At 64.8% G+C, this 57,671-nt stretch carries 54 protein-coding genes and 1 pseudogene (1 of these 55 running past the window's edge); 38 read left to right on the plus strand and 17 right to left on the minus strand.

Features of this window, described 5'->3' with window-relative positions; translation table 11 throughout:
- The first annotated feature begins 37 nt into the window (after positions 1–37).
- Positions 38–628 carry a histone-like nucleoid-structuring protein Lsr2 gene (locus ACH49N_RS02575; RefSeq protein WP_397504409.1) on the plus strand — a complete coding sequence of 197 codons (591 nt, stop codon included), beginning with the start codon at positions 38–40 and terminating at the stop codon, positions 626–628.
- A 25-nt stretch (positions 629–653) separates the two neighbouring features.
- Complete coding sequence (locus ACH49N_RS02580) at positions 654–794, plus strand: hypothetical protein (RefSeq protein ID WP_358270276.1); 141 nt, start codon at positions 654–656, stop codon at positions 792–794.
- A 295-nt stretch (positions 795–1,089) separates the two neighbouring features.
- On the opposite strand, the gene ACH49N_RS02585 is transcribed toward ACH49N_RS02580, so the two are convergent.
- The 3 genes from ACH49N_RS02585 to ACH49N_RS02595 form a co-directional block, all read right to left on the minus strand.
- Positions 1,090–1,686 carry an FHA domain-containing protein gene (locus ACH49N_RS02585; RefSeq protein WP_358270274.1) on the minus strand — a complete coding sequence of 199 codons (597 nt, stop codon included), beginning with the start codon at positions 1,684–1,686 and terminating at the stop codon, positions 1,090–1,092.
- Entirely contained in the window at positions 1,683–2,009 is a 327-nt protein-coding gene (locus tag ACH49N_RS02590) for a hypothetical protein (protein WP_317764511.1), read from the minus strand. Before ACH49N_RS02590 ends, ACH49N_RS02585 begins: the two co-directional genes overlap by 4 nt.
- A gap of 160 nt (positions 2,010–2,169) precedes the next feature.
- A complete protein-coding gene (locus ACH49N_RS02595; RefSeq protein WP_358270272.1) occupies positions 2,170–2,487 on the minus strand; it encodes a CD225/dispanin family protein in 318 nt (105 codons plus the stop codon).
- A 211-nt stretch (positions 2,488–2,698) separates the two neighbouring features.
- Between ACH49N_RS02595 and ACH49N_RS02600 the strand changes: the two genes are divergently transcribed.
- From ACH49N_RS02600 to ACH49N_RS02630, 7 genes are all read left to right on the plus strand, one after another.
- Complete coding sequence (locus tag ACH49N_RS02600; RefSeq protein WP_358270271.1) at positions 2,699–3,091, plus strand: hypothetical protein; 393 nt, start codon at positions 2,699–2,701, stop codon at positions 3,089–3,091.
- 6 nt (positions 3,092–3,097) lie between these two features.
- Positions 3,098–3,388 carry a hypothetical protein gene (locus ACH49N_RS02605; RefSeq protein ID WP_358270269.1) on the plus strand — a complete coding sequence of 97 codons (291 nt, stop codon included), beginning with the start codon at positions 3,098–3,100 and terminating at the stop codon, positions 3,386–3,388.
- 438 nt (positions 3,389–3,826) lie between these two features.
- On the plus strand, positions 3,827–4,078 hold the full coding sequence (locus ACH49N_RS02610; RefSeq protein ID WP_317764505.1) for a hypothetical protein: 252 nt from the start codon (positions 3,827–3,829) through the stop codon (positions 4,076–4,078).
- A 192-nt stretch (positions 4,079–4,270) separates the two neighbouring features.
- Positions 4,271–5,047, plus strand: coding sequence for a VOC family protein (locus ACH49N_RS02615; RefSeq protein ID WP_358270268.1), 777 nt, complete (start codon positions 4,271–4,273; stop codon positions 5,045–5,047).
- 177 nt (positions 5,048–5,224) lie between these two features.
- Positions 5,225–5,368: a hypothetical protein gene (locus ACH49N_RS02620; RefSeq protein WP_358270266.1), complete on the plus strand. Its 144-nt coding sequence runs from the start codon at positions 5,225–5,227 to the stop codon at positions 5,366–5,368.
- Between the two features lie 183 nt (positions 5,369–5,551).
- A complete protein-coding gene (locus ACH49N_RS02625) occupies positions 5,552–5,842 on the plus strand; it encodes a hypothetical protein (protein ID WP_358270265.1) in 291 nt (96 codons plus the stop codon).
- A gap of 105 nt (positions 5,843–5,947) precedes the next feature.
- Entirely contained in the window at positions 5,948–7,030 is a 1,083-nt protein-coding gene (locus ACH49N_RS02630; RefSeq protein ID WP_358270264.1) for an IS630 family transposase, read from the plus strand.
- Positions 7,031–7,161: 131 nt separating this feature from the next.
- Here the strand turns inward: ACH49N_RS02630 and ACH49N_RS02635 are convergent, their stop codons facing one another.
- Positions 7,162–7,449, minus strand: a complete 288-nt coding sequence (locus ACH49N_RS02635; RefSeq protein WP_358270262.1) for a hypothetical protein — start codon at positions 7,447–7,449, stop codon at positions 7,162–7,164.
- Between the two features lie 331 nt (positions 7,450–7,780).
- Here ACH49N_RS02635 and ACH49N_RS02640 point away from each other — a divergent pair, with 331 nt between their 5' ends.
- The 3 genes from ACH49N_RS02640 (at position 7,781) to ACH49N_RS02650 (ending at position 8,913) form a co-directional block, all read left to right on the plus strand.
- Positions 7,781–8,353 (plus strand): hypothetical protein, encoded by a 573-nt coding sequence (locus ACH49N_RS02640; protein WP_358270261.1) that lies wholly within the window; start codon positions 7,781–7,783, stop codon positions 8,351–8,353.
- A 204-nt stretch (positions 8,354–8,557) separates the two neighbouring features.
- Positions 8,558–8,713 (plus strand): hypothetical protein, encoded by a 156-nt coding sequence (locus ACH49N_RS02645; RefSeq protein ID WP_358270260.1) that lies wholly within the window; start codon positions 8,558–8,560, stop codon positions 8,711–8,713.
- Positions 8,710–8,913: a hypothetical protein gene (locus tag ACH49N_RS02650; RefSeq protein WP_358270259.1), complete on the plus strand. Its 204-nt coding sequence runs from the start codon at positions 8,710–8,712 to the stop codon at positions 8,911–8,913. Before ACH49N_RS02645 ends, ACH49N_RS02650 begins: the two co-directional genes overlap by 4 nt.
- 30 nt (positions 8,914–8,943) lie before the next feature.
- On the opposite strand, the gene ACH49N_RS02655 is transcribed toward ACH49N_RS02650, so the two are convergent.
- The 8 genes from ACH49N_RS02655 to ACH49N_RS02690 form a co-directional block, all read right to left on the minus strand.
- Positions 8,944–9,786: a metallophosphoesterase gene (locus ACH49N_RS02655; protein ID WP_358270257.1), complete on the minus strand. Its 843-nt coding sequence runs from the start codon at positions 9,784–9,786 to the stop codon at positions 8,944–8,946.
- 32 nt (positions 9,787–9,818) lie between these two features.
- Positions 9,819–10,712 (minus strand): carbohydrate ABC transporter permease, encoded by an 894-nt coding sequence (locus tag ACH49N_RS02660; protein ID WP_358270255.1) that lies wholly within the window; start codon positions 10,710–10,712, stop codon positions 9,819–9,821.
- Between the two features lie 8 nt (positions 10,713–10,720).
- Entirely contained in the window at positions 10,721–11,674 is a 954-nt protein-coding gene (locus ACH49N_RS02665; protein ID WP_358270253.1) for a sugar ABC transporter permease, read from the minus strand.
- Positions 11,674–12,537 carry a phosphodiesterase gene (locus tag ACH49N_RS02670; RefSeq protein WP_358270252.1) on the minus strand — a complete coding sequence of 288 codons (864 nt, stop codon included), beginning with the start codon at positions 12,535–12,537 and terminating at the stop codon, positions 11,674–11,676. Before ACH49N_RS02670 ends, ACH49N_RS02665 begins: the two co-directional genes overlap by 1 nt.
- 25 nt (positions 12,538–12,562) lie before the next feature.
- Positions 12,563–13,312: a tyrosine-protein phosphatase gene (locus ACH49N_RS02675; protein ID WP_358270251.1), complete on the minus strand. Its 750-nt coding sequence runs from the start codon at positions 13,310–13,312 to the stop codon at positions 12,563–12,565.
- Between the two features lie 31 nt (positions 13,313–13,343).
- The gene (locus tag ACH49N_RS02680) at positions 13,344–14,702 is read right to left on the minus strand and encodes an ABC transporter substrate-binding protein (protein ID WP_358270249.1); all 1,359 of its coding nucleotides are present in this window, start codon (positions 14,700–14,702) and stop codon (positions 13,344–13,346) included.
- Positions 14,702–15,871, minus strand: coding sequence for an ABC transporter ATP-binding protein (locus ACH49N_RS02685; RefSeq protein WP_358270247.1), 1,170 nt, complete (start codon positions 15,869–15,871; stop codon positions 14,702–14,704). The genes ACH49N_RS02680 and ACH49N_RS02685 overlap by 1 nt, the downstream gene beginning before the upstream one ends.
- A 147-nt stretch (positions 15,872–16,018) precedes the next feature.
- On the minus strand, positions 16,019–16,888 hold the full coding sequence (locus ACH49N_RS02690; protein ID WP_358270246.1) for a MurR/RpiR family transcriptional regulator: 870 nt from the start codon (positions 16,886–16,888) through the stop codon (positions 16,019–16,021).
- A gap of 195 nt (positions 16,889–17,083) precedes the next feature.
- On the opposite strand from ACH49N_RS02690, the gene ACH49N_RS02695 reads away from it, so the two are divergent.
- The 11 genes and pseudogenes from ACH49N_RS02695 (at position 17,084) to ACH49N_RS02745 (ending at position 31,166) form a co-directional block, all read left to right on the plus strand.
- Complete coding sequence (locus ACH49N_RS02695; RefSeq protein ID WP_358270245.1) at positions 17,084–18,487, plus strand: phenylacetate--CoA ligase family protein; 1,404 nt, start codon at positions 17,084–17,086, stop codon at positions 18,485–18,487.
- Between the two features lie 278 nt (positions 18,488–18,765).
- Positions 18,766–19,664, plus strand: a pseudogene (locus ACH49N_RS02700) (alpha/beta fold hydrolase).
- A gap of 310 nt (positions 19,665–19,974) precedes the next feature.
- Positions 19,975–20,202: a hypothetical protein gene (locus ACH49N_RS02705; RefSeq protein ID WP_358270243.1), complete on the plus strand. Its 228-nt coding sequence runs from the start codon at positions 19,975–19,977 to the stop codon at positions 20,200–20,202.
- A gap of 156 nt (positions 20,203–20,358) precedes the next feature.
- Entirely contained in the window at positions 20,359–21,726 is a 1,368-nt protein-coding gene (locus ACH49N_RS02710) for an MFS transporter (RefSeq protein WP_358270241.1), read from the plus strand.
- A gap of 83 nt (positions 21,727–21,809) precedes the next feature.
- Positions 21,810–22,913: a LuxR C-terminal-related transcriptional regulator gene (locus ACH49N_RS02715; RefSeq protein ID WP_358270239.1), complete on the plus strand. Its 1,104-nt coding sequence runs from the start codon at positions 21,810–21,812 to the stop codon at positions 22,911–22,913.
- Positions 22,914–23,057: 144 nt separating this feature from the next.
- On the plus strand, positions 23,058–25,124 hold the full coding sequence (locus tag ACH49N_RS02720) for a hydantoinase/oxoprolinase family protein (protein ID WP_317764257.1): 2,067 nt from the start codon (positions 23,058–23,060) through the stop codon (positions 25,122–25,124).
- 10 nt (positions 25,125–25,134) lie between these two features.
- Positions 25,135–27,054 carry a hydantoinase B/oxoprolinase family protein gene (locus tag ACH49N_RS02725; protein ID WP_250763467.1) on the plus strand — a complete coding sequence of 640 codons (1,920 nt, stop codon included), beginning with the start codon at positions 25,135–25,137 and terminating at the stop codon, positions 27,052–27,054.
- A 13-nt stretch (positions 27,055–27,067) separates the two neighbouring features.
- Entirely contained in the window at positions 27,068–27,328 is a 261-nt protein-coding gene (locus ACH49N_RS02730) for a hypothetical protein (protein WP_358270236.1), read from the plus strand.
- 29 nt (positions 27,329–27,357) lie between these two features.
- Positions 27,358–28,122: an SDR family oxidoreductase gene (locus ACH49N_RS02735; protein WP_358270235.1), complete on the plus strand. Its 765-nt coding sequence runs from the start codon at positions 27,358–27,360 to the stop codon at positions 28,120–28,122.
- A 104-nt stretch (positions 28,123–28,226) separates the two neighbouring features.
- Complete coding sequence (locus ACH49N_RS02740; RefSeq protein ID WP_358270233.1) at positions 28,227–29,690, plus strand: aldehyde dehydrogenase family protein; 1,464 nt, start codon at positions 28,227–28,229, stop codon at positions 29,688–29,690.
- A 48-nt stretch (positions 29,691–29,738) separates the two neighbouring features.
- Complete coding sequence (locus ACH49N_RS02745) at positions 29,739–31,166, plus strand: MmgE/PrpD family protein (protein WP_358270232.1); 1,428 nt, start codon at positions 29,739–29,741, stop codon at positions 31,164–31,166.
- Between the two features lie 220 nt (positions 31,167–31,386).
- On the opposite strand, the gene ACH49N_RS02750 is transcribed toward ACH49N_RS02745, so the two are convergent.
- Entirely contained in the window at positions 31,387–32,367 is a 981-nt protein-coding gene (locus tag ACH49N_RS02750; protein WP_250763453.1) for an AraC family transcriptional regulator, read from the minus strand.
- Positions 32,368–32,562: 195 nt separating this feature from the next.
- On the minus strand, positions 32,563–32,715 hold the full coding sequence (locus ACH49N_RS02755) for a hypothetical protein (protein WP_250763450.1): 153 nt from the start codon (positions 32,713–32,715) through the stop codon (positions 32,563–32,565).
- Positions 32,716–32,805: 90 nt separating this feature from the next.
- Here ACH49N_RS02755 and ACH49N_RS02760 point away from each other — a divergent pair, with 90 nt between their 5' ends.
- The 5 genes from ACH49N_RS02760 (at position 32,806) to ACH49N_RS02780 (ending at position 41,110) form a co-directional block, all read left to right on the plus strand.
- The gene (locus ACH49N_RS02760; protein WP_358270231.1) at positions 32,806–34,848 is read left to right on the plus strand and encodes a hydantoinase/oxoprolinase family protein; all 2,043 of its coding nucleotides are present in this window, start codon (positions 32,806–32,808) and stop codon (positions 34,846–34,848) included.
- A gap of 2 nt (positions 34,849–34,850) precedes the next feature.
- On the plus strand, positions 34,851–36,809 hold the full coding sequence (locus tag ACH49N_RS02765; protein ID WP_358270229.1) for a hydantoinase B/oxoprolinase family protein: 1,959 nt from the start codon (positions 34,851–34,853) through the stop codon (positions 36,807–36,809).
- Positions 36,810–36,856: 47 nt separating this feature from the next.
- Entirely contained in the window at positions 36,857–37,825 is a 969-nt protein-coding gene (locus ACH49N_RS02770) for a zinc-binding dehydrogenase (protein WP_358270228.1), read from the plus strand.
- A gap of 63 nt (positions 37,826–37,888) precedes the next feature.
- Positions 37,889–39,379, plus strand: coding sequence for an aldehyde dehydrogenase family protein (locus tag ACH49N_RS02775; RefSeq protein WP_358270227.1), 1,491 nt, complete (start codon positions 37,889–37,891; stop codon positions 39,377–39,379).
- A gap of 300 nt (positions 39,380–39,679) precedes the next feature.
- Positions 39,680–41,110 (plus strand): aldehyde dehydrogenase, encoded by a 1,431-nt coding sequence (locus tag ACH49N_RS02780; RefSeq protein WP_358270226.1) that lies wholly within the window; start codon positions 39,680–39,682, stop codon positions 41,108–41,110.
- 73 nt (positions 41,111–41,183) lie between these two features.
- Here ACH49N_RS02780 and ACH49N_RS02785 read toward each other — a convergent pair whose 3' ends face one another.
- Positions 41,184–42,248, minus strand: coding sequence for a LuxR C-terminal-related transcriptional regulator (locus tag ACH49N_RS02785; RefSeq protein WP_109330459.1), 1,065 nt, complete (start codon positions 42,246–42,248; stop codon positions 41,184–41,186).
- 355 nt (positions 42,249–42,603) lie between these two features.
- Between ACH49N_RS02785 and ACH49N_RS02790 the strand changes: the two genes are divergently transcribed.
- From ACH49N_RS02790 to ACH49N_RS02820, 7 genes are all read left to right on the plus strand, one after another.
- Positions 42,604–43,617 carry an ABC transporter permease gene (locus tag ACH49N_RS02790; protein ID WP_358270224.1) on the plus strand — a complete coding sequence of 338 codons (1,014 nt, stop codon included), beginning with the start codon at positions 42,604–42,606 and terminating at the stop codon, positions 43,615–43,617.
- Positions 43,618–43,667: 50 nt separating this feature from the next.
- Positions 43,668–44,747 carry a substrate-binding domain-containing protein gene (locus ACH49N_RS02795; RefSeq protein ID WP_317745039.1) on the plus strand — a complete coding sequence of 360 codons (1,080 nt, stop codon included), beginning with the start codon at positions 43,668–43,670 and terminating at the stop codon, positions 44,745–44,747.
- 10 nt (positions 44,748–44,757) lie between these two features.
- Positions 44,758–46,944 carry an SMP-30/gluconolactonase/LRE family protein gene (locus ACH49N_RS02800; protein WP_317764239.1) on the plus strand — a complete coding sequence of 729 codons (2,187 nt, stop codon included), beginning with the start codon at positions 44,758–44,760 and terminating at the stop codon, positions 46,942–46,944.
- Positions 46,941–48,047 carry a hypothetical protein gene (locus ACH49N_RS02805; protein WP_358270222.1) on the plus strand — a complete coding sequence of 369 codons (1,107 nt, stop codon included), beginning with the start codon at positions 46,941–46,943 and terminating at the stop codon, positions 48,045–48,047. The genes ACH49N_RS02800 and ACH49N_RS02805 overlap by 4 nt, the downstream gene beginning before the upstream one ends.
- Positions 48,044–49,558, plus strand: a complete 1,515-nt coding sequence (locus ACH49N_RS02810; protein WP_358270220.1) for a sugar ABC transporter ATP-binding protein — start codon at positions 48,044–48,046, stop codon at positions 49,556–49,558. The genes ACH49N_RS02805 and ACH49N_RS02810 overlap by 4 nt, the downstream gene beginning before the upstream one ends.
- Positions 49,559–49,622: 64 nt before the next feature.
- Positions 49,623–50,672 carry a zinc-binding dehydrogenase gene (locus tag ACH49N_RS02815; RefSeq protein ID WP_358270218.1) on the plus strand — a complete coding sequence of 350 codons (1,050 nt, stop codon included), beginning with the start codon at positions 49,623–49,625 and terminating at the stop codon, positions 50,670–50,672.
- Positions 50,673–50,891: 219 nt separating this feature from the next.
- Positions 50,892–52,253 carry an MFS transporter gene (locus ACH49N_RS02820; RefSeq protein ID WP_358270216.1) on the plus strand — a complete coding sequence of 454 codons (1,362 nt, stop codon included), beginning with the start codon at positions 50,892–50,894 and terminating at the stop codon, positions 52,251–52,253.
- A gap of 703 nt (positions 52,254–52,956) precedes the next feature.
- Here ACH49N_RS02820 and ACH49N_RS02825 read toward each other — a convergent pair.
- On the minus strand, positions 52,957–53,304 hold the full coding sequence (locus ACH49N_RS02825) for a WhiB family transcriptional regulator (protein WP_397504373.1): 348 nt from the start codon (positions 53,302–53,304) through the stop codon (positions 52,957–52,959).
- 122 nt (positions 53,305–53,426) lie between these two features.
- Positions 53,427–54,761: an MFS transporter gene (locus ACH49N_RS02830; RefSeq protein ID WP_358270214.1), complete on the minus strand. Its 1,335-nt coding sequence runs from the start codon at positions 54,759–54,761 to the stop codon at positions 53,427–53,429.
- Positions 54,762–54,767: 6 nt separating this feature from the next.
- Here ACH49N_RS02830 and ACH49N_RS02835 point away from each other — a divergent pair, with 6 nt between their 5' ends.
- The 3 genes in view from ACH49N_RS02835 to ACH49N_RS02845 are tightly spaced (at most 51 nt apart) and all read left to right on the plus strand, a layout consistent with a single transcriptional unit that may run on beyond the window.
- On the plus strand, positions 54,768–55,436 hold the full coding sequence (locus ACH49N_RS02835; protein WP_397504375.1) for a MaoC family dehydratase: 669 nt from the start codon (positions 54,768–54,770) through the stop codon (positions 55,434–55,436).
- 51 nt (positions 55,437–55,487) lie between these two features.
- The gene (locus ACH49N_RS02840; protein WP_358270210.1) at positions 55,488–57,437 is read left to right on the plus strand and encodes an AMP-binding protein; all 1,950 of its coding nucleotides are present in this window, start codon (positions 55,488–55,490) and stop codon (positions 57,435–57,437) included.
- A gap of 10 nt (positions 57,438–57,447) precedes the next feature.
- On the plus strand, positions 57,448–57,671 hold the beginning of the coding sequence (locus tag ACH49N_RS02845; protein ID WP_109330435.1) for an acyl-CoA dehydrogenase family protein. The gene runs 943 nt beyond the window's last position; the window shows 224 of its 1,167 coding nt (coding positions 1–224); it begins with the start codon at positions 57,448–57,450; the stop codon falls past the right edge of the window.

The following is a 57,671-nucleotide window of genomic DNA, read 5'->3' on the forward strand; positions in this document are numbered from 1 at the left end:
AGCGAAGGCGACGACCAAAGAGATTCGCGAGTGGGCGATCGGAGAGGGCCGTGAAGTGTCGCCCCGTGGTCGGATTTCGGCCGAGATCGAGCGAGCCTTCCATGACGCTCAGGCAAAAGCGGCGCCAGCAAGGAAGGTAGCCGCGAAATCGTCGGCCGCGAAGAAGACGGCCGCGAAGAAGACGGTCGCCAGGAAGGCACCGGCGGCGAAGAAGGTGGCTGCGAAGAAGGCTCCGGCGAAGAAGACGCCTGTGAAGAAGGTCGTCGCGGGGAAGGCTCCGGCGGAGGCGTCGGTCGTGAAGAAGTCGGTCGCGAAGGGGGCGGCCACGAGGTCGGCGGCTGTGGAGTCGGCTGCGGATGCGGCGGTTGCGGAGACGGCGGCCGTGAAGAAGAAGGTCGCGAGGAAGGCTCCCGCGACGACGTCTGGCGCGAAGACGGCGGCTGCGGAGTCGGCGGCCGTGAAGGAGGCTCCGGCGGCGGGCACCGCTCCGGCGAAGGCGACGACCAAGGAGATTCGCGAGTGGGCGACCGGGGAGGGCCGTAAAGTGTCCTTCCGTGGTCGGATTTCGGCCGCGATTGTGCGAGCATTCCATGACGCTGCGGCAAGGTTACCGCTCCCGCTCGGTTGAAACGGGTGGAGGGCCGCTATTGAGCGTGACCGGCCGACTCCTGTTGCCGCGGTATGCCTTCTGGGGTGATCCCATGTTCGGCACCGTGGAGGTCACCATCGAGGAGTTTGCGGAGTTACTCGAACCCCAAGTCCCTCACCGTGACCAGGATGCTACGCCGCACTGACGGTGCCTCTTGTGTGTGAGAGAAGGGAACCGCCATCCGCCGCCACGGTTCCTGTTTTCTTCGAGGGAGGCGGTTGCGCAGCCGTCGTGGATAGGGCTGATGGATGAGTCGATAGCGCCGGCTGTGAGGCCCTTGGGTGGCGGTAGGGGGTGATCGAGAAAAGACTGCAAGGACCTGTCCATGTACGGGCTCGAGGAGTCGGTGCAGGAGATGTCCCCGGCAACGCGGGGTGCTGACCGGGCGTGCAGTACAGGGTGACTACCGCTTGCGAAGGCAACCGGTGAGGGTGTGGGTCTCAGGGGGTGGGGATGTTGTGGGTGAGGGCGCGGGCGGCGAGTTGGGCGCGTTTGTGGTGTGGGGGAAGGTCGTCGATTTGGAATGTGATGAAGAGGGCCTGCAGGTGTGTTTTGACGGTTTCGATGCTCAGGTGCAGGGCGTCGGCGATCTGTTGGTTCGATGCGATGGGGTAGTCGCTGCCGTCGTAGAAGGGCCGGCACAGTTCGGTCAGGACGGTGTGTTGGGCGGGGGTGAGGTGCGGCGGTGTGCCGAGGGCGTCGCCGATATTGGTGATACCGCAGTCGGTTGCGGGCTGGCTGTGGTAGGTGAGAGTGCTGGCGCCGATCCGGATGACATCTCCGGGGTGCAGGGTGTGGCGTCCCCGAAGCCGGGTGCCGTTGACGATGGTGCCGTTGCGGGAGAGGCCTTTGTCGGTGACGGTCCAGTAGGTGCCGAGGTGTTCGACGGTGGCGTGCAGGCGGGAGATGTCCGGGTCCGATTGCAGTGACAGGTCGGCGTGGGTGGCGCGGCCGATGGTGATGGGGGAGCGGTCCGGGGTCAGGGGCATTTCGTGGGTGTGCCCGCGGTCGGTGTAGATCAGGGCCGGGTTCGTCACTGGTGGTGATCTTTCCGGAAGGCGCCCAGCGACGCGGGCGAGGTGGTGGGCGCCGGTGCCAGCATCTGCTCGACGGTGTGGAGCCACTGCCCGATCAGGAGTGCTGCGGCGATGCCGACGGCGAGGGCGAGGGGGCAGGCGAGGGGCAGCCACGCGGTGAGGATGTCGGCGAAGAACCCCGACAACACGGTCAGGACCAGCAGTGGGAAGACCACGGCGATCCACCGGGCTCGGGACAGTTGCTCGCGGTATTCGATCAGCGCGGTGCGGTGTTGATGTCGGGGGTCTGCGGTCGGCGGGTCATTGGAGGTGCTCGAGGTCATCGGTGTGCTTTCTCGGAGTCGGGGACGGGTCGCTACGTTTCGGTCTTGCCGGTGCTGTCCTTCCATCGTCGTGGACCGGGGCTACTCGGGTTAGCCACCCTCGGGTGGTGTGTGGCCACCCCCAGGAACGCTGCTGCATCTCTGCGTTTCCGGGTGTCGGTCAGGTTCGGAAGGCCGTGATCAAGCACCAGGCGGCGAGGAGGCCGCCGAGGCACAGGGCGATGATGCCGAGCATCCTCGCTCGCGACGACGCGGCGCGGGCGCCGTCGAGGTCACCGCTGTACCAGCGGGGGAACACTTTGAGTGCGTCGCTGAACGCGAAGAACGCGAGGGGCCAAAAGAACATCATCGCCGCGACGGCCCATCCACGTTCGAGGGTGGGGGCGGCGGGGGCGGCGGGGTGTGCGCTGTGGTCGGTTCGGGCTGGGTCATGGAGTTCTCCTAGGGAGTGTGGGTGGGGTGCGATTGCCCTGTCCACACTGGTCGACGCCGAACCCGACCCGCATCCCCTTCAGGGTGGTCCTTCGATCACCCCGTGCAGGTACCGCAATGCATTGGAACAAAGAGGGTTCCGGCTTGGAGGGGTGCAGTGATGTTCACCCTGATGGGGATGAGAGACCCCTGCCTCGACCGGCAATGTTGACGGCATCGAAAGCGTCACCCACTCAACTCACACCGGAGGAAATACCATGTTGAACACCACCAAGTCCGTCAAGACCACTGTCCGTGCCCTTCTCGTCAGCGCCGCCGCGGTGCCGATGCTCGTCCTCGGTGCGGGTGCCGCGTCCGCCGCCCCGTTCCCCTTCGATGTGCCGATCAATATCGGCTTCGAGAACAACCAGCAGGGCGGCACCGGCGGTGCCGGCAACGGCGGGGATGCCGGCAACGGCAACAACAACACCGGGGGAACCGGTACCGGCGGTGCGGGCGGCGACGTCGTCGGCGGCGGAATCAACATCGGTTTCGAGAATAATCAGAAGGGTGGCAACGGCGGTGCCGGCACCGGTGGCGACGCCGGCACCGGGAACGGCAATACCGGCGGCAACGGTACCGGTGGGGCCGGCGGCAGTGTCGGGAAGTAACGCGTCATGTCTTACAGGGTCACGCTCAGGGTGATCGTTGCGTCTGCCGCGGCGGCGGCGGTCGTTGCACTCGGGTGCGGGGTCGCCGCCTCGACGGACGGGCCGAACATCGCCCCGGCCGCCGTCCCCGGGGTTGCCGTCCCGGTCGGTCCGGGCGCCGCCGACTGCCAGCCGGGTGCGTCCGGGAGCGGCACCCGGGGTGGGGACGGCGGCGACTGCGCCGGCGGCTCGGCCGATGACGGTGTCGGCAACCGCGGCGGCAGCGCCGTGGGCGGTGACGGAGGCGATGTCGGATAGTGCTCGTGGGAGTGGACGGTACGGGCCTTCCCACCCGTTCATCACCCTCGACGATCGGTGCTCATCGGGCTGCTGCGCCCGGTGAGCACCGATCGTCACGCCCGACCGCGCCGGACAAGTCGGGGGCGTCGAGTGGGGTTCCGGAAGCCGGACACCGAGGTCGTCAACGCCAGGTTGGGAAGGGAAAAAACAAACATGTTGCCCCGAAACAAGTGTCACCGCCTTTCGAGGGCCGATGCCGAACCGAAGTTGACCGGGGCGGCCGGAGTCGTCGGCTGTTTGGCGGTGGGCGGCAGTTCTATCCTCAGATGATGGCGGAAGTTGAGCCTGGCGGGAACCCGGATCGGACCGATCCGCGGGGAAGCCCGGCCGGTCTGGTGGGGGCAGCTCATGGGAACTCGGCATCGAAAGCCGTCATGACCCGGCATCCGCGACCAGGTGCGGCGCGGTGCGGACATCGACGATCCGGTCGGTGGTGGCGGAGGAACGCTGTTCACCGAACCGGTGCGGGTGGGCAATCAGCGGGCCAATGGGTACGGCGGTGCACCGGACGACGAAATCTTTGTGCCGTCCGGGATGACGAGGGCCCGCTTCGCTGAAGTGCTCTGGACCAGGATCTCCGAAGCGGGGTACGGTCCCGACAATGCAGTGCGAGCCGCATGGACACGGGCCTTCGGACCTGGGATTTGATGTTCTTGCCGGTACCCGCTCTCGGTGACCGGAAGGAGGCTTCGGCGAGGTGAATACTGGGCATCGGTGGATTCGGTCCTGTCGATTGCAGAGGGGTTCGCTAAGCGCGACAGCGAGTCCCGTGACTCTGCCGTCGAACGTCGGTGCCGCGGGCTAGCGTCGAGTGGGTACCCGGCAGACGGAGGAGCAGCGATGAGCACGGTCACGACAAATCAACCACTCGGTACCCCCACCTGGATCGACCTGGGCATCCCGGATCTCGACCGGGCGATGGCGTTCTACGGGTCGGTATTCGGTTGGGAGTTCGACGTGGGTCCCGAGGAGTACGGCAGGTACACGATGTGTTTGCTCGGCGGCAAGAGGGTCGCCGCGCTGATGCCGAATCCCGACGAGAACGCGACCGAGTTCTGGTGGAACGTCTACCTGGCGACTGATGATCTCGATGCGACGGTCGCTCGCTCCGTTGCCGCGGGTGGCACGTTGCTGGTGGAGCCGATGGACATCGCCGACCAGGGTCGGATGGCGATGGTGCGGGATCCGTCCGGGGCGCAGTTCGGACTGTGGCAGGGGCGGGCACACGTGGGCTGCGAACTCGTGAACGAGCCGAACACGTTGTTGCGCAACGACTTGGTGACCCCGAATCCAGGCCCGGCGCGGGAGTTCTACGCAGCGGTGTTCGACTTCACCCTGGACGGGAACGACGACCTGCCCGGCGTGGACTTCACCTTTCTGCGCAGACCGGACGGGCACGAGATCGGTGGCGTCGTGGGCGACCCGGCCGCCTCGGAGTCCTCCTGGGGCACGCTCTTCCAGGTCGCCGACGCCGACGCGGTCGTCGCCGCGGCCCGGGCCGGCGGGGGTATCGCGGAGGATCCGACGGACATGCCGTACGGGCGGACCGCGGATATCACCGATCCGTTTGGTGCCACGTTCACGGTGGGTTCCCCGCTGCCGGGTGCACAGGGGTAGGCAACGGTCGGGCTACCCGGCCACGAGTGTGTGCGAGGTGGCGTCGAGGGTGATCTCGGGACGTCACCCTAAATGGCTTTGGCGTGGAATGTGGGCGTTCGGATAGCCTGGCGTCGGAGGGACCGGCGGCGGACGCGGAGCAGTCCAGGTACCGCCACGATGCGCGGGTGACGTGACGTGCGCGAGGCAGCAGCGCTGCTCCAGTACGGCCGGGCCGGTCGTGCGATGATCGCCCTACTCGAGATGACCGCGTTGTCCCTGTCTCGACCAACCACCGACGCCCTCGTCGAGGTGCCAATGGACACGTCAGAATCCGTGTAGGCGGTCAGTTCGCTCCGGTTTGGGCGGACAACGGTTTCTCCGGATCAGTGGACACGAGAATTCCGGGTCGGCGGCCACGAAACCGCTGAGTGACACGCTGGCGTAAATACCGGGCGAAGGTCCCGAGACCCAAGTGTGCGAGGGAAGTGATGGAGATCTTGGAAGCTTAAGACCTGACCCAGTGTGCGCATTCGGCGGCGCAGCTGGTTGGGCGCACGCTCGATCGACCCCTACCTCGGGAAGATCGAGGAGCTGGTGGAGGCCTGCCAGGGCCGGATCAGGGCGGACGTGCTGCACGACAAGCTGACGGCGATGGGCTACGACGGCACCGCCCGCACCACCCGCCGCGGGCCGCCGAGCTCGAGGCGACCTACCGGGCCGGGCACCGCGCCGAGAGTACGGCCTGGGGGGACCTCCCACACAGTGGGGGAGATCCCGGAGCCGGGAATGTGGCCGGGAGTTCGATTGCGGTGAGGGCCCACGGGTTGGCGGCCTGCGAACCCAACTGTTCTGCGCATGGAAGCGCTCCTAGTGGTGTGTCTCGCAAATAAATATGGATTGATTCGATAGAATCCGTGCATGAGGAATCCGGTACCCGCTTTGCAGATTTCCGATGGGCAGCGTGTTGTGCTCGAGTCGTTGGCGCGGTCGCAGACGGGTGCGCACCGGGAGGTGGTGCGGGCCAAGGCGCTGTTGATGGCGTCCGACGGTGTGGCCAACACGGCTATCGCGCAGGCGTTGTCGGTATCGCCGGGATCGGTGGCGAACTGGCGGACACGGTTTGCCGAGGATGGCATGGCGCGGTTGGGCGAGGTGCGCAAGGGTCGAGGTCGCAAGCCCTCGATCCCGCACCAGAAGATCGACGAGATCGTGGACCTGACGCAGAACTACCGCCCGAAGGGCGAGACTCATTGGAGTTGCCGGACGATGGCCGAGTATGTCGGAGTCTCGAAGGACACGGTCCAGCGCGTGTGGTCCGCTCGTGGACTCAAGCCGCACCGGGTCGAGACGTTCAAGCTGTCGAATGATCCGCGATTCGAGGACAAGCTCGTCGACGTCGTCGGTCTGTATCTGAACCCGCCCGAGCGGGCGATCGTGTTGTGTGCGGACGAGAAGTCGTCGGTGCAGGCCCTCAACCGGACGCAGGCCCCGCTCCCGATGATCAAGGGCCGCGGCGAGACGATGACCCACGACTACAAGCGTCACGGCACCACCACCTTGTTCGCCGCGCTCGACGTCCTTACCGGCACCGTGATCGGCCAGTGCCTGCCGCGCCACCGCCATCAGGAGTTCCTGCGATTTCTGCGCACCATCGACCATGAGGTGCCCAAGGACTTGGAAATCCACCTGATCCTGGACAACTACGCCACCCACAAACACGAGAAGGTCCGGGCCTGGCTCGACAAGCATCCACGGTTCCACCTGCACTTCACTCCCACCTCCTCCTCATGGCTCAACCTCGTCGAACGTTGGTTCCGAGAGCTGACCGATAAAGCTCTGCGACGCGGGGTCTTTCATTCCGTACCGCACCTCATCGCCTCGATCGAGGAATACCTCGACGCCCACAACGAAAACCCCCGACCCTACGAATGGACCGCGACCGCCGAATCCATCCTCGCCAGGGTCGCCCGCGGCCGCGTCGCACTCGAAAAGATCAGCTAAATCAGAGACACACCACTAGTGTCCTGGCGTTGCGCGATCACTCCAGCCCGTGCCGGCGGCGATGTCGGTGCGTCGCCGCCCTCCGGGACATGTCATATTCACAAGTCAAGCCAGGAAGCCTCCGGATCGGTTCAGAGGTTCCAGAGTCGGAGTAGCGCGACCAGCAGGCCGGCGGAGACGATGCGGTGTTCGGTGCGCAGTCGGGGATTGGGGTGCCCGCCGTCGGCGAACCATACTTCTGCGTCGGTCACCGCGATCGGCTCCAGATCGACTCGGGTGCGCCGTCGGTACGCCATTGCTTTGCGGGTGTGCGGAATCGCCATCGGGTCCGAGTCCACGAACCCGGGTGGATAGACCCATTCGTTGTCGGCGGTGACCTGTAGCAGGACGTCACCCCGCTGGACGTCGCCCACGGCCACCAGGGGTGTCGATGCGGAACCATTCGAGCTGGTACTTCGCCGCCGGCCCGCGGACGTACGGCGGCGGCTGGTGTGGGCCGCCCGCTCTTGTCTTCCGAGGCGCCGTGTTGGTAGTCGGTGATGTGCCACAGAACCATCCGATGACCGGGGTGGGGAGGAATTCGGGTTTGGCGCGTATCCGACCGCCGATCCCGGGCAGGGGAACGATCCGGCCGATCTGTCAGATCGCGGTGGGCTATGGAATGCTTGGTCGACTTCGTGATCTCGTCGAGGGTGTCGATAAAGCTTCGGGAACCTCGCCCGCTGGGAGGCGTCGATATTGGAATTCCCGATGTTGCCCGGTTCGCGGCGCGCGCTCGGGGCGCTCGAGTTGCCCGATGATCTGCGGATCCTCGATCTGGACGACCCGGCCCAGTTGGTGCCGTTGGGGTTGCGACCGACCCAGGTGGTGACCCGGAATTTGACGGTGGCCCAGGGGTGGGGGCATCGGATCTGGTCGGAGACCGAACCCCAGACGGGGGGTCGGGCGTGGCAGGCGGTGTCGTGGTGGTCGTATCACCGCCGGCAGTGGTCGATGCTGACCTCCTGGCTGCGGCCCGAACTCGTGCGGGTCGAACCCCTGGACCTGGAGCATCCGGCGATCCTCGACTCTGCAAAAGCCGTGCAGTGCAACGTGATGATTTGCACCGGGACCGCTGCCTCACGCGTGAACGACGCGGGGTTTACCCGACGCGGTGGACGGTGTCGGGGACCGCGGTCAGGCGGCGCGCTTCTTCCGTTTCGGGATCAGGTGCGCGAGCAGGACGACGATCGCGCCGACGACGAGCCCGACGAGTGCGGACACCACGGACCAGTGAGCCGATCCGCAGCGTCGCACAGAAGGGCCGGAAGGCGGGGGAGTTGATCGGGTTGCCGATCGGGACCCGCCCGGACTACCGGTATCCGGTGTTCCAGTTAGACCGGACGTGGCACCTGCACGGTGCGGCGTTGTGGTGACGGGTACGGAGATCCTCGATGGTCGCAGCCCGCTCAGCATCTCGAGGCCGGTGAGCTGACCGAGATCGCGGTCGACAACGCCCCTTCACGGACCGCCGGGGCGTGTTAACGAATGCTCTCGCAGTGGTTCGCCGCGATCCTGGCCGCGAACCCCGATGTCGATGGCGGGCACTCCTGTCCCCGGCACTACGAGAACACTCTGGCCTGGATGCTGGCCGGTGATCCCTCGACACATTCCATCCCGCCGTCACCGCGGTCGGAGGCGTGATCGCGCTCGACTCCGCCGACGGGCACTACCTGTTGGGTGCAATTCTGACCCCGCACAACGCGGCACTCGGGACCGTGATCCACCACTGCGCGGACAGAGATCAGATGGTTGCGGCTCCACGCCGGTTCGGTGGAACAATCGATTCGGCGGACGCCACCTACGCGATCGTCGCGCCACCAGGGGGTCATCGCCTGGGATGACGTGTCGGGGGGGTGACGACTCGCCTGGATTCACCCGATGGGGCTGTCCTGCAGTGCGTCGATGGCCGCGGTCACCTCGGGCACGGCGGTAATCGTGACGTCGTCGAGACCTGGCACGGATCGGTAGCCGGCGCGCACGACGCCGCCGGTGCAGTCGTATTCGACGATGCCGAGTTGATGGAGCGGCCCGGGGAGGGATTCACCCTCGCCGGCGATGAATCCGGTGGATGGCGCCCAGATCTCGAGCACCCCGTTGCGGACGGTTTGCCGGTAGCAGTGCACGTGCCCACTGCCGACGGCAGCGAGTGACATCTTCCCCAGGGACGTGAGCAACCGGGTACGGGATTCCCCGATGTCGACCGCATGCCCGACCGGCTCGTCCAGCGCACTCCAGATCGGCTTGTGCAGGAATACGATCACCCGCTGCGAGTCGGGGACGTTCGCGGCCACGTCTTCGATCCAGGCCCACTGCGCGGTTTCCCGGTCGAGACCGGAACCGAAGAGCTCGCTGTTCAGTCCGAGTACCGTCCAGTCGTCGACGTCGTGGCGCCAGTGATCGGGACCCCACATCGCCTCGAAGGCGGCGACCCGCGCGTCGGTCACGCCGATCCCCTTCCACGGCGCAGGGCCAGGCTCCCCGATGTCGTGGTTGCCGGGCACGACAAGCAGCGGAGCGGTAAACCGCTGCATCAGTGTGTGGGCGTGCGCACGGTCGTCGGCATCGTCGGGGTGGATGATCACGATGTCACCGGAGTGCACGATGAGATCGGGACGGACCTGATTGTTCACGTAGTCGACGATGAGTTCAAAGTTCTGCTGGGTGCGCCCTCCGTGGGCGGACAGGTGTGTGTCACTGATCTGGACGATCTTCATCGGAGCTCCTTCGGGTTGTGGCAGGTCGAACATCATTTGAGGCCCGACCGGACGAATGCGTCGCGGACGTAGCGCTGGAGGAACAGGTAGATCAGGAAGATGGGCAGGCACGCGAGGCCGGACGCGGCCATCACCGCACCCCAGTTGTTGCCTTCCGCGCCGAGGAAGCCGCGAATTCCAATCTGGACGACGGCATTCGACTGGCGCATGATCAGCGACGGCCACAGGTACTCGTTCCATGCCGAGATGAACAGCATGATGCCCAGGGCGGCGAGGGCGGGACGCATGTTGGGCAGCACCACCTTCCACAGGGTGGCCCACGAGTTCTGGCCATCGATCAGGCTGGCGTCGAGCAGTTCCCGCGGAAACGCTTCCATGTGCTGGCGCATCAGCAGAACACCGAACGCCGAGCACAGGTTCGGAATCACGATGCCGGCAACGGTATTGAGTAGGCCCATCTGTGAGATGAGGAGGTAGTTCGGAATCATGGTGACCTGGAACGGCACCAGCCAGGATCCGACGAACAGCAGAAACAACATTTGCTTCCCGAAGAAGGTCCACCGCGCGAACGCGTAGGCGGCCAGGATCGCGACCAGAAGCTGGCTGACGGACATCGCCAGTGCCATGACGAACGTGTTGACGAGCATCGATGCCATCGGAATGGTCTCCCACACGTAGCGGAAGTTGTCCAGACTGAACGGAGACGGCACGGGGCTGACGGACAGGGAGTCCTCGGGACGACGGAATGCGGTGGCGAACATCCAGTACACCGGGAAGATGCTGAACACGGTGACGGCGGCGAGCACCACGTGCCCGGTCGTCACCCGGGTGCGGGAACGGGTGGCGACCGGGGCGTCGCCGGGATTACGAGTCGGTGCGGCGACGGTGGTCGATCGGGCCGGCGCATCGACGAGTGCAAATGCCATGAGGTGTCCTAGTTGTCGTAGAAGCTCAGTCGGTCCGACACACGAACGAACACGACGGCGATCAGTCCGAATCCCAGGAAGAACAGGGTTCCCGCCGCAGCCGACAATCCGGCGTCGAAGTTCTGGAATCCGAACTGGTAGAGCAGATAGTAGATGTTGGTGGAGGCACCGCTCGGGCCGCCCTGCGTGACGATGTCGATGATCGGGTACGCCCACTGCGCGCCCAGCAGGATCGTCATGAGGCCGAGGAACACGAGCGTCGGGGACAGCAGCGGCAGGGTGATCCTGCGGGTGATGGTCGCTGGTGACGCGCCGTCGAGGGCCGCCGCCGACGCGTAGTCGGGATTGATCCCGGCCAGTCCGGCGGAAAGGACGAGCACACCGAAGCCGAGCATCTGCCACCCGACGATCAGCACGACACCGAGCATCGCGAGGCCGGGTTCCCGAAAGACGTTGCCCAACTCGAATCCCAGGGTCGCGGCCATCCGGGGAATCGTGCCGCCCTCGGGATTGAACAGCCACCGCCAGATCGCGCTGCCGGCCACCGGGGTGATGAGGAACGGGACGAAGATCAGGGCCTGGTAGAGCGTCTTCCATCGTCCGGCGACCCGGTTCGACAGCAGCGCGACGACCATCGGCAGCAGCAACGAGAACACCATGAACGCGAGGATGTACACAATCGTGTTCCGCAGTGCCTGGTGAAGTTCGGGCAGCGACAGTACGCGAACGTAGTTGTCCATTCCTACCGGAACCTTCGCGCTGGTGGGCACCATGTTCCACTTGTAGAACGACAGGCCGATGGTCTCCCCGAGCGGCTTGTAGATCCACACGATCAGCAGAACGACTGCCGGCAGGAGGTACAGGTAAGGCGCGAGACCGCGCCGTACCCGGCCGGTCCGCGACGGAACTGTCGGTGTGTCGGCGTTGCCGGCGGAGACTTCGGCGGGAACTTCGACGAACATCAGACGACGGGCGCCGTGAGCTGCTCGATCGACTGCCGAATCTCGTCCGCAGTCATCTCGTACACGGCGGGGGACACGTCGAGGGGGACCACCGTGTGCAGCACGCGGTCGCGGTAGACGTGCACCATGTTGAAACCTTGCGCACCGTCCTGACCCCGGATGCTGCCCTCGCCGACGAACAGATCCTGGGTGTAGCAGGTCGCCGATGCCACCGATACCGGGATGCCCGCGAACGTGCACGTCGTGGAGTAGTGCAGGTGTCCGGCGAGGATGCCGCGAACGTCGGTGCCCGCGAGCACCGTCTCGAGCCGGTGCTGTTCCTTCAACTCCACCGACTCGATGGCGTCGAGCAGGCCCGGCACCGGCGGATGGTGCAGGGCGAGCAGGGTGCCGTGCGGTGCCGGCTCGGCCAGGACGTCCGTCAGCCAGGCGAACTGTTCGTCGCTGATCAGACCGTGGTGGAAACCTGGAACCGTGCTGTCCAGCACGATGATCCGCAATCCGTTGACATCGACGACCGCGTCGACCGAGTCCTCGGTGGGTTCGGCGTCGAGCAGACCGCTCCGGAAGGCGGGCCGGGCGTCGTGGTTGCCCATCACCCAGATCACCTTCGCGCCGAGGCGCTCCGCGGCGGGCTCGACGATCCGGCGCAGACGCGCGTACGCCTCGGGCTCGCCCCTGTCGGCGAGGTCGCCGGTGAACACGATGGCCTCGGGCCGCCTACCGGCCTTCTCGAGGCGCTCGAACAGGCGGGTGAGGTTGGCGTCACTGTCGACGCAGTCGTGGAGCAGGGCGCCGTCGGTGACGAAGTGGGTGTCGCTCACGTGCAGGATGTAGTGGTCGGGTTCCCGGTACTGGGACATGAAGTTTCTCCTGTGGAAGTGGGTGTCAGGCGACGAGTGCGCTGCGCAGGTCGTCGAGTTCACGCTCGGTCATGCCGTGACCGCGGAGGTAGTCGCGGACGTCGCCGTGCGCGGCTGCAATGGAGTCGAGGGTCGTGCGCATCAGCGCGGCCGGGCTGGCGCCGACGAGGTGATCGACGTCCACGTCGTCGGGCAGGCCACGGGCGCGCATCCTCTCGGCCATGCCGAGCGCCCAGTCGCCGGCCAGCAGGGTCTCGGACATCGCGTAGTCGGCGACGATGTCGCGTTGATCGACACCCACCGCCGCGAGGGTGAGAGCGATGACCAGCCCGGTGCGATCCTTTCCTGCGGTGCAGTGCACGACGGTCGGGTCATCGCCCGAGGCGGCGATGGCGCGGACGGCGCGGGTCAAACGATGTCCGTAGTTCTCGACCATGACGCGGTAGACGACCGCGAGGTCGAAGTTCGCGCCGTCGAGGTCGATCTCGCCCTCGTACACCGGCAGGTGTTCCACCCGGTGTCCGACGCCGTCGAGTGCGCTCGGACTGTCGTCGAGCTCCTGCTGTTCGCGGAGATCGATGACCAGAGCGAGTCTCCGCTGCCGGAGCAGATTGCGGGCCGGCTGGTCGAGCTGGTGAAGCGCATCCGACCGGAACAGCTTGTTCCACTTGGTGGTCCCCGTATCAGTCTGGAACCCGCCGAGATCGCGGAAGTTGTACGTGCCGGTCAGGTTCAGACGTCGATGATTAGTCGACGCAGGCAGAGTGCTGGTCATGGTGTCGGTGTCTCGTCCTGTTCGAAAGTGGTTATTGAATGAGTTCCTGCACGCGCTGCTGCGCCGCCTGCATGGTGGCGGCCGGGTCCTTGCCGTAGTAGACCGCGTCCTCCACCGCCTGGCCGAGGATGTCGTCGGCCTGCACATAGCTGTTGCCGGGGTAGGATTTCCAGGCCTCGAGCTTGTCGAGCTGGCCGAGATTGGGTGCCAGGAGGGGGTTGTTGTCGGCCCATTCCTTCAGCGAAGCCGGGTCCTGGGTGAGGGATGGGCGCAGCGGGAGGTAGCCGATCTTGCTGGAGATCTGGGTGTATGCGTGGTCGCTCGTCATGAATTTGATGAACTCCCACGACGCGCGCTGCTTCGCCGGATCCTGGGAGAACGTGAACAGAGCGGATCCCGAGTTGGTGGGCACGGCGGCGTGACCTTCGAAGGCGGGCATCGGTGCGGCGCGCAAGTCCCAGCCGCCGGTCGCCGCCGACTTCATGAACATCCCCTGTAGAGCCGACGTCTGTAGCTGAATCGCCACGTCGCCCTTCGCGAAACTCTCGTATTGGGTGGTCGAATCGAGGTTGGCGAGGACGCCGTCGTCGTACATCTGCCGCAGCATCGTCACCGCTGACACCGATTCGGGTGTACCGAATTCGACGGTCTTGCGGTCCTGCGACAGCACATCGCCGCCTGCCGAGCGGAACAGCGCCTGCATGCACCAATTGCCGCCCTTGACCGAACACGACACGGACAGCGCCGGCTTGCCGGTCGCCGCGGTCACGGCCTTGGCGGCAGCCGCCACCTTCGGCCACGTCGACAGGTCGGCGTCGGCGGGCAGTCCGGCCTTCGTGAGCGCGGTCGCGTTGTAGAAGAGGGTCGGTGTGGAGAACACGTACGGGATGCCGTACGTTTCGCCGTCCCAGTCGCCGAGCGTCGCGGCCCGCGGGTGGAACGGGTGTTCCCCGCCGAACGTCGCTTCCACGGCCTCGGTGCCGAACAGTCCGTCGAGCGACTGGGCGCCGAGTTCATTGACGGCGAAATCGAGAGTGTCGAAGGTCAATTGGGCCACATCGGGGGGTGATCCGGCGAGCAACTGCGTCTGCACACTACTCGCAGTTTCGGCGCCGGCCGTGCCGCTGCCCTGCGGCGGCTGGGCCTTCACGTCGATGTTCGGGTGCTGCGCCTCGAAGTCGGCGACGAGGCCGTTGATCGTGTCCGACCAGAGCCCGGCCTGTTGGAGGTTGTACGACTCGAAGACGATGTCGACCTGCTGGTCAGGGCCCAGTTCCGGGACCGGTGCGCCGGTGCCCGAGGCGTCCGGCGCGGCACCGCCGGTGGCACAGCCGGTCAGAGCGGCGGCCACAGCCGCCACTACGACGGCAGAGAATGTCGATCTACGCATCACGCTGCTCCTGTTGCGGAAAGTATTTCGGGAGAATGGTCCACAGCCGTGGGGGCCGCGGAGTCGAGGTCGGTGAGTTCGGGGACGTCGACCCATTCCAGGCGGCGTCCGGTCTCGCGGTCGAAGAGGTGCACGTGGGCGGGATCCGCGGTGAGGACGGCGGATCGATGGGCGCGCAGTGCAATCGGCCGCGGTGCTCGCACGCAGACCGTGGCACCCCCGACCTCGCAGTACGCGACCTGCTCACTGCCGAGATTCTCGACGGACGTGACATCGACCGACAGCCGCACCCCTGGATGATCCGTAGGGTCGACGACGCGGAGATGCTCCGGCCGGATGCCCAGGACGACGTCGCGGCCGTCTGTTTGTCCCGGCCACAGCGGTGCGGTCACGCCCTCGGCGGACGCGACAACAGTGCCGTTCACGGTGCGGACACGTGCGTCGAGCAGGTTCATCGCGGGACTGCCGAGGAAACCGGCGACGAACACGGACGCCGGCCGGTCGTAGACGTCCTCGGGTGTTCCGACCTGTTCGAGTGCGCCGTTGTTGAGCAGGGCGATCCGCGTCGCCATCGTCATCGCCTCGACCTGATCGTGGGTGACGTATACGAACGTGGCCCGGAGCCGGCGATGGAGTTCGGTGAGCTCGCGCCTCGTCGCGGTCCTGAGCTTCGCATCGAGGTTGGACAGTGGCTCGTCCATCAGGAATGCCTTCGGATCACGCACGATCGCGCGCCCGACCGCGACACGTTGCCGCTTGCCACCGGACAGTTCCTTCGGCTTCCGGCCCAGCAGGTGCGCGATGTCGAGTTGCCGGGCGACGGCTTCGACGCGCTCTGCGGCCTCCGACTTGCGAATCTTTCTCACGCGCAACGGAAACGCGAGGTTCTTCGCGACGCTGAGGTGGGGGTAGAGCGCGTAACTCTGAAAGACCATCGCGACGTCCCGGCGCCGGGACGGTACGGCGGTGATGTCGTCGTCGTCGAGCATGATCCGTCCGCTGGTCGGCTCGAGCAGGCCCGCGAGCATCCTCAGCAGCGTGGTCTTTCCGCACCCGCTGGGCCCGAGGAGGACCAGGAAATCGCCGTCCCGGATGTCGAGGTCGATGTTGTCGACTGCGGTGAAATCTGCGAACTTTCGACTCAGATTCTCGATCCGAATCCTGCCCATTGGCCTCTCCCGATGAAATGACGTTACCCAATCTCGGCGAGACGGGGAATTTCGTTACATCGGTAGTTAGCCAGGGTCAGGTTAATGGCGGGCGAATGGCGATCCAATCATCGATGATGCTTCGCGCAACGGCTGGAGCGCGATGCCTCACGGATGGATCAGCGGCACAATTTGTTTGAACGTCTCGGCTGCGGCCTCGGCCGAGCCGCCCCGCGCCCGGCAGACAGCGATCTGCAGGCTGATGAGGAACGCGAGCTGCACCACCGTGGCCGATGCGCCCAGTCCACCCCACGGTCCCGTACCGCCGCCGATGACCAGCCCGATGTCGGATTTCTCCACGAGGGTCGAGCGGGCGTAGCTGGTGACGCCGATGACCGTGGCCCCGGCCGTGCGGGCGGCCTCGACCGGCCGCAGGGTGACCGAGTTCAATCCGCTGTCGCTCACCGCGAGGCACACGTCCCGGGAGGTCAGGTGTCCGGCGGTCAATTGCTGGATCACGGCGTCGGTCGGCGCTTCGGCGTGGCGGCCGTTGAGGATGAACCGCACGGCGAGGGCCGCCGCCGACGGTCCCGAGGCACCGTTGCCGACCACGAGCACCCGCTCCGCCTTTGCGAGTGCCGTCACCGCCCGCTGGAACGCGTCTTCGTCGAGCGGAGCAAGGGCGCCGGCGAGATCCGTCGCCAATTCGGCGAACACGGCCCGCACCAGTCCGGTGCCGGTCTCGTCGGCGGCGGTTTTTCCCTCTGACCCCGGATCGGCCGACCCCAGATCTCTCAGCAGCAACATTCGTAAGTGTTGAAACCCCTTGAATCCGAGATTCTGGCACGCACGGATTACGGTGGCAGTCGACGTCTCAGCGTGTTCCGCGACATCGGCCGCGGACCACCAGGCAACATCCTGCGGGCGCTCCACGCACACGTCCGCCACGCGACGCTCGCTGGGCGCCAGCTTGGGTGCGACGGCTCGGATGGCGGAGAGGGTGGCCCCTGCGGGCGGATCGATCGACGACGCAGTCATGAGCCCTGAATAACACACCACGGTGAACGAAGGGCCACCCCAGGCACCTCTAGCGTCTAGGGTGCCGCGTGGAACGTTCCGGTTTTGCACTCGCACGTCCGATTTCGACGACGAATCGTTACGCGCCGAGTCCCGCCCGCGTGCGATGGTCGATGTGACCGGCGCTGGGCACGGCACCGAGCGAGAGGAACCCCGATGGTGGGATCGGTCTCCGAGGATGAATCGGTGATCGCCGAGCGAACGGCGTACGAGCGCATGCGTGCCGCCCATCTCCACGGGGTGCAGGCGGCGCTCGAGGACCACGTCGAGCGCCTGGATTGGACGCGGGAGCAGATCGATCGGTACCGCGACCAGCGGCTACGGGCCTTCCTCGGTTACGCCGTCGAACGGTCGCCTTTTCACGCACGCCGATTGCGTGGTCTCGATCCTTCGTCGGCAACGGTCGCCGACCTGGCGCGGTTGCCGATAATGACGAAATGCGACGCGCAGGACGAGTGGGACGCCATCGTCACGGTCGCCGACCTCGACCGCACGCGGACCGAAAGAATACTGGCTGGGCAGCAATGGTTTTCGTACACTCGAGGCGATCAGCAGATCTTCAGCTCCGGCGGGTCGAGCGGCGTGCGCGGCGTGTACGTGTGGGATTGGGACTTCTTCGTCTCCACCGCCTCCCTGGCCTGGCGGATGCAGGCGCGGGAGGAGCGGCGCGGGTCGTCGCCGGCGTCGGGTCCGCGCCTGGCCGTACTGGCTGCGGGCGGCCCACCGCATGCCAGCACACCGCTGTTCGATGTGCCGACCGCACCGGAAATGAGCACGGTCGTGATCCCTGCAGGCGCACCGTTCGACGAGGTCCTCGCCGCCGTGGCGGCCGCGCGGCCCACGCACCTCGTCGGCTATGCGACGGTGATCGGTCGCCTTGCCCGCGCGGCAGCGGTGGGCGATCTGCAGATCAGCCCGGTGCGGGTGAGCACCAATTCCGAACCGCTGCTCGAGGAGGATCGCGAGGCGATTCGGCAGGCGTGGAACATTCCCGTGCACAACCTGTGGGGATCGACCGAGATCGGGGTGCAGGCGGTGGGTTGCGGGCACGGTGAGGGACTGCACGTGTGTGAGGACGAGGTCGTTCTCGAACGTGTCGACGACGACGGGACGCCGGTCGCTGCCGATATGCCCGCCGCCCGTACGCTGGCCACCGGTCTCGCCAACCGCACGTTCCCGTTCATCCGCTACGACCTCGGCGATCAGGTCACGTGGCTACCCGGAAAATGCCCATGTGGAAGCACATTCGCGCGGCTGGCCGACATCGGCGGGCGGCGCGACGACGATTTCCGCTACCCGACATGCAGGATCCCTGCGAGTGTCTTCCGACACGTCCTCGGCACGGATCCTCGCGTCTCCGAATACCAGGTCAGGCAGACCGCCGGCGGTGCGGAGATCCTCGCCGTGGGTACCCCCGACGTGGACCGGCTGACCGTGTCGGTGATCGCCGCGCTGCGCCGGCACGGGCTGAGCGAAGCGGAGATCCAGATCCGCGTCGTCGAGCGTCTTCAGCGTCATCAGACCACCGGGAAACTGCCGCGATTCATCCCGTTGCGTTGAGCCGCGCGAGTGCGGTGCGCGTCGCCGCCTCGACGGTCATTGCGATGAACTCGCGTCGCCGGGCGTGCTGGGCCTGGTCGCTCGTGGAAGCGGTGATCCGCGCTGGACGAGCGCCGGAACGCCTGGCACTCGCTACTCGATAGCGGCCTTTGCGTCCGGTGCGGCCGGGGTGCGCGGCGAAATCTACGTCGCAACGAATACGAGGTGAATCACTGTTCATCCCGTGGTGCACCGTGGTGGAGAATGCTCGACTCGAGCGATGTTGGTGCGGAAGCTCGATGGATACCGTAGTCACACAGCCCGAATTCCGCGGTGTCGGTGTCACCCTTGCCGCCGACCGTGGGATCCACCGGCACAGGGCGCCGGCGGATCAGGCGCCGACAGGAAAGGCTTGGTGCTGCTGCTACACGGCGGCGGGCAGACCCGGCATTCCTGGCGGAACACCGGGCGCAGCCTCGCGGCGGACGGGTGGTCCGCGATCGCGCTGGACGCACGCGGGCATGGAGACAGTGAGTGGGCGCCGGACGGGGACTACGGCATCGATGCGCTGGTCGCGGACTTGATGTCCATCATCGGCGAGCTGGGGGAGAAGCCGGTACTCGTCGGTGCCTCGATGGGCGGGATGACGTCGTTGATCGGGCAAGGGGAGAACCCGGAGCTCGCTCGCGGCCTGGTTCTGGTCGATATCGCGCCGAAGGTGGAAACGGCCGGCACCGCGGAAATCATGGACTTCATGCGCAGCGGCCTCGACGGTTTCGAGAGTCTCGACGACGCTGCAGCGGCGATCGCGGCGTATACCCCGAACCGTGTCCGCAAGCCCAACCCGCAAGGGTTGCGGAAGAACCTTCGCCTGCGTGATGGTCGCTGGTATTGGCATTGGGATCCGGCGTTCCTGCGCCAGGGTGACGAACCGACCCGGCTAGCGGATTCGATCGTGCGTTACGAACGCGCGCGGGAGGCAGCCGCGGCAATCACCGTTCCGACGATGCTCGTTCGTGGCAAGCAATCGAATGTGGTCAGCGAGGAAGGCGCTAAGGAACTGCTCGAACTGATCCCGACCGCCACACTGATCGACGTCGCGGGGGCCGGCCATATGGTTGCCGGCGACGACAACGATGTCTTCAGTGGGGGATTGAAGGAATCCCTCGACGGAGACGTTGCCGCAGCGCGTCACTAACGCGATCGAAGCCTTCGAACGAACCAAATGAGCCAGGCATCTTCGGCTCGACTCGTATCGAGCTGTACCTGCGCCCCACCTACGACACCGGCAGCGGGGCAGTCAAGGGGGATGAGGCGGGTTGGCGCTGGAACGAGTGGAAGGAGCGCCGCGGACGGCACGCACCGTAATCGAGGATGGGCGGATCGCTGTGCAATGTGGCCCCGTCCTGGAGGTGTGTATTCCACTTGGTCTTCACAAGGGTTCATTATTAGTGAACTCATGTGACCCATCGCGCCGCCCCGGAAAGACTGACGAGGGTGGCTGGTCGGTGAACGCCCCTGTGCCCGTCCGGGATGCCGAGTGCGTCCTCGGCCGTGTTCGATCGCCGCAGATCCTTGCCGATGTCGAGCGGGCGCGGGCGGCCGTGTATGACGTCGCCGAACTGCGGTCCGGCAGGCAGACGGTTGAGGTTCTCAATTCCCCTGCAGTCGAACAGCTCCCGTTCGACACAGCTGGGCGGAGCGATCGGAGCGAGACGGCGGCCCGATCGGAGTAACGGCACGTGTGCAGAGGGCACCCATGTCGTTTCGCACCGCAGGGGGAGTGGCGCACCTCTCATGAAACCACCCACAGTGATCCCCATCGCTTGATTTTAAAGATTATGCATAATAGATTCACGCGGCAGGTTGGCCACTGAGAGAGGACTTGACGCGTGGAGCAGAAACGCGAAATATCCGTTGGGCAGAAATCCCCGCAAAGGGTGAAGAAGGTCGGCGCGGCAGTCATCATCGGAACGTCGCTGGAGTGGTTCGACTTCTACCTCTACGCGTCGATGGCGGCGCTCGTCTTCGGGAAGGTATTTTTTCCGTCGGCGAATTCGTCGGCCAGCACCCTCGCGGCGTTTTCCACGTTCGCGGTCGGATTCCTGGCCCGGCCCTTCGGTGGCATCCTCTTCGGAATCCTGGGTGACCGCATCGGGCGCAAGGCGGTGCTGTCGATCAGCCTACTGATCATGGGAATCGCCTCCGGGCTCATCGGACTCGTGCCCTCGTATGCCGCGATCGGCGTAGCGGCACCGGCGCTGCTGATCATTCTGCGGATCCTGCAGGGCTTCGGCGCGAGTGCCGAGTTGGGCAGTGCGATCACGGTGGCCTACGAGCATGCCGACGAGAAGACCAGGGGCCGGTACGGCGCGTACCCGGTGATGGGCGCACAGATCGGCCTGCTCGCGGCGTCACTCGCTGTCGCCGCGGTCACCAGCCTCGACGACGAAGCGCTCTACACGTGGGGATGGCGCGTGCCGTTCATCGCGAGCTTCGCGATCGTAATCGTGGGCTATTGGATTCGCCGCGCGATGCCCGAGTCGGAGGAATTCGAGAAGGTGGCGACCGAGGCGCGGCAACGTAAGGGCTTCCAGGTTCTGCGTGACCTGGTGCGTGGTAACTGGCAGGGCCTTCTCGTGGTGGCGGCCGTGTACGGCGGGTACTCCGCGCTCTCGTACACCTTCAAGACGTTCTCGCTGTCCTACCTCACGGAGTTTCAGGGTGTGGCGAAGAATGTCGGCGCCCTCGGGGTGACGTTCGCGAGTATCGCGGCGATCATCGCGTGTCCGCTGATCGGGCGCCTGTCCGACCGTGTGGACACCCGCAAGGTCATGATCGGCGGCGCGATCGGGGTCGCGCTGATGGCCTTCCCTGCCTTCTGGCTGTTCGACACCGGCCGATCCCCGCTCATCTGGGGTGTCATGGTGGTCACGACCGGTGTCCTGGCACCGATGATCATGGTGGCGGCAAGCCCGTACATGGCGCGGCAATTCCCCACCGAGGTCCGCGCCTCGGGCATCGGCACCGGCCGGGAGGTCAGCGGCGCCGCAGCAGGGGGCTTGGCCCCGATCCTTGCGCTGACGATGGTGACCATGTCGTCCAGCCACGCGACGTGGGGAGTGTCGCTACTGATCATCGGGTGTGCGGTACTGGTAATCGGTGGCGGGCTGTCCGACCAATCCCGTCGGGTGACGCGTGACGCGACCGCATCGTCCGAGGCCCCGGAGGCCGCGGCGCTGGAACCGCAGCGTCGCTAGCCCGCGCCGCGGGTCGCGGGCAGTGACGTGGATCACGGGGATGCCTAGCATGGTGTAGGTCAGCGACTTCATGGGAGTGCAGTATGCGCAACACGTCGATCCGGCACGATGCCGTGGCGCTGCACGATGCGATCGCCGGCATCACCCACGACGTGAGTGTGCTGCTGGACCGCGACCTCAGCGGTCCGCACCCGGTCGGTGCACAGTCCCACGGTCAGGCGCTGGGCTGGCTGTGGGACCTCGTGACCGCCGAGATGACGCGTGCGATCGGCCGAAACGACCCGTCGTCCGATGTTCTGACATCCTTGATGGCGATTCTGGGTCGCATACGCGAGGCGGAGGCTGCGGTGGCGCAGCTGGGGCTGGCCGACCACGCGGAGATTTTGGCCAAGGTTCAGTCGGCGTTGGCACGGGTCGGCGACGCGCAGACGGTCGACGCGCTGCTGGCCCGCGCTCCCGAGGCGGTGTGCAGCCTCGGCTTCGATCGTGCGCTGTTGTCGACGGTGGACGGGTCGTGGCGGTTGCATTCGATGCACGTCGTCCGCGACCCTCGCTGGGCGGAGGAGATCGTGGCTGTGGGTAGGGAGGATCCGCCGGTTCTCGACCGCATGCTCGTCGAGAACGACACCGTGGTCGGTGCACGCGCCACGCTCGTCCACGAGGTGCAGGACAACCCACGCGTCAACCGCCCGCTGGCCGAGATAACCAAATCCTCGTCGTATGGCATTGCGCCGCTGATGGTCGACGGTGACGTCGTCGGACTGGTGCACGGCGACTGCTATCACCAGCAACGCAATCTGACCAGTGTCGATCAAGCGCTGTTGTCGACGTTCGCCGAAGGGATGAGCCAGAACCTGGCGAGAGTCAGTGTGCTGGAGGGTTTGTCGGCTTTGCGTACGCAGCTGGACGGCCTCGGGCGCTGGACCAAGGCGTCCGGCCCCGGGTTAGCGAAGTCCGTCGCGCTCGGTCGCGACGACGACTCCGTCCTCACCCGCCGTGAGGTGCAGATCGTGCGACTCATGGCGGATGGCGACTCCAACGGCAAGATCGCCCGCAGGTTGGTCATCTCCGAGGGGACCGTGAAGACCCACATCACCCGTATCCTGCGCAAACTCGGTGCATCCAACAGGGCCGAGGCTGTGTCGATCTGGCTGCGCAATTCCGACGTCACGCGCACTATCACCTGAGGCTGTCGCCGACCGAAGGTCGTACGAATCTACGACCTCGGGCAGATGTTCCCGCCACCTCCGTGCGGAAGAGTGACCTGTAACACAAGCGTGGCGCAAATGCACTGCGTATGTCACTGCAGCACACAGCACGGAGGCCAGAATATGACGCAGAGTGACGGGGTGGCCGACTGGATCGTCGGCATCGATGTCGGCGGCACTTTTACCGACATTATCGGGCTCAACCGCAGAACGGGAGAAACCCGAGACGGCAAGGTGCTCTCGACGCTCCAACAGGAGGAAGGCGTCCTGCAGAGTATCGCGGCGATAGGCGTCGAGATCCCGGATGTCGCCGAAATTGTGCATGGCCATACGGTGGGCATCAACGCCTTGCTCAGTCGCACCGGCGAGCGCACCGGTCTGATCGCGACACGCGGTCACCGCGATCTGCTCGACATCGGTCGCATGCACCGCGAATTCGGTGACCGCTTCTACGATCCCACTTGGCTTCGGCCGCACCAGGAACGGCCCATCGTGCAGCGTGAATCGCGTTTTGGCGTTCCCGAGCGCCTGCGGTACGACGGGTCGGAGTTGTTGCCGTTGGACGAGAATGCCGTTCGCGACGCTGCACGCTCCCTGGCGAGCCAGGGTGCGAAGTCGGTGGCGGTGTGTTTGATGAACTCGTACATCAACCCCTCCCACGAGCAGCGGGCGGCCGAGATCGTCGCAGAAGAGTTGCCGGACGCTTACATTCAAACTTCGGCGCTCTACCCGGTAACCAAGGAGCACGAGCGCACCACGACCGTCGCCCTCGACGCGTACGTGGGCCCGGCCGTCGTGGGCTACCTCGACCGTCTGATGAGCCAGCTGTCCGAGCGTAATTACGCTGGGACGCTGTGGATCATGATGATGAACGGCGGGGTCGCGACGTTCGCCGACGCGGGGCGTGCCCCGGTGTTCCAGCTGGTCTCCGGCCCGGTCGGCGGCGTGAGCGGCAGCGTCAAGCTTGCGAATGAGAGCGGTTCGCCGAACCTGCTCACCATCGACGTCGGTGGCACGAGCACGGACGTGGCAGCGATCGTGCACGGCAAGACGCCGCTCACCGATCTGTGGACGCTGGAAACCGGTCTCACCCTGACCATGCCGTTGGTCGACGTGGAGAGCGTCGGCTCGGGTGCCGGTAGCCTGATCCGGCCCAGCACGCTCGGCAATGTGGCGGTCGGTCCGGCTTCGGCCGGATCGAATCCCGGTCCGGTGTGTTACCGGCGCGGTGGCGTCGAGCCCACGCTCACCGATGCGTGCGCGGCTCTCGGGGTCCTCCAGCCGGACCTGTTCGCCAACGGTTCCATTCAGCTCGACGTCGACGCGTCGCTCGAAGCGCTTCGGAAGACCGGGGAGCAGTTCGGCATGTCGGCCCTCGAGCTCGCCTCGGCGGCCTACGAGGTCGCGTGTGAGGACATCGCCGCGAAGGTCCGCACGATCTCGGTCTACCGGGGACTCGATGTCCGCGAATTCGCCCTGCAGCCCTCGGGGTCGGCCGGCCCGATGCTCGCCGACCGCGTCGGGCAGATCCTGGGCCTGGACAAGGTGATCGTGCCTCGCAACCCCGGCCAGTTCTCGGCCATGGGGCTGCTCCGCAGCGACCTGATGGTCACCCGGGCACAGTCGATCATGAGCCCGCTCGCACCGTCGAGCGCCGAGGCGATCGAGGCCGCCTTCGTCGGGCTGCAGGACCGCATCCGCGGCGAACTCGACAGCCAGGGCGCCGACGTGGGTCGAATCCTCTTCGAGCGGGCCGTATTCGCGATGTATCGAGGCCAGACGTGGGACAACCGCATGCCCATCCACTCCGGCGCACTCACTGCCGACAGTGTGACCGATCTGGTGCCGCAGTTCCACGACTTCTACCGGGAGTCATACGGTTTCGCGGCGACGGAGATCCCCGTCGTGATCTCGACGGTGGAGGTGACGGCGATCATCCCGCGCGAGCAGCACAAGACCGACCTCACCCCCGACGACGGGGAGGCGTTCCTCCGCACGACGGAGCTCACCTTGCCGGGCACGACCGAGCAGGTCGAGGTGTCCATCTACGTTCGGGAGCGCCTCCAGCCCTTCGAGCGGGTGCAGGGCCCCGCCCTCGTCGCCGAGAAGTTCGCGACAACCCTCGTCCTTCCGGGCCGGACGGCCTATGTGGACGGCGACCTGAATCTCATCATCGAGCCCCAGAGCTGAGGAGCAGACCATGACGATCATCACCCCTGACACCGGCCCCTCGGTCGACGTCGAACTCGACATCCTCCGTTACGGCCTCACCGAGGTCGCCCGGGAGATGCTCGACTCCCTGATGCGCAGCGCCTTCTCCCCGGTCTGTCGCGACATCCTGGACTGCACCAGCGCCATTCACATGCGCACCGACGACGGCTGGGAAACCGTCGCGCTGTGGGAGGGCTGTATGCAGCACGCCTTCACCGCTCCGCACATCGCGAACTTCGTGATGGACGAGTGGGACATCGACAGCATGCAGCCCGGTGACGTCATCTTCGTCAACGACCCGTGGCGCGGCACCATCCACCAGTCCGACGTCAACCTGCTCCGGCCCGTCTTCGTCGATGGCCGTGTGGAGTTCCTGTTGCACTCGACGTCCCACCTCGTCGATCTCGGTGGTGCGATCCCGGGCGGCTTCTCCAACGGCACCCAGACGCACTTCGAGGAGCAGCTGAAGCTGCCGCCGACGTTGCTGTACGCCAACGACGTTCCGGTTCGGCCGCTGTTCAACTTCATCCTCGAGAACAACCGGGTGCCGCAGCTCGTGCTCGGCGACCTGCGGGCCCTGCACGGCTGCCTGGTGGTCGGCGAGCGCCAGCTGCAGGATCTGATCGCCCGTGGTGGCCTGGAGAAGGTGCGTGCGGCCGGCCGCTACGCCATCGAGGCCACCGAGGCGAGCATGCGGCGCGGCATCGCGAGCATCCCGGACGGCGACTACACCGCCGAGGACTTCCTCGACGAGGACGGTGTCACCGACGAACCGATCCCGGTCAACGTGACGGTCAAGGTCCGCGGAGATTCCATGGAGATCGACTTCTCCGGTTCGGGTCGGCAGCCCCTCGGCAACTGTGGCACCGCCTGGTGCGAGGCCTCGCGCTGCATCGAGGCGGTCAAGCTGATGGTCGATCCGTCGACACCGGTCAACAGTGGCACGCTGCGCCCGATCGAGACTCTGCTGCCGTCCGGGAGCGTGGTGCAGGTTCTGCCGCCGTCGAGTTGCTCCAACCACGCCGATATCGGCGCGCGGGGGATCAATGTAGTCACCCAGGCCCTGAGCCAGGCGATGGACGAGGCATTTGCTTGTGACACAGGCACTGCCGTCGTCGTCAGCCTCGGCGGTGTCGACACTCGCCCGGGCCACGAAGGCACGCCGTGGGGTGCATTCGCGCTCGCCGGTGGCGGTTGGGGCGGCACGTGGAAAGACGACGGTGTCTCCTTCTGCGTGATTCCGATCGGCAACTGCCGGACGTCGGTGCAGGAACACGTCGAGATCGAGAGCCCCCTGGTCATCGTCCAACATGAAATGGTGATCGACACCGCCGGAGCCGGAGAATTCCGCGGCGGTCTCGGCTCGGTCTACTCGATCTTCGCCGAGTCCGACACGATGGTCACCATCACCGCCGACCGCGTCCGCTGCGGCGCCCCCGGCTCGAACGGAGGTGGCGCCGGCTCGCCGGCATACGGCTGGTACATCGAGAACTTCGACCTCGCCGAGCACGGTGACCCACTCGACCTGCGTGGGGCCGAGCCGCTGTTCGGCATGTTCGACGATCACGGTCGGCCGGACCCGAACAAGGGTGAGTTCGGGCGCGGCGCACGCTACCAGACCGGCAAGTTCTCCGGGCTGGTCCTGAAAGCCGGCGATGCGCTCCGCTTCGTCATCGGTGGCGGCGGCGGCTGGGGCGACCCCCTGGCCCGTATCCCGGAAAAGGTTCTGCAGGACGTCCGTAGCGGACTTGTCAGCCCCGAGTTCGCGGCCGACGCCCACGGTGTCGTGATCGCGAACGGTGACGTCGACGAGGCCGCCACATCGGCACGACGAGCGCAGCTGGCCGCCGACCGCGACCAGGGGCGCTGGAGCGTGCCGGTGGCCACCCCCCGCAACTGGAATCTCTGAGAAAGGCATCCCCATGGCAGTCGACCGTCTCCTGTTTCCCCGTCCCGAGACCGACCGGGTCTACGTCGAACGCACCACCGTCGACGGTGAATGTGCGTCTTGCGGCGCAACGAGTCTCGCTCGCTATCCCGTCGCCAACCACCTCGGGCCCCGCATGGTCGTGAAGTGCCAAGAGTGCTTTCACCATGTGTCGGTGACCCGTCCCGCGCCCGAGGACAACTGGCCCGCATGGCGTTCGCCGGCCCGCGACTGGCCGGCATCACGCGTCGGATAGGTACCAACACATCGGAAGAAGGACGGAAATTGTCAGGACTACTCGACGGAAAAGTAGTACTCGTTACCGGCGCGGCGGGAGGCATCGGGCGCGCGACGTCCCTGTTGGCCGCAAAGGAAGGCGCCCGGGTCGCGGTGACCGATGTGTCCGAGGAAGGCGTCGCGGCGACGGCAGACCTCGTGCGCGCGGCGGGCGGTGAGGCGATCGCGCTTCCCGCCGACCTCACGGTCGGATCGTCGGTGAATGCAGTGGTCGCCGCGGCCTTCGACCACTTCGGCAGACTGGACGGAGCGTTCAACAATGCGGGAGTGAGCGGCGGGCAGATCGGTCAGGGTGGTCGATCCGTCGCGGATTGGGACGAGGAGGCGTTTGACCGGGCCATCGCAGTGAACCTCAAGGGCGTGTGGCTTTGTATGCGCGCTGAGTTGAAGCAGATGGTGACACAGGGCGGGGGCGTCATCGTGAATACCGCATCGCTCGCAGGTCTCACCGGATTCAAAACCACGGCCGGGTATGCGGCGGCCAAACACGGCGTCGTCGGCCTGACCAAGACTGCGGCAATCGAATACGCACCAACCATCCGGATCAACGCGGTGTGCCCGGGTTACACCGACACCGATCTGATGAAGGATGCCAAGCGCCGCAGCGGATCCACCATCATGTCCCGGATTCCCTTCGGCGCACTCGCTCAACCCGACGATATCGCCGAGATGGCGTGCTGGCTCCTCTCCGATCGCGCCGGCTATGCGACCGGCGGCTCGTTCGTCGTCGATGGCGGATACATGGCGGGATAACGCCGCAAGGTTTCAAAGAACATAATATATTGAGGACTGAGTCCCTGTCCGGCCGTGAGCCGGGGAGTGTGCTGTCCACGATCGAGAGGTAGAGGTTCACTGTCATGACCGCACCGATTGCCGAGGCCGAGTGCCACATCGACGGGCGCCCGATCGCGGGTGAGGGGGAGGCCATTCGGTCGATCAACCCGACGACCGGTCGGGAACTGGCCGTCACACCGGCAGCGAGCCCGGCGCAGGTCGCCGCAGCGGTGTCCGCTGCCAGGCGGGCGTTCGACGACGGCGAGTGGAGCCGCCTCGGGCCGGGTGAGCGTAGTGCCGTGCTACACCGGCTGGCGGATCTGCTCGAGCGGGACCGGGAGAAGATTGTCGATCTCGCCGCCACCGAGATCGGCACACCGATCAGCAGCGCCGCCGCCTTGCACGTCGATCTGCCGGTCAGGTTCTTCCGATGGTTCGCCGACGCGGCGGCAAGGGGGCCCAGGGACGGATACGAGCAGCCCCTTCCGCTGCATCACGACCCGGTGGTCTCGAGCAGCATGCTGGTGCGGGACCCGGCCGGTGTGGTGGCCGCGGTCGTCGCCTACAACGTCCCGGTCATGATGTGCGCGTACAAGCTCGGCCCCGCACTGGCGTCGGGATGCTCGACCGTGCTGGTGACCTCGCCGCGGGCGGTGTTGCTGACGGCCGCGATCATGCGGCTGATCGAGGAGGCGGGATTCCCTCCGGGTGCGGTCAACCTGGTCTTCGGTCCGCCGAGTGTTACCGCGCAAGTGGTCAGCGCGCCAGAGGTCGACCTGGTGACGTTCACTGGTTCGGCCGCGGTCGGCAGCAGGATTCTCACCTTGGCTGCCCCGACGCTGAAAAAGGTCGTCCTCGAGCTCGGCGGCAAATCACCCAACATCGTGCTGCCCGGCACCGACATCGAGAAGGCGGTACCCGCCTCCGCGCTGCGTTTCACCCGAAACAGCGGCCAAGCCTGTGGGGCGACGACACGAACCCTGGTGCCTCAGGCTGATTTCGACGAGTACGTCGAGAGATCGGGCAAGTTCCTCAGTGGCCTCACGGTCGGCGACCCCCATCACCCTGACACCGTCCTGGGACCGCTGATCACCGGTGAACATCGTGGAAATGTGGAGGGCTTTCTGGCGCGCGCCCGCGAGGAGGGCGCCGAGGTTCCCGTCGGTGGGGGCCGGCCGCCCGGCCTCGATGACGGCTTCTTCCTCGAACCGACTCTGGTGACCGGTATCTCGAACGACGCGGAGATCGCGCAGGAGGAACTCTTCGCGCCCGTCGGGGTGGTGATGCCCTATACCGACCTGGACGAAGCCGTCCGCATGGCCAACGGTGTCAAGTACGCCCTCAACGCCAACGTGTGGGGCCCCACCCCCGACGCACTCGCGTTCGCTCGTCGTCTTCGGTCGGGCACCGTCACCATCAATGGCGGGGGCGGAATGCGCGGGGACGCCCCGTGGGGCGGACCCGGACACAGCGGCATCGGTCGCGAAGGTGGCGAAGAGGGATTTCGTGAGTTCTTCGAGGTCAAGCACATTCAGTGGCCTGTGTAACCGAACCAACGTCACGATCACCATCACAGCAACAAGAGGAAGAATCTGATGCCAACAATTGTCGAAGATCTCGCGGATTTCGCTGCCGGCGCCGAAGCACGGTCACTCCCGGGTGACGTGGTTGCCGAGTCCAAGCGGATTCTGCTGGACACCCTCGGCTGCGCGGTGGCGTCGCTCGGCGACGCGGGCGCGCGCAGGGGCATCGAGTACGGCCAGTTTCTCGGCGGGTCTGGTGGCCCGGCGTCGATTATCGGAACCGGTGTGAAGACGTCGGTACCCGGTGCGGCGTTCGCCAACGCCGAATTGGTCAACGCACTCGACCAGGACGCGGTCCTGCCGCCCGGTCACGTGACCCCCTACGTGGTGCCCGGCGCGTTGGCGACGGCAGAAGCTCTGCACTCCTCGGGCGAACGCCTGCTCACCGCGATCGCAGTGGCGCACGAAATGTCGTACCGCATCGGCAAGGCCACTGATTATCTACGCGACATCAAAGATGGTGTGGTCACCATCCCGAAGGTCATCGGCTACAGCAGCACGCTGTTCGGTGCGGCGGCCGCGATCGGCGTGGTCAAGGGGTTCGGCAACGACATGCTTGCCGATGCGCTCGGGATCATGGGCTCGACGATGCCGACCAACACCCAGCGGGCATGGATGATGCACGCGCCGTCGACGACGATCAAGTACCAGCTCGCCGGGGGTATGGCCCTGTCGGCGGTCACGGCCGCACAGCTGGCCGAGTTCGGCCACACCGGTGACCGCCAGATGCTCGACGACCGCGAGTACGGCTTCCCCCGATTCATCGGGACTTCACGCTGGGAGCCGGCGCCGATCACCGCGGGTTTGGGGACGGAGTGGACCTTCACCCCGTTCCAGTCGTTCAAGCCGTATCCGCACTGCCGGGTGATGCACGCGCTGTTCGATGCCCTCACCGCGATCATCGAGGTCAACGACATCAAGCCCGACGAGATCGAGGCCATCAACGCCTGGGGTGAGAGCTTCGTGATGCAGCCGGTGTGGGTCAACGAGACCATCCGCAATCCGCGTGATGCGCAGTTCAGCATGACTCACGGCCTTGCCCTCGCCGCACACCGGATTCCCCCCGGCAAGGACTGGCAGACCCCGGAAGCGGTCCTCGACCCGTCCGTCCTGGAGCTCACCAAGAAGACAACATTCCAGGAACACCCCGACTACACCGCGGCACTGGCGAGCAACCCGGCTGCACGCCGATCGCGCATCGAGGTCCACGCACGCGGCACCCGGTTCTCCGGCGAACGCGGCTACCCCAAGGGCAGTCCTTCCCCCGACCCGCTCACGTACATGACCGACGACGAACTGATCGCCAAGTTCCGCCACAACATCGATGGAGTCGTGAGCGACGCGGACGCGGACGCCGTCATCGAGGCCGTGTACGACCTCGAGAACGTCGACGACATCTCGACGATCCTGAACCGATTGCAGCCCAACTCCGCTGACTGATCGGATCGAAACACTGCGCTGCTCTTGCCGGAGAGTTCGACGGCAAGAGCAGCGCAGTGCTGTGTAGGCACTCGCTACAGTCCTTTCCCGGGCTACCTCTGCCAGCCGCTCCATTTCTCTTGCAGCGCCGAGTCCCCCGCGGAGTCAATGCTTCCCATACGCCGTCTTGTTCGACGAAATGGTTGGTGTAGTAACAGCATCCGGTGCGGCGTTCTTCGTTCTATCTCATCGAACGGTTCAGTGTCTCGGAGGGTAATTCGCCGAACTTCTCGCGGTACTGTCGGGCGAACCTACCGAGGTGGAAAAAGCCCCACCGTGCGGCAGAAGCGCTGACCGATTCCGACCGACCCGCCGCCAAATCGCTGCGGACTCGATCGAGCCGTACCGAACGAACGTACTCACTGGGCGGCATTCCGACGGCCTGCTGAAATCCGAGCTGCAAAGCCCGCGCGGTCACGCCTGCCTTGGCGGCAAGGTCGGCGGTCGTCATTGCCTCGTCGGGGTGTGCGTCGATGAAGTCGATCAGGTTGCGCACCGTTGGCGACCCAGCACGCGGTGACGGCCCGACGAGGGCTTCTGTCAGCTGGTTCGGAACGGTGAGCAGCAGTTGGGTCATAAGCGAGGACTCGAAATCGTGACGTGCGAGAGGCATCGTGGCTATGCCGTCCTCACGTGCGAGTTCTCGGTAGAGGAATTTCACGGCGGCAAGCAGCGACCGACCTGTTCCAGCGGCCGTATCGAAGGTCAAGTCGAAGCGAACTTCCTGCTTCTCCGGTCGGCCGAGCAACGTACCCGCATGGGTCTCCAGAGTGTCGATGGGCAACTTCAGGTGATACTGCGTTGCGTCCGCGCTCCAGTTGATCATCACGGGTGAATCGGGTACGAAGACCACGCCGTCTTGCCTCGCATCCAAGTTCCTCCGAACGCCCCGCTGCTCGACGACACTGCTGCCCTCTATCAAGAAGTTGACGTGATAGCAGGACTGCATCGGGGGACCGTTGAGAATGGCCGCCGCCCCGTAGGACATGCGACCGAGCGTCAGGCGTCCCGACGAAATCGTGTCGAGACGAAAGTCGACTGGCTGCCGATCGTCCAAAGCCAACTCGTGGTTCGCGAAGGTCGTGGCTACGTGTCTGTGGGCAACGTCGGGATCACCGGTTCGAAACTTCCGGAGGCTCGACGCCGCTGCTACCTGTAGCAAGACCCTTCCCTTCCTCTGGTGACCCGTATCACATTTTGTGAATATATTATGCCTTACCGACGGAATGCGCCACCTTCGCTTCGCGGACACCGCGCCTTCGCTTTGAGGATTGTGACCCGCGTCTCTCCTGCTTAGCGTTGTGATTCAGCGTTCTGGGACTAGACCGTCGCTTCCCACAGGAGGACTCAATCAATGTCAGAACCCACGCACGAGGCCCCAAGGCTCGAAGTCGAGAGGCTCCCGCGAGAAGGAGCGTGCCCCCGATGCGGGCAGGAGAAGCTGCGCGCGTATCCCGTCGTCGCCGAGACCGGCTGGCTCCACGTCGTCAAGTGTCAGAACTGTCTCCATTCCGTCGAGCGTGAGCGGTGGTCGCGTCTTGGACACATCCAACTGCTCGCCGATCTCGTTTAAACGCCAACCATCGAGGAGTACGACAATATGATTGCAGTCGATGTAGGGGGCACCTTCACAGATGTCGTCGCATGGCGCGACGGCGAGATTCTGACTACCAAGGTGTCTACCGACTACACCGAGGTCGCAGGACCGGTACTCAAGGGCGCACAGCTGCTTGGAGTCGAAGGCTCGGATGTCTTCAACCACGCCAGCACCCACGGCCTCAACGCGGTCATCACTCGAAAGCTACCCAAAATCGGTTTCCTGACCACCGAGGGACATCGCGACATTCTCGACATGGGACGGGTCTGGCGACCCACAGAAGCAATACTCGATCCGCATTGGCGCCGCAGCTTCGGTGACGCATCGAGGCCGATCGTTGATCGCTACCTTCGCCGAGGCATCCGCGAAAGGCTCACTTCGGATGGAAGCGTGCTTTTCGAACTGGACGAGGAGCAGGCCCGTGCGGAGCTAGAAGTGCTGCGCAGGTGCGATGTGACCGGGGTGGCGATCTGCCTCATCAACGCGTACGTCAACCCCGTCCACGAAATTCGGCTACGCGAGCTGGTCACCGAGGTGCTGGGCGACGTCCCGTGCTCCATTTCCAGTGAGGTGTCGCCCCTCGCCAAAGAGTACGCACGCGCATCGACGACCGTGATCGACACCTTGATGAAAATCATTTACACCAAGTACTCGGCGAGCTTGGGAGAAGGGTTGACCGAGCTCGGCTTCACCGGCCAACTCAACTTCGCGGACTGCGCGGCAACCCTCGTTCCCGCCTCGCGCGCAATGGACCTGCCGTTCAGGATCGTGTTCTCGGGACCGGCCGCAGGCACAGTCGCATGCGCTCACTTCGGCGACCTTATCGGTGAAACAGACCTACTGTGTGCCGATGTCGGTGGGACCTCGTGCGACATCAGCGTAGTAACGGGCGGGGCTCCGTTCGTCAACACCAGTTTCGAACTGGAACACGATCTGGTCGTCAACGCACTCGCCAACGACATCTCCAGCATCGGCGCCGGTGGCGGAAGCATCGTCGCGATCGGCCAGTCCGGGGAAATTCTGGTTGGTCCCGACAGTGCACGGGCACAGCCCGGCCCCGCCTGCTACGGGCGCGGCGGTACCGTACCCACGACCACAGACACGTGTCTGATGATCGGAATCATCGACCCGGAAGGTTTCGCCGGCGGCGAACTCGATCTCGACATCGCGGCCTCCGAGCGCGCGTTCGAGGGGCTCGACACCGACTTCAGCCTCGCGCAGCGAGTCCGCTACGCGTACGAGATGGCGGTCAACAACATGGCCGAGGGCGTATTCAATGTCGCCATCAAGAACGGCGTCGACCCGCGTGACTACAGCCTCGTTGCTTTCGGTGCAGCCGGACCGATGTTGTTACCCGCCGTTCTCGACACCGTGCATTGCAAGCAGGTGATCGTGCCGCCGAATCCCGGTCTGTTCTCGGCTATCGGTCTGCTGGCCGCTGACCAGGTGTTCACGGTCAACCGAAGCGCTTACCTGCTGCTGTCGCCGGACAAGGCACCGTCGATCGACGCAGTGTTCACCGAGATGGAAACTCAGCTTCGCGAACAGGTAGGCGATACCACCGCGGTGACATTCCTCCGCAGCATGGACGCGCATCTCGTCGGTCAGAGTTGGGATACACCGTTTGTGCCGGTACCCGACGGGGTGATCGACGCAGACGCCGTAGCAACGATGGTGACCTCGTTCCACGACACGTACGAGAGTCGTTCAGGCAACCGTTTCGAAGCGATGCCGGTCGAAGGCGTGACCTTTCGGATACGCGCCGTGGTCGAGACGTCGAAAATCGAGTTCCCCCGTGTCCCCGTTCGCGGAGCCGACGAGCCCCTACTGCCAGTGCGCACAACCACACTGCGTTTCCTCGGCGACATCGATGGGGGCGGCGACGGCGCGCAGGATGCCCACGTATACGAGCGGTCGACGCTGCGCGCGGGTGATGTGCTTCCCGGCCCGACGATCATCGATGAGGGACTGTCCACCACCCATGTGGGCGCCGGCCAGCAGGCGACCGTCGGCGAGTACGGCGAACTGATCATTCGGAGGAAATAACTATGTCCACTCTGACCGTCCCGTCCGTGTCGCCGGAATCGACTCGGCGACTTCGAGACCTCAGCGACAGCGAATTCAAGGACACTTACGGGTGCGACCGCTTCAGCGCATCCGTGATCTTGAACCGGCTGCGATACGCCGTAGAGCACATGTCCACCGGGTTCATGCGAGAGGCGTTCTCGCCGATCATCCGCGATTGGTACGACTTCGCGTGCACGATCAGTGGGCCGGCAGACCGGGACTACCCGATGGCCGTTGTGAGCAACAGCCTCGTCGTCTTCCTCGGAACCATGGGTGACGCGGTTCGCAACGCCGTCGAGGAGTACGGCCCCGAAAATCTGCGCCCTGGCGATGTTCTGATCTGCAACGACCCCTACCGCGGAGGCAGACACGTCAACGATGTCGCGTTCACGCGCCCGGTCTTCGTGGACGGAAAGATCGTGTCCTACGTCAACCTGTGCGCCCACCAGTTGGACATGGGTGGCACGGTCCCGGGCGGATTTTCGGCCACCAAGTCGAACGTCTACGAGAATGGCCTCGTCATCCCACCGATGTTGTTGTGGTCGGAAGACAAGCCGGTCCGATCCACCTTCAGTCTGATCTTCGACAACACCCGATGGGGCGGAATGCTGCTCCCCGACTTCAAGAGCATCTATCAGCAATTGAAGCTTGGGGAGCGGTTGATCCTGGAAAACATCGACCGCTACGGACTCGACTCCTACCTCGGGACACTCGACTATTCGTGCGACACGTCGGCCGAACGAATGCGCGACGCTATCGGACGCGTTCCCGACGGCGACTACGCCGGGTCTGCGCTGATCGATGCGGATGGATTGGACGACACCCTCGACTACACGGTCCGCGTGCTGGTGCGCAAACGAGGAGATGATATCGAGGTCGATCTGTCGGGGACCTCGGCTCAAGCGCGGACATGCATAAACTGCGGTGTACTCGATGCAAAGACTGCAGTGGGTGTCGCCTTGACCATCCTGCTGGATCCGAAAGTTCCGTTCACATCCGGAACCTGGCGCAACATCGACATCGCCGCTCCCGCTGGGACTATCGTCTCCTCGCTACCCCCGGACGGCGGCATCATGATGTTCTGGGAGGCATCGGGCGCGATCGCGTCGGCTATCTTCGATGCGCTCAATCCTGTTCTCGGAGTGCAGGGTGTGGGCGGAGACTACGGTTCTACCAATACCCACAATGCCTCTGGCGTGCGGCCGGACGGCACACCATGGACGAGCGCGACCCAATGCGGAGGGGAGCACGGCCCGTGGGGTGCATCGAAGGCCGGTGACGGCGACAGCTACACCGTGCTCCTGACCCTCAACAACCTCGACCCGGCTACCGAAACGATCGAACACGACTCACCGGTCGTCGTTCTGCGAAAAGAGCACGCGATCGACACGGGTGGCGCGGGTACGTTCCGAGGCGGAGCGGCGAATTTGAAAGACACTTTATGGCTGACGGCCGGCCAGCATTATTTGTCACCCTTCCGGACGAAGAAACCGAGCGGCGTCGGCGCCAACGGAGGCAATGCAGGACCGATCGGTGCGATGTGGCTATTTCCACCGACGACCGATGCTCCGGTGAAAGGCCTCGTCGATACCGCAGACAGCGCGTACGAACACAGCGAACCGGTCGCGGGTGTTCTCAATCCGTCGACGCATGCGCTCGACCCCGAAAACGGCGAGTACAACTATTTCGCACGTCGGCAGGTGTGGGCGACCGCACCGAACACCATCCTGCGCTGTTTGACGAACGGAGGTGGGGGTTGGGGTGATCCCTTCGCTCGAGACCCCGAACGAGTTCTGGCCGACGTACGCAACGAGTACGTCAGCATCGAGGCTGCTGCAGCACAATACGGCGTCGTCGTCGTCGGTGACCCACGCAACGACCCGGAAGGTCTGCGGATCGACGCCGCCGGTACCGATGCGCTACGTGGAAAGGCACAGTGATGAAGAGCATACTGTTCCCAGGTGATGGCACTACGGTGCTGCGGGACATGCCGGAGCCGACCCCCGGCCCTGGTGAGGTGGTCGTCAAGATCCGAGCCTCAGGGATGTGTGGATCGGATCTGCACTTTTATCACGGCAGTTTCGATTTCGACCACTCTGTCATCCAGGGACACGAACCGTGCGGAGAGATCTACGCAATCGGTGAAGGCGTCGCACCCACCGCCGCAACCGTCGGCGACCGCGTCATGATCCACCACTACTTCGGTTGCGGTATGTGCAGGCGTTGTCGCGCGGGCTGGCCACAGATGTGTGAGACAGGTCGAGGCAAGACGATGGCCGTCCACGTCAACGGGGGACATGCACCGTTCGCAGTCGTACCGGTTACTTCGATACTGCCGCTGCCCGGCGGAATGTCCTTCAAAGCCGGCGCGGCGATCGGGTGCGGTACCGGAACTGCCTGGGGTGCGATCAAGCGACTCGGCGGAGTCAGTGACACCGTCACCGTTGTTATCGGCCAGGGTCCAGTCGGACTTTCCGCCACGATGTTTGCGGCTTCCATGGGTGCGATGGTAATCGGCGTGGACATCGATGCGCGGCGGTTGGAGCGCGCGAAGCACTTCGGTGCGGACGTCGTCGTCAACTCTCGCGAGGAATCGTTGCTCGACGTTGTCAGTGACTACACCGGTGGGCGTTTGGCCGATGTCGTGATGGAGACGTCCGGGCGGGCGACCAAAGACGCGTTCAGCGTGCTGGGGACATTCGGCCGAGCGTGCTTCACAGGATTGCCTGGTGAAGTGGAGTTCACGACGCAAGCCGTATACAAGAAGCAGTGGACGGTCATGACCTCGTGGACCATGTCGTCCATCGAACAAGCGCGCTGCGCCGACTACGTGGTCTCCCACAATCTGCCGGTCGACGACCTTTATTCGCACCGTTGGACGATCGATCAGGCAGCCGAGGCCTACGAGTGGTTCGACAAGCAAGACGCGGGCAAGGGTGTCTTCGAGTTCGACTGATCCGTACCCGTCCGTACTCAGGCGACATCACAAGCGAACGCGGTAGAACAAGAAGGAGTCATTATGACTACACAAGAAGCGATTTCACCTCACCGTCCCGATTTCATCGCGGGTAGGAAAAAGAATCTGATCGGCGGAAGGTGGGTCGACGCTGCATCCGGAAGAACAATAGATGTCGTCAACCCCGCTACCGGCGGGAAGATGTGCGAGATCGCAGCAAGTGACAGCACCGACGTCGATCTCGCAGTAACGGCGGCCCGGTCGGCGTTCGAAGGTGAGTGGAGTCGGTGGACTCCGCACCAGCGCCGCAAGTTGATGTTGAAGATTCACGATCTCGTTCTGGAGAACTTCGACGAGCTTGCTCTGATCGAAACCCTCGACATGGGTGCGCCGCTGTCGCGAACGAAGGGTCTCGCAGAGTGGACCTCGCAAGTTCTGCACTTCTTCGCTTCTCAGTGTGGCGCCGGAACCGTAGCGACTCCGGAGAACTCGCTGCCAGGTGACTTCCTCACCCTTCGGAGCCTTGCCCCTGTAGGTGTGGTCGGTGGCATCATCCCCTGGAACGGGCCGTTGATCGGTCTGTGGTGGATCTTCGGTCCGGCGCTTGCCGCCGGTTGTACAGCGGTCCTCAAGCCCGCCGAAGACGCATCACTGTCGGTGCTACGCGTGGCGGAGTTGATGTCGGAAGCCGGTCTACCCGACGGCGTGATCAACGTCGTGACCGGATACGGTCGAGACGCGGGACAGGCATTGGCGGAACACAAGGACATCGACCGAATCGCGTTCACGGGGTCCATCGGCACAGCCCAGTCGATCGTCCGAGCCTCTGCGGGCAACCTCAAACGTCTCCAGTTGGAACTGGGGGGAAAATCACCGGACATCATCTTCGCCGATGCTGATCTGGACAAGGCCGTTCCTGGTGCGTCCATGGGCGTGTACACCAACAGCGGTCAGGTATGCGTCGCCGGCACACGCATACTCGTTCAGCGCTCGATACACGACGAATTTGTAGAGCGAATGACAGAATTCACGAAAACGATCAAGGTCGGAGATGGACTCGACCCGGACACTCAACTCGGCCCACTCATTTCGCAACGGCAACTCGACCGCGTCATGAACTACATCGACATCGGCGGAGGTGAAGGCGCTCAGTTGGCCAGCGGCGGTAGCCGACTCGGTGGAGCACTTGCGAACGGCTTCTTCGTGGAGCCAACCGTCTTCGCGGGCGCGTCCAACCAGATGACGATCGCGCAAGAAGAAATTTTCGGTCCCGTCGCATCCGTGATCCCATTCGATGAACCCGAAGACGCGCTGCGCATCGCCAACGACACACCCTTCGGACTGGCGGGTGGGGTGTGGACGCAAAATTTGGCTACGGCACACAAGGTCTCACGCGGAATCAATGCGGGCACGGTCTGGGTCAACTGCTACGGCGTACTCGATCCGGCCATCGGATTCGGCGGCACAAAAATGAGCGGTTACGGCTGGAAGGGCGCCAAAGAGCATGTCGAAAGTTACCTCTACCCGAAGGCGGTCTACATCAACCTCGGTTGATGGGGTAGAGGTGTAGTCCGATCAAGCTTCGGATTCTGCCGAGGAGTCAGACCCGCCGACGCACCCGCCGTCGGCGGGTCCGATTTCATTGAACCGCCGGCGCATACTCCGCCGGAGGAGTGGAACCTGAATGCCGAATCGCAGGGCCCGGCGTCGTCACCCGTCCCCCTTTCGGATGATGCGCAATACGAACAGCGGCAGATGCACGCAACGCAGCAATGAGCTTCACTGTCAACAGCCCGATGATGATTTCCCAGCTACGACCCCAGGTCTGTTCACCGGAATGAGGTAACCATTCACATGATGATCGAGCACCATCAGCATTTTATCGGTGGGAAGCTAGTCGAATCACACTCCGCTGGTCGCATCGAAGTGATTGACCCGGCCACGGAGCAGGTCATCGGGACGATCGCCGACGGTGACGCCCGTGACATCACAGCAGCCGTCGGAGCAGCCGAAGCGGCCGCACCCGCTTGGGCGGCAAAGAGCGCGGCCGAACGCGCGACCGTGTTGCGGGCGATCGCGGATGCCTTCGAAGCGCGGATGGATGAGATTTCGGCACTGGTCACCAGGCAGAACGGAACGCCGATCTCGATCGCCCGGGCCATGCAGTCCCAGGTGCCCGTGGTTTACCGCTACTTCGCCGATCTCGCCGACGTATTCGAACCAGAGGAACTGGTGGAAACCGCCAGTGGTGATGCGATCGTACGGCGAGAGCCGGTCGGCGTAGTCGGCGCGATCATCCCGTGGAATGGTCCGCAGCCATTGACCGCCTGGAAGCTGGGTCCGGCCTTGGCAGCGGGCTGCACGGTGGTGATCAAGCCGGCGCAGGAGACATCGCTCGATGCGTTTTTGTTCGCCGAGATCCTCACCGAGGCGGACGTACCCGACGGCGTGGTCAATATCGTCACCGGAGGACGAGAAACGGGCGCGGCCTTGGTTGCCGATCAAGGCGTTCGAAAGATCGCATTCACTGGTTCTACCCGCGCGGGTCGGGCAATCGCCGCAGAATGCGCAGCTCAACTCAAGCGCGTGACTTTGGAACTGGGCGGCAAGTCCGCCGGAATTCTTCTCGATGATGTCGACCTCGATGAATTCCGGCCGCTCGTATTGTCGGCGTGCTCGCCGAACACCGGCCAGACCTGCCGCGCACTGACCAGAGTGCTGGTGCCTTCGTCCCGTCACGATGAGATCGTCGAAATGCTCGAGGAGACGCTGCGCTCGATCCCACAAGGCGATCCGAGCGATCCGGTGAACTTGTTCGGGCCGTTGGTCAACGCTCTCCAGCGTGAGCGAGTCGAGTCGTACATAGCTCTCGGCCGCGCGGAGGGCGCCACTGTGGTTCTGGGTGGTGGACGGCCCGAAGGTCTCGAGCGGGGCTATTACGTGGAGCCGACCATCTTCACCGACGTCACCAACGACATGCGCATCGCGCGTGAGGAGATTTTCGGCCCGGTACTGGTAGTGATGTCGTACGAGACGGTCGACGAAGCTGTGGCGATCGCCAACGATTCCGAGTATGGCCTGGGCGGTGGGGTGTTCTCCTCAGATCGTGAGAAGGCCACCGAGGTGGCGCGCCGGATCGTGAGCGGAAGCGTAGGAATCAATACCTCGACACTGCCGATCGAAACCCCGTTCGGTGGGGTGAAGAATAGCGGGATGGGGCGCGAGCTCGGCCCGCAGGCGCTCGACGCCTATCTCGAGTACAAGACTTTGTTCCGCGCCAAGTGATGATGCGGCGGGGGAGCGATCGATCAAGGTCGCCCCCACCGCCGTTGGGAAGCTTTGGCACAGTGCGCACGCGTCAGCGGCGCAGCCAATACGCCACCGCTTCGGCGCGGTTGCCGGCATCCAGCTTCCGCAGGATGTGCGTGATGTGGGTCTTGACGGTGCCCTCGGAGATCGTCAGGCGGCGGGCGATCATGCGATTGTTGTCACCGGCAGCCATTCGCTCGAGTACTTCGACTTCGCGGCCGGACAGGCCGTAGGAGGAACTCTGCACACTCGGAGAGACTGCGCCTCCGGTGAGGTCGGACAGTGTGGTGGTCAGCGCCGACACTCGTTCCAGCACGGTAGCCCGAGCCAGCGCGTAGCCGAGACCCTCGCCGAATAAGGTGAGGATTGATTGATCGGTGTTGTCGACTGGACGACGTGCATAGTGGGCGTCGGCATGGACCAAACCCATGACCCGCCCGCCCACGTTGATCGGCGCGACGCCGTAGGACGTGCACCCGGATATCGCCACGAGTGTGCGATCCACCCTTGGGTTGTCCTGTACGTCGTAGACGAGACCGGGTTCGCCTCGGTCAACGACGTCCGACTCCACCAAAGTGCCGTCCAAGGTCGGCGGATGTTCTCGTCCGGCGGCCACCATTTCCTCGGCGAGGCGAGGGTCCTTCTCGATTACCATCGTGTGCAGATTCCAGCGTCCGCGTTCGACAGTGGAGATCAGGGCGCGATCGAAACCGATGGTGATTACTTCCTCAGCGGCGCTTGTGAGTAATTCGTCGACTGTCTTGGCGGACTGTAATCGTACGAGGGAGCGGTGGATCGACCGCATCACTTCGACGCTCGACGCCACACGCGACTCGTTGATGCGGCTTTCGAGATCGCGGACGGTACCGAGCAGTGAAGTCAAGCATCTGATTCTGTCAGGAGCAGTCGTGGGCGGAAGCTGGGTGAGCTCGCCGAGCGCGACCGTCCACACGCGATCGAGAATTCGTTTCGCCGATCCTGTGGACATCACCCCGTGTTCGATGAAGGGGCGGTCGAGGACCGCTTCGGCATGCGTGCCCACTGACCGGACCTCTGCGTGCAGGTCGGTGGACAGTACGCCGTCGTGCGCGGGGCGGATATCACTCGGTCGCATGACCACAGCCTCCACGTCGTCTCAGGGAGTGTTTCACATCACAGATAATATACTATACGCGATCTGGAACATCGTCCATAGGTCGTACTGAATATCGAACCCACGGCAGATGTCGCCAGATGTGTCTGGCTTCACACTGGTTGCTACCACCTGGCCCTCCGGCCGCCACGGCTCCCTCCCAGCCAATACCCGAAGGGTGCGCCATCGCCGGATCCGGAGACGTACATGACCGATGAACAGCTGATTACCAAGCTCCGGCACGACGTCGACGGGGGTGTCCTGGACGTCGCAGTTCTGCTCGACCTGACGAAACCCCGTCGCTGAGCCACGCCCCACCCACAGACCAGGAGATGACATGACCGCAGCCCTTACCGAGCGACCCCGGGTCTCGCTACGGGCCAGGATCGGGTCGTTCGACCAGGCATACCTGGTGCTGGCGATCACCGTGACACTGGTACTTGTCGGCGGTGCCACCACCAATAACTTCCTCACCACGGGGAACTTGAGCACCATCCTCAATCTGTCCGCTGCGTTCGGCATCATGGCGGTCGGGCAGGCGATCGTGGTGATCGGAAAGGGCCTCGACCTGTCGATTGCTGGAATCGGCCTCGGCTGCGCCCAGGCCACCCTCGCGCTGATAAACCAGGGGTGGGGACAGTGGGGGGCCGTCGGGGCGATGATTCTACTCGCGGCGTTCATCGGATTGGTCAACGGTGTAATCATCGCCTTTGTCGAGGTTCCGGCGTTATTCGTCACGCTGGCCACCGGAATGCTGGCGATAGGGGGGATCGGAATACTGATTCTTGACCAGAACGTGTACACAGTTCCGCCGGACTCTGTGCTGGCCGGGCTGAGCGGTACCGCGTTCTGGTCCATTCCGCGGCCCGTGCTGATCGCGGCGATCATCTTCCTCGCGGCATGGCTGTTCCTCACCTTCACGACACCGGGCCGGCTCATCCGGGCGATGGGTGACAACTTCGCTACTGCCCGGTCGTCGGGTGCCCCGGTTCGTCCTCTGCAGGTGCTCACCTACGTAGTGTCTGCGCTGCTGGCTGCATTGGCCGGATTCGTCGCCGTCGCAATCCAGGGCAGTATCCAGACCACATCCAGCTCGTTCGACCCGATCCTGTTCACCGCGTTGACGGTGGTGGTGATTGGCGGTGTCTCGTTGTCGGGTGGTCGCGGAACTGTCCTCGGAGTGCTGGCCGGTGCGCTATTCGTCGGCATATTGAACAGCCTGCTGGTCATGCACGGACTGTCCACCGCGGTCCAGGACCTCATCCGGGGAGCGGTTCTGCTCGGGGCCATCGGCTTCGACGCCTGGCTGCATCCACGCAACGACGAGACCGACAAGTCTGGTGAGCTCTGACGCCGCCCCGGCGTCGCTCCCCGAACATCATCCCAACGTAGGAGAACCACATGTCATCACACAGGAAGTGGACAGCTGTCAGTGCGGTGCTGCTCGCAGCCGGCATGATCGCCGGCTGCACAGTGAACACCGGTGCCGGGGCCGGAACCGGCGGTGAGCGAGGCGACGGGCAAGGCTTCAGCGCCAACGTCGAGTTGCTGCCGGCACGGCAGAAAGTGCAGGACATCATGCAGGGCAAACGGGTCGCATTCGTTCCGATGCTCTACAAGGGGTATCAGCTCACCGAAAACTGGGGCACGTCGCTGACACGCTCACTCGAGGCCTCCGGAGCACAGGTCACCATTCACGATCCGAATTTCGACCCCGATCGCATGCTGGCGATCCTCAACGACATCATCGCGCGGAAACAGGCCGATGTGATGGTGCTGCAGAGTTCGGCGCAGGGACTGTTGGACAACGTCATTGAACGTGCAGCGCAGGCGGGCATCTACACCGTGGTGTTGAACATGATGTCCACCCGGCTCAGCGACGCGTTCGTCGGCGTCGATGTATACGGTGCAGCGCAGGCGATCACCAAGCGGGCCGTGGAGGATTGTAATGCCCGCGGCACCACCAAGAAGCTGTCGATCATCGACGGCATGGGCAATGACCCGGCGTCCCTGCTGTGGAACGCCGGAATCAAGGATGTCGCCGAGCACGAGGGCTACGAGGTACAGGTCAGCCATTCACAGTTCGACAATTCCAAGGCGCAGGCAGCGGCCGAGGCGGCGATGCAGCAGAACGGCAACGATCTGTGTGGCTTCCTGGTCACCTTCGACCTGAACGCAGTGTCAGTCGGCCAGACAGTGAAGGCCGCCGAGAGCCGTAGACAGATTCAGCCCGCCGCGATCGGGGTTTACACCCTGGATGCGAACTCGGCGACCTGCGAGGAACTCAGACGCGGCACGGTTACCGCCACAGCGGCGTACGACGTTCAGGGAATCGGGGCTGCAGGCGCGGTAGCGGTGCAGAACCTCCTGATCAACGGCGCGCCCGCGGGGAGCCGCCACGACGTGGGCTACGTCTCGTACCACGTCGTGGACGGCAAGACCGCCGACGAGACGACCATCGCCTGCTACCGGTCCAACTAGGAGTCGACGAATGACGACGACCACGCTCCGCCGCGGACCCAATCCGCTTCGCCGGGGAATTGACGCCTACCGGATGACCGGGGGCCGGGCCTCCGATCGGATCGCCCGCTACCGCACCGTTTCTGATCTGTTCGAGAAACGCTGGATGGAGGGAGCGGTGCCGTTGGTGCTGGCACTGTTGCTGTGTTTCGTAGTGATCGCCACGACGGATGTGGGCACCGCGAACGCACCGCTCGCCATCGACGACGTCGCCGAATGGGGATTGCTCGCCATCGGTCTGACGGTGGTGCTGGTCGCCGGCGGCATCGATCTTTCCATCGGGTCCATAGTCGGTCTGTGCTCGATGTTCGCATTGATCTCCGACCGGGTCTGGTACTGGCCGCCGGGATGGGTGATCCCTGCGACCGTGGTTCTCGGTGCGTTGCTCGGTTCGGTCAACGGGTATCTCATCGCCTTCCTGCGTATGCGGCCGTTCATCACCACCCTGGTAACGCTCATTGCATTCGGTGGTGCAGCAGTGGCCCTGCAGAACGCGCACACCACCCAGATTGGGATCGCACGCCCGGCGCTGGTGTGGGACGCCATCCCCTACGGCAAGATCATTGGCATCCCGACAGCGTGGTTCACGTTCCTGTGCGTGCTCGTTGTCGCGCACGTGATGCTTACTCGTTCGCGCTGGGGATGGTGGGTCACCGCCACCGGATCCGACCGCCGGTCCGCCCGCCGCAACGGCATCCCCGTGCGCGCGGTGACGTTCTGGGCCTACGTGCTTTCCGGGTCGATGGCGGGCAGCGCCGCCATTCTGACCACGGCCCGGCTGAGTCGCACCGATGCGGCGATCGGACGCGGTTGGGAACTCATCGTGCTTACCGCCGTTGTACTAGGCGGAGTCAGCCTCAAGGGAGGTCGCGGGTCGGTCCTGCGTGCCACCGTCGGCGTCATCGTCGTGGCCGTCATCCGGCAGGCAACCATCGCCGAAGGACTCGACTTCAACTACTACACGGTGATTCTCGCCGCAGCGCTGCTCGCGTTCACCATCCTCGACCTGCAATGGGGAAAGTACCGCCGACGTGCGGTGGAGAAGCTGAAGATCGATCCCGCGCGCGTGCTGCTCGGTCCGCTGACCGATGTTACGGCGCCAGGCACTGTCTGGACCCCGAACTGCGTGTTGACCGACGCACCGCCTGTGGGACTTGGCAAGATCCGGGGCGCCGAGGCGTGTGCCGTCGATCCCGAGGGCAACATCTACGCGGGTGACCAGCGCGGCTGGGTATGGCGCTTCCGGGGACCGGACGACACCGAGGGCGAGATATTCTCGCGCACTGGAGGATTCCCGTGCGGGCACGCATGGGACCGGGAGGGGCGGATGCTGGTGGCGGTCGGCGGCATGGGCGTCTATCGCATCGACGCCGACGGGGAGCCGCAGATGGTGGCGAACCGAGTCGCACGGAGCCCGCTGTCGTTGGTTGACGACTCCGGTCTGCGCGCTGTCGACGACCTGGACGTGGCACCTGACGGATCGATCTACGCCTCGGACTTTTCTGTACGCAACAACTCCACCGACTTCCTCCTGGAACTGGTGGAGTTCCGCCCGAACGGCCGGCTGATCAAAATAGCTCCGAACGGGAAGGCGGAGGTCGTCGCCACGAACTTTGTCTTCCCGAACGGTGTGTGCACCGCGCACGACGGCCAATCGATCCTCGTCTCCAGCACGGGGTTGTGCCGGGTCGATCGGCTGTGGATCTCCGGACCGAAGGAGGGCGTGCTCGAGCCGGTGCTGGAGAATCTGCCGGGCTATCCGGACAACATCCACCGCTCGTCGGACGGAAACTACTGGATGCCGCTGGTCGCGTTGCGGACTCCGATGTCGGATCTGCTCAACCGCTATCCGGAGGTGCGGCGGCGGATGACGCGTGAGGTCTCGCTGGACAACTGGATGGTGCCGCAGCTCAACGTCTCCTGCATCGTCAAGTTCTCCGACAAAGGAGAGATCATTGCCGTCAAGTGGGACAAGAGCCTGAAGAACTATCCGATGGTGACAGCCGCGACCGAGCGGGATGGCTACCTCTACTTCGCCGGCGTCTCGAACAATCGGTTGGGCCGACTCGCGCTCGACCCCGACGAGATCGGCACTATCGACACCAATCTGGTGCCCGGCACCTTCGGCACCCGGACCGCCGCGGAGGTGGGCTCATGAGTTCGGTCCTGGACACCATCAAAGAGTGGATCAATCCGGACAGGGTGCGGCATCGGTCGGTGCCCCGGATGGAGACCGGCCTCCGCCCGAACCTGCGCCTGGACGAGGCCGAGGAGCTGCTTGCCGCCGGTGTGCACACTCCGGACGACATCACGGTCACCGCGGACGGCACCGTCGTACTTTCCAGCGGATGTGAGTTGCTGCGTTTGGAGCGAGACGGTATCCGCTTGATCGCCCGGTGTGCCGCGCGCATCGCCGCCGTCACGACAGTCGGGAACGCGGTGGTCGCGGCCGTCGAAGGCACCGGTCTGGTCGCGGTCGACGCGAGCGGAGCGGTGACCTCGCAGTGTGCCGACCTAGCAGTCGCGCGCGGTGTCACCGCGCTGACCGCCGTACCCGGAGGAGACCTGCTGGTCACAGTCGGATCCACTACCGCCGATGTGCGCGGCGATTGGGCGCGCGCCTTGCTCGCCGGCGACGCGTCGGGACGGATCGTGCGGGTACGAGACGGTGCCGCCTCAGTGGTCGCTGAGGGGTTGGCCTGGCCGTCAGGGATCGCCCCCAGCGGCGATGGTCAGGTGATCGTGGCAATGAGCCTGACTCACCGCCTGGAGATCCGGTCGCTGAGCGATCCGAGCGAGCCAGTCCAATCCGTAGCGACCAACCTACCGGTGTACCCCGGACGAATCGTCGCCGTGCCGGATGGCCACTGGGTGGTGGCGCCGTACCCGCGGAACCGGATCACCGAGATGCTCCTCGATGAGCGGCCACTGCTGTCGGAGATGGTCGAAACGATCGATCGGGAGGAGTGGTTCGTCCCGCAGTTGCGCGGCGGGAATCTGTTTACCGAAGCGATGCAGATGGGGCAGCTGCGGGTGCTCGGCCAGGTCAAGAGCTGGGCGCCCGCCAGGTCCTGTGGCGTGGTGTTCCGGCTCGACGACACCGGGCGCATCGCGGAGAGCGCACATGCCCGGGTGGACAGTCCCCGGCACGGAGTCACCGGCGTGGCCGTCGCTGACGGCCAGATCGTGACCGCATTGCACGGTCACGGCTCAGTTCTGCGACTGCACACCGACGAGATTGCACAGGAGGTGCACTCATGACCGAGCACAGCACTGGCCTCGACATCACCCCAGTCATCCGATTGACCGGTGTCAGCAAGCGCTATGGCGGAACCTTCGCAGTTCAGGGTGTCGACTTCGACGTGCGCCCTGGTGAGATCCACGCGCTGCTGGGAGAGAACGGCGCCGGCAAGTCCACGATGGTGAAGATCATCTCGGGAGCCATCACCCAAGATGCGGGCACTCTCGAAGTCGAGGGTGCCGAGCGGCGCTTCGCCGCGCCGCGGGACTCCACCGAGGCCGGGGTGGCGATGGTCTACCAGGAGGGTTCGCTCGTCGAATCCATGACAGTGGCGCAAAATCTGTTCCTCGGGGACGAGCGGGCATTCAACGACTTCGGGACTCTGAATGTGGTCGCCCGCGAACTGCTCGAATCGCACAACTTCCACATCCGGCCGGATGCCGAGGCCGGTGCGCTGGGCATCGGGCAAAAACAGATGGTGGAGATCGCGCGGGCCGTGCACCGCAATGCCAAAGTGGTGATCCTGGACGAGCCCACCGCATCGGTGACCCCGGAGGAGCGCTTGCAGTTGTTCATGTCGATGCAGAGTCTTCGTCGGCGCGGCATCGGAGTCGTTTTCATCACCCACATGTTGGATGAGGCATTCGAGCAGGCGGACCGGATTACCGTCCTGCGGGACGGGGTGGTCCAGGGCACCTTGAATCGCTCAGAGTTCGGTCACGACCGGGTGGTGAAGATGATGGTCGGCCGCACCGTCGAGATGGGCCGAAAGTCGTCGAGCCGGAGGCCGGACATCTTTCCTTCCCTCCAGGTCGAGGATCTCACCCTGCTGCCGGCAGTTCGCAGCATGTCCTTCTCCGCCTACGGCGGCGAGATCCTCGGCTTGTACGGGCTGGTGGGGGCAGGGCGTTCGGAGGTCGCACAGATCATCAGCGGTGTGGTCAAGCGTCGGCACATGCGTGGCGGCACGGTGTGGCTGGGTGGCGAGCGGGTCCGTTTCCGCACCCCACGGCACGCTCGAAAAGCTGGGATCGTGTACATCACTGAGGATCGGAAGGCATCCGGCTTCTTCGGTCACCTGACCATCTCGGAAAACATCTTCCTCGGGTATCTGTGCAGCGCGCTGCGTCTGCCGCTGTGGTTCCGTCCCAGGTTGGGCCGGGCGATCGCGAAGAAATTCGTCGAGCAGTTCGAAGTCCGGACCCTGGCTCCGAACAAGGCTGTGGTGGAGGAGCTCTCGGGTGGAAACCAGCAGAAAGTCGTGCTGGCCAAGGGGCTGACGCGCAAGCCGCGGGTGGCGATCATCGACGAGCCCACCCGCGGTGTGGACCTGGGTACCATCCCCGAGATTCACGCCATGATCCGCGCCCTCGCTGACGAAGGTGTTGCCGTGATCGTGATCTCGTCATACATCCCAGAGATCCAGGCCCTCTCGGATCGTGTGCTGGTCGCCCGCGGGGGCAGCATTGCGGCGGAATTCTCCCCGGACGAGGCCGACGAGGAGAGCCTGATGTTCGCCGCCGCGCATTAGCGGTAGTCCGGCAACAAATCGGGATACAGAAACCAAATGATTGCAGAAACCAAAGGAGTACCAGATGCGTGGAGTGATCTTCAAGGGCGAACGGGTTCTCGAGATCCAGGACTTCCCGGATCCCCACCCCGGCCCCGACGAGGTGGTGCTCGAGATGAAGGCATCCGGAATGTGCGGCAGCGACCTGCATTTCTACCGGGCGCCCGCTGGGCAGGCGCTTGCCGCGTTCGGCATGGTTGGTGACGACGCCGGATTCATCGGGGGACACGAACCGTGCGGGGTGGTCGTCGAGGTCGGTGCCGCCATCGATCCGAGCGTGATCCGTATCGGTGACCGGATGATGGTGCACCACTACGACGGGTGCGGGTTCTGTGACAATTGCCGCACCGGCTGGCCTCAACTGTGCGATCGCGGCAACGTGATCTACGGCGCGACCGCCCACGGCGGGCACGCGGACTACATCAAGGTGCCCGCTCGCACCCTGGTCCGGCTGCCCGATGAGCTGAGTTTCACGGCTGGTGCCGCGATTTCGTGCGGCACCGGTACCGCCTTCGGGGCGCTGGTGAGGTTGAACGTGAACGCGGAGGATTCGCTGGCGGTATTCGGGCAGGGGCCGGTCGGCCAGGCGGCTGTGCAACTCGCCACCGCCATGGGCGCCGAGGTGATCGCGGTGGACATTGCAGCCGCGCGGGTGGCCCGGGCACGGGAGTTTGGTGCGGTGCACACCATCAACTCGGCCGAGACCGACCCGGTCGTGGCGATCAAGGAACTCACACGCGGCAAGGGTGTGGTCAAGGCGTTGGACTGCTCGGGTGCGCCCGCCGCGCGCGCGGCGGCCGTGAAGTCCACCGCGAAATGGGGCAGCGTCGCGTTCGTCGGCGAAGGTAGCACGGTTACCCTGGACGTCAGCCCTGACATGATTCGGAAGCAGCTGACCATCATGGGCTCGTACACCTTCTCCACGGTGGGCCAGGCAGACTGTGCGAAATTCATTGCGCGACATGAAGTCGAGGTCGACAAAGTATTCACCGACCACTGGCAGCTGGACGACGCGGTGGACGCGTACCGAAACTTCGACCTGCAAACCGGCGGCAAGGCGGTAATCGAATTCTGATCGTCGGTGTCGACTGTGCCGCACCCCAACTATATTGATGCATGCCGAAGGCGGTAGATGTCGTGCCGTCGTCGCTGTTGGCCCCACGACATTGGGTAGGCCTGCGGCCGATCACGTTCTGGGGCCGCTCGCTTCGGTCGAGCATGTACGGCGCGTCGGTTGTCGCATATGGCCGTGAACTGACGCGGCTCATCCGGCTCAATCCATTCGAAGGAAGCCATGAACAAATCTCGGTCACAGCAGAGCAGCCTCATGGTGCTCGCGATCTGCTTCATTACGATCCTCGCCGACGGGTTCGACCTAATTATCTTCGGCGCCACCCTGCCGTCGCTGATGCAACAGTGGGGCCTGAGTAAGGCGGCGCTGGCCAATGTTCACAGCATGACGCTCGCGGGCCTAATGGTGGGCTTCCTTGTCGCTGGTCCATTGGCTGACCGGTACGGCCGCCGCATCGTGCTGATCGCTGGCGGCTCATGGTTCTCGGTGTTGTGCACGCTGTGCGCCCTCGCCCCGAACTTCACCACCTTCGGAGTCGCCCGCGTACTCGCAGGGCTCGGGTTGGGCGCAGTAGTTCCGTCGGCGGTAGCGCTGGCGAACGAGTTCGCGCCGCCGGGTCGGCGGCAGCTGTTCAACGGCATTACGCTGACCGGCTACGCGGTAGGCGGGATTCTCACCACGGTGGTCGCGCTGGCGATTATCCCCGGCGCCGAGGCGATCAAGGCCTCGAACCCTCCGGACGAGAGCTGGCGGGTCATGTACGGACTCGCGGCGACGTTCCTGCTGGTGATCCCGTTCATGTGTCGGCGGCTACCCGAGTCGCCTAGCTTCCTGATCGCGCGCGGTCGCGACATCGAGGCGGCCGCAATCGCGCACCGGTTCGGAATGGATTTCGATCGGATCGTGGCCGAGCAACGCGCCCATGAGGAGACGGACGCAGGCGGTGGCTATCGGCTCCTGCTCTCGCGCAAATACCTGGTGGCGACGGTGATCTTCACGCTGATCATGTTTTGCACCCAGGTGCTGAGCTATGGCCCCAACACCTGGCTGCCCAGCATGACCAAGGAGATGGGTTTCGGCGGTATGCAGGGCATCCTGGCGCTGATGATGCTGCAGATCGGCGCGGCGGTGGGCACGATCATCGGCGCGATCCTGATCGACCGCGGCGGCGCGACGCAGACCATCGTGCCGTATTTCCTACTGGGTGCGGCGGCGCTGGGCGCGCTGGCCTACGGTACCGAGTTGGGTGTGGTCGGCATCTTCATTGCTGCGTTCTTCGCCGGGGTGGGCACCATCGGTACCAGCACACTGATGTATGGAGTGATTGCCGCGCATTACCCCGCATCTAGCCGCAGCTCCGCGATCGGATTCACACTGGGCATCGGTCGTCTCGGGGCGATCCTGGGCCCTCAGCTCGGGGCGATATTCGCGACCCCGCGAGGCGGCCTAATAGCGTTCATGGTGCCCTCGATCGCTGGTGCCGCATTGGTGGGAGTGCTCGCGCTGGTGCAGCGGGACCGGACGATCGACACCCCGCCGACTGAGGCGACGGACGCCGCGCCGCGCACCTCTGCATCGGCCTGAGTTGCCCGCGGAACGAGCTGAGTACAAGATTACTCCACTGCCGAAGCCCTGGAGGCCGGCCGCGCGAGACGTCCACTGCCGCTGCGGTCCACGCTGCCATGTGCGGATCGACGGAGATCATCTCCCGACTTATGGAATCCTCGAGCACTCGCGTCATCACAAACTCCTCGACTCGACCCCATCGGCTCCACTGCCGAAAGAGGACGGCGCTCGATGAACCGACGCGGGGATTCCGGCCGAATACCGTATTGCCGGTGGCCATCGACACTCCGGTGGCCGCTACCTCCAGCAGCGGTACCGGCGAAGGCAGGACGGCGATGATCGCCCACCCACGACAGCATTTTTGGAGCTAGTTGTGGCGGAGGTAGGTACGACAAATGTTCATTGGCCGGTGGTGGGTTCAGCCCGGAGCGCCCCGCTGACGCTTCGAGGTCTACACCCGCGGCACCCGTCCTCCTGCGAACGCGGCTACGCCAAGGGCAGTCCTTCCCCCGACTCGGTCGCCTACATGACCGACGACGAACTGATCGTTACGCTCCCCACAACATCGACGGAACAGTAAACGACGCAGCCCGGAGGCCGTCATCGAAGCCGTGTACGACCTCGAGCACGCCGACGACATCGCGACGATCCTGAACCGATTGCGGCCCAACCCCGCAGACTGAACCGATCGAACTACTCCGTGTCGGCACTCCTTACAGACTTATCCAGGCTTCCGCTGCCAGCGACTCCACTTTCTGGCAGCCCCGAGTTCGCGCGGAGTCAATCCGCCCCACACTCCGTGTTGTTCGCCAAAATGGATGGCGTACTGGCGGCATTCATCGATCACTGGGCACCGTCGACAAACATCCTTCGCCCTGCGCAGGTGCTGCGGTTGGGGCTTCGCAGTGTCGTCGTCGAGGTAGAAGACGGTGATGTCCATGCCGCGGCAACGTGCGCGAAGTCGCCATTCTTCAGGGCTGACATCCGGGGCAGCGCTCGACGCAGTCATCTGGACACGCTCCGATCGTTGGACGTGAGATGTCTTTGCCAGTGCAAGCACAGAAAACATAATATATCGACTGGCGAAATGGGTCAACCGGCCCGAGCGATCACGGTCTGGAAATTAGTCGTTTGTGCCCAGCACTGTTGGCGGTCGCCAGAAGTGCTGGGCACATTGCGTAAGCGTGCGGCTCAGCGGGAGAGGCGGAGGCGCTCGCGATCACGCGCGGGGTCGGCGAGAATCAGCGCGAGGATCGCCACGACGGCACCCACGATGCCCAAGCACTGGAATGCCGCCTGGTATCCGTCGATCTTCGTAGCCGAGGCGTCGACCACGATCCCCATCGACCACGGCCCGATGATCCCTCCGATTGCCTGGATCGCGAAGAAGGCGCCGATGACACCGGCGGTTTGGCGCGGCGGGCACGTCGCGATCACGGCAGCATTGAGTAGCGGGAATATCGCGACAACCAGCCCGTACGCGACCGACACGGCGCACACCGCGAGGAGTGGAGACCCCAGGGCCGGCAGGCTCACCAGCAGCACGCCGGCGACGATGACGCCGACGCACGGCACGACCACGCGGACCAGGCGGATCGACAGGCCACGGCTGATCCCGCGATCGCTCAGCCAGGATCCGCCGACGAGCGTCGCGAGCCCGACGAAGCTCGGCGCGGCGAACAACGTGCCCGACTCGAGGCGGGAGTATCCCAATCCCTGCTCGAAGTACGAAGGCAACCAGGTGAGCACAACGGTCATGAGCGCGTAGGCGCTCATTGCGACAAGGACGGCGGACACGAAGGTCTTAGAGGTGAGCAGGCGCTTCCAGGCGACCGGAGGCTCGCTGTCGGTGGTCGTCTCCATGGATGTGTGCTTGCCACCCACGGTGTACGGGCCGGGACGCCAGGTCAGCAGCCACGGGATGCACCACAGCGTCGTCGCGAACGCCAGCACGATGATGGCTGCCCGCCACCCGTACTCGGCCACCACGAGCGCGAGGATCGGGACGACGGCCATCTTGGCGAGCATGCTTCCGCTGATGATGAGTGCGCTCGGTAGTCCCCGCTTCGCGGGCGCATGCCATGAGTAGGCGGCGGTGTGCAGCAACGCGGACGTCGGGCCCTCCGTGAGGCCGAGAAGCATCCGGCTCGCGAGTAACACGGCGAACGTCGACCACACGACGAGCGGCAGCATGACGACGCCCCACAGCACGGCGATGATCGCGATGGACCACCGGAGGGCGAGGACCTTGTTGATCGGCCCCGCGAAGAAGCCGCCGAAGCTGAACGCGAGGAAGAACATGCTGCCGGTGAAGCCGATCTGTGACGCGCTGAGCCCGAGGTCCTCGCTGAGCGGTTGGGCGATGAGGCCGAACACCGCCTTGTCGGACGCGTTCATCAGGTAGAGCACCACGAGCATTCCCGTGATGCCCCACGCCGTCAGCTTGCGCGGTTCGGTTGCCGGTTCGGACCGAGGGACTTTCGTGGGCACGGGGTCAGCCACGAGGTGTTCTTCAGTGTTGTTCACGTAAGGGTGTCCTTCAATCTTGTTGTCGAGATCACGCCATCAACCTTCTGTGTTGTACATCATATACTATTCATCCAGTTAACAGGTTGCGAATACATCAGGCACAAAACATCGGTAGTTGCGTGCATAATATATTTCTTCTATTGTGAGGATACGCACTGCAGCGACCGGCGGTCCTACTCGTCGGTCGCTCGAGAGAGAGGACGTCACATGCCGGGTCTGTACTTCGAGGAATTCGCACCGGGAATGGTCATCGATCACGAGGTGCGCCGCACCGTGACCGAAACCGACAACGTCATGTTCAGCACGATGACCTTGAACATGGCGCCATTACACCTGGATGCGGAGTACAGCAAGAACTCCATCCACGGGCAGCGTCTGGTGAACAGCCTGTTCCTCCTCGGTCTCGTTGCCGGTATCTCGATGCACGACACCACGTACGGGACCACCCTCGGCAACCTCGGCTTCGACTCGATCAAGTTCCCGAAGCCGGTGTTCCACGGTGACACCATCCACGTGCGCACCGAGATCGTGTCGGCCCGGGAATCGAAGAGCCGCAATGACTCCGGCATCGTCACCTTCCGCCACTACGGCATCAACCAGCGCGACGAGATCGTGTGCGACGCCACCCGCGTCGGCCTGATGCTCAAGAAGTCGGCCGACGAACAAGCCTGATCACACACCCCGACCGGACGACCGACAGTCCCAGACGAGGAGAAGACGGAAATGGGCATCAGTAGCCAGCCCGAAGAGATGGCCTGGGTTCCCGCCCCCGCGGTGCGTGAGCGCGCGAGGCTGCTCGCGGCGATGAAGAGCTGGGGCTTCGGCGACGATGCCGCCGCCGTCGCCGAGCTGGGCCGTCGCGCCGTCGCCGATCCCGAGTGGTTCTGGCGCGAGGCGCTCGCCGACCTCGACGTCGAGTTCTCGGTGCCGTTCGACCGGGTTCTCGACGAGTCCGAGGGCAAGGAATTCCCGAGATGGTTCCCGGGTGGCCGGATCAACGTGGCCGAACTGGCGGCCCTCCGGCACGCCCGCGGTGACCTCGCCGGCAAGACCGCGGTTGTCTACGAGGGCGACGGGGGAGCGCGGCGCACGCTGACCTTCGCAGAACTCGCGGCGGAGGTGAGCCGGTTCGCGGCGCACCTCGCGGGCCTGGGAGTGCGCCGCGGTGATCGGGTGGTGTTGTTCATGCCGGTCGTGCCCGAGGCCGCCGTGGCCTTCCTCGCGATCGCGATGATCGGCGCGGTCGCGGTGCCCACGTTCAGTGGATATGCGCCAGACGCCCTGGCCACGCGACTACAGGATTCGGACGCCGTCCTTCTGGTGACCGCCGACGGCACGACGCGCCGCGACAAGGTCGTGGAGATGAAGGCGACCGCAGACGCCGCACTCGCGCAGGCACCGACGGTGCGCTCCGTCGTGGTGGTCCGGCACCTGGGAACCGACGTGCCGATGCAGGAAGGTCGCGACGTCTATTTCGACGAACTGGCTGCCGATCCGGAGCCGGTGCCGACCGCCGAGACCGAGTCGAACGACCCGCTGGCCATCGTCTACACGTCCGGCACCACGGGCAGGCCGAAGGGAATTGTGCACTCGCACGGCGGTTTCGCGGCCAAGACTGCGGTCGACTTCGCCTATGGCTTCGACGTACACGCCGACGACGTTGTCTCCTGGATCACCGACCTCGGTTGGCTCGTGGGCCCGATGCTCATGACCGGTCCGCTGCAGCTCGGCGCGACCATCGTGATGATCGAGGGCCTGCCGACCCATCCCACACCGAATCGGATGTGGGAGATCGTGAACCGTAACGGCGTCACCGTGCAGGGCATCGCACCGACGGCGGCACGCGCACTCAAGGCGGCGGGTGACGGCAGCGCTCCGGCGATGCCGACCCTGAAGACGTTCGTCTCCACCGGGGAGGCTTGGGACGAGCCGACCTGGTGGTGGCTGTTCGACGAGGTGGGCGGGCGAGAGCGCGCGATCGTCAATTACAGCGGCGGCACCGAGGTCGGCGGCGGTATCCTCGTCGGCTACCCGTTCCTTCCCGCCGCACCCGCGGCGTTCACCGGGCCACTGCCCGGCGTCGATGCGGCCGTGCTCGACGACGACGGCAAGCCCGTCGTCGGCCAGATCGGCGAACTCGCGGTGCTCAACACGTTCCCCGGGATGACGCATGCCTTCTGGCAGGACCGGAACCGCTACCTGGACACCTATTGGAGTCGCTGGGACGGCGTCTGGGTGCACGGGGACCTCGCGAGCGTCGATGATGCCGGCATGTGGCGGATCCACGGCCGCTCGGACGACACGATCAAGCTCTCCGGGCGCCGCGTGGGGCCCGCCGAGATCGAGGCGGCCCTGCTGCGGGACAACCGGATCACGGAGGTTGCGGTGATCGGCGTGCCGGACGAGATGCGCGGTCAGCGTGCGGTGGCGTTCGCGGTGCTGCGCGCCGACGGCGTCGACAACGAAGATCTGCAGGCGACGGCGCTGGCGAATGCGGGCAAATCGTTTGCGCCCGAAGTGTATGCGGTGCCGACGCTGCCGAAGACGAAGAACGGAAAGATCATGCGCCGCGCCATCCGGTCGCGGTTCATCGGTGCCCCGATCGGCGACATGTCGTCGCTCGACCCGGCGACGCCGCTCGAGGACATTCCCGTGTACGCGGGCGAAGACTAGGAGTATTGAGATGGCAGATTTCGACACCGAAAGCAATATCGACATCGTCCGCAAGGCGACTCGCGAGCTGGCACGGAAGTTCGACAACAACTACTGGCTCGACAAGGACAACAAGCACGAATACCCGTGGGACTTCATCAAGGCGTTCGCGGACGGGGGCTGGCTCGGCGCGATGATCCCGGAGGAGTACGGCGGGATCGGTCTTGGCCTCCAGGAGGCCGCGGTGATGATGGG

Source organism: Rhodococcus sp. NPDC019647 (assembly GCF_044389235.1).
Classification (GTDB): Bacteria; Actinomycetota; Actinomycetes; order Mycobacteriales; family Mycobacteriaceae; genus Rhodococcus_F; species Rhodococcus_F oxybenzonivorans.

Bases quoted from the DNA above. Each gene is read 5' to 3' on its own strand.
- ACH49N_RS02590 (WP_317764511.1), bottom strand. From the start codon at position 2,009: ATGACCTCGAGCACCTCCAATGACCCGCCGACCGCAGACCCCCGACAT.
- ACH49N_RS02745 (WP_358270232.1), top strand. From the start codon at position 29,739: ATGCCAACAATTGTCGAAGATCTCGCGGATTTCGCTGCCGGCGCCGAA.
- ACH49N_RS02715 (WP_358270239.1), top strand. From the start codon at position 21,810: ATGCGCAACACGTCGATCCGGCACGATGCCGTGGCGCTGCACGATGCG.
- ACH49N_RS02665 (WP_358270253.1), bottom strand. From the start codon at position 11,674: ATGTTCGTCGAAGTTCCCGCCGAAGTCTCCGCCGGCAACGCCGACACA.
- ACH49N_RS02765 (WP_358270229.1), top strand. From the start codon at position 34,851: ATGTCCACTCTGACCGTCCCGTCCGTGTCGCCGGAATCGACTCGGCGA.
- ACH49N_RS02675 (WP_358270251.1), bottom strand. From the start codon at position 13,312: ATGACCAGCACTCTGCCTGCGTCGACTAATCATCGACGTCTGAACCTG.
- ACH49N_RS02800 (WP_317764239.1), top strand. From the start codon at position 44,758: ATGACGACGACCACGCTCCGCCGCGGACCCAATCCGCTTCGCCGGGGA.
- ACH49N_RS02605 (WP_358270269.1), top strand. From the start codon at position 3,098: ATGTCTTACAGGGTCACGCTCAGGGTGATCGTTGCGTCTGCCGCGGCG.
- ACH49N_RS02825 (WP_397504373.1), bottom strand. From the start codon at position 53,304: ATGTTTTCTGTGCTTGCACTGGCAAAGACATCTCACGTCCAACGATCG.
- ACH49N_RS02615 (WP_358270268.1), top strand. From the start codon at position 4,271: ATGAGCACGGTCACGACAAATCAACCACTCGGTACCCCCACCTGGATC.
- ACH49N_RS02820 (WP_358270216.1), top strand. From the start codon at position 50,892: ATGAACAAATCTCGGTCACAGCAGAGCAGCCTCATGGTGCTCGCGATC.
- ACH49N_RS02685 (WP_358270247.1), bottom strand. From the start codon at position 15,871: ATGGGCAGGATTCGGATCGAGAATCTGAGTCGAAAGTTCGCAGATTTC.
- ACH49N_RS02690 (WP_358270246.1), bottom strand. From the start codon at position 16,888: ATGACTGCGTCGTCGATCGATCCGCCCGCAGGGGCCACCCTCTCCGCC.
- ACH49N_RS02720 (WP_317764257.1), top strand. From the start codon at position 23,058: ATGACGCAGAGTGACGGGGTGGCCGACTGGATCGTCGGCATCGATGTC.
- ACH49N_RS02775 (WP_358270227.1), top strand. From the start codon at position 37,889: ATGACTACACAAGAAGCGATTTCACCTCACCGTCCCGATTTCATCGCG.
- ACH49N_RS02680 (WP_358270249.1), bottom strand. From the start codon at position 14,702: ATGCGTAGATCGACATTCTCTGCCGTCGTAGTGGCGGCTGTGGCCGCC.
- ACH49N_RS02630 (WP_358270264.1), top strand. From the start codon at position 5,948: ATGAGGAATCCGGTACCCGCTTTGCAGATTTCCGATGGGCAGCGTGTT.
- ACH49N_RS02600 (WP_358270271.1), top strand. From the start codon at position 2,699: ATGTTGAACACCACCAAGTCCGTCAAGACCACTGTCCGTGCCCTTCTC.
- ACH49N_RS02780 (WP_358270226.1), top strand. From the start codon at position 39,680: ATGATGATCGAGCACCATCAGCATTTTATCGGTGGGAAGCTAGTCGAA.
- ACH49N_RS02670 (WP_358270252.1), bottom strand. From the start codon at position 12,537: ATGTCCCAGTACCGGGAACCCGACCACTACATCCTGCACGTGAGCGAC.
- ACH49N_RS02640 (WP_358270261.1), top strand. From the start codon at position 7,781: ATGTTGCCCGGTTCGCGGCGCGCGCTCGGGGCGCTCGAGTTGCCCGAT.
- ACH49N_RS02755 (WP_250763450.1), bottom strand. From the start codon at position 32,715: ATGGAGACAGTTCTGACACTTGACGACGTGGAGCCAGCCGGTCTCGGC.
- ACH49N_RS02840 (WP_358270210.1), top strand. From the start codon at position 55,488: ATGGGCATCAGTAGCCAGCCCGAAGAGATGGCCTGGGTTCCCGCCCCC.
- ACH49N_RS02655 (WP_358270257.1), bottom strand. From the start codon at position 9,786: ATGAAGATCGTCCAGATCAGTGACACACACCTGTCCGCCCACGGAGGG.
- ACH49N_RS02795 (WP_317745039.1), top strand. From the start codon at position 43,668: ATGTCATCACACAGGAAGTGGACAGCTGTCAGTGCGGTGCTGCTCGCA.
- ACH49N_RS02770 (WP_358270228.1), top strand. From the start codon at position 36,857: ATGCCGGAGCCGACCCCCGGCCCTGGTGAGGTGGTCGTCAAGATCCGA.
- ACH49N_RS02805 (WP_358270222.1), top strand. From the start codon at position 46,941: ATGAGTTCGGTCCTGGACACCATCAAAGAGTGGATCAATCCGGACAGG.
- ACH49N_RS02725 (WP_250763467.1), top strand. From the start codon at position 25,135: ATGACGATCATCACCCCTGACACCGGCCCCTCGGTCGACGTCGAACTC.
- ACH49N_RS02810 (WP_358270220.1), top strand. From the start codon at position 48,044: ATGACCGAGCACAGCACTGGCCTCGACATCACCCCAGTCATCCGATTG.
- ACH49N_RS02740 (WP_358270233.1), top strand. From the start codon at position 28,227: ATGACCGCACCGATTGCCGAGGCCGAGTGCCACATCGACGGGCGCCCG.
- ACH49N_RS02660 (WP_358270255.1), bottom strand. From the start codon at position 10,712: ATGGCATTTGCACTCGTCGATGCGCCGGCCCGATCGACCACCGTCGCC.
- ACH49N_RS02785 (WP_109330459.1), bottom strand. From the start codon at position 42,248: ATGCGACCGAGTGATATCCGCCCCGCGCACGACGGCGTACTGTCCACC.
- ACH49N_RS02815 (WP_358270218.1), top strand. From the start codon at position 49,623: ATGCGTGGAGTGATCTTCAAGGGCGAACGGGTTCTCGAGATCCAGGAC.
- ACH49N_RS02645 (WP_358270260.1), top strand. From the start codon at position 8,558: ATGCTCTCGCAGTGGTTCGCCGCGATCCTGGCCGCGAACCCCGATGTC.
- ACH49N_RS02790 (WP_358270224.1), top strand. From the start codon at position 42,604: ATGACCGCAGCCCTTACCGAGCGACCCCGGGTCTCGCTACGGGCCAGG.
- ACH49N_RS02730 (WP_358270236.1), top strand. From the start codon at position 27,068: ATGGCAGTCGACCGTCTCCTGTTTCCCCGTCCCGAGACCGACCGGGTC.
- ACH49N_RS02760 (WP_358270231.1), top strand. From the start codon at position 32,806: ATGATTGCAGTCGATGTAGGGGGCACCTTCACAGATGTCGTCGCATGG.
- ACH49N_RS02695 (WP_358270245.1), top strand. From the start codon at position 17,084: ATGGTGGGATCGGTCTCCGAGGATGAATCGGTGATCGCCGAGCGAACG.